A 54,295-nucleotide genomic window follows, 5' to 3' on the forward strand; every position below is an offset into this window, starting at 1 on the left:
TACGGCCCGGCCGGGGTGGGGACCGCCGGGCGGGAGTTGCTGGGGGCGCTGCCCCCGGGCCCCCGGGCCTCGGACGCCGGCGGGGCTGGGTGGGGCGGCGGGGTCGGGTCGTACGGCCCGGCCGGGGTGGGGTGCGCCGGGCGGGAGCTGGCCTCGGGCCCCCGGGCCTCGGACGCCGCCGGGGCTGGATTGGCTCGGCGGGCCTTGGTGCGGGCGATGACGCCCATCATGAAGATCGTCAGGACGAACAGCACCAGGAGCTGGCTGATGAAGAGGCCCCAGAACAGGCCCCAGCCCGAGAGGGCCGCCGGGTCCGTGGCCGGCCAGGCTCCCGGGACGTCGTGCGGTTGAGCTATCAGGGCGCGGACCGCTCCCGGGGTGCGGGTGAAGGTCACCGTGGAGGGCCAGGCGCCCTTCGAGAAGAGCGCCGCCAGGCCCGTGGATGTCCAGACCAGGGCGGCCAGACCCAGGAGGAAGGCCAGCAGGCCGACCAGGAGGCCGTCCGGGATGCCGCCCGGGGTTCCGGCTTTGGGCCTTGTGTCGTGCATGGTCATGCCACCGTGGTCGCCGAGCCCGGGCCGCCGTTGCGGTGGCGTTCCATCAGCAGGGCCCTTTCCTCCGCCTCCAGTTCGGCGGCCAGCAGGTCGTCGGGGAGTTGGTGCTGGGCCGAGGATTCGGTCATGGCGCGGTCGGTGTAGACGAGGGGGCGTTCGGCCTCGGTGATCAGGTGTTTGACCACCTGGACGTTGCCGTTGACGTCCCAGACCGCGATGCCCGGGGTGAGGGTCGGGATGATTTCCACCGCCCAGCGGGGGAGGCCGAGGACCCGGCCGGTCGCGCGGGCCTCGTCCGCCTTCTGGGCGTAGATCGTTCTGGTCGAGGCCATTTTGAGGATGGCCGCTGCCTCGCGGGCGGCCGCGCCGTCGACGACGTCCGAGAGGTGGTGGACGACGGCGACGAAGGACAGGCCGAGGCGGCGGCCGAACTTCAGGAGGCGCTGGAACAGCTGGGCCACGAAGGGGCTGTTGATGATGTGCCAGGCCTCTTCGACCAGGAAGATGCGCTTCTTGCGGTCGGGCCGGATCCAGGTGTGCTCCAGCCAGACGCCGACGATCGCCATCAGGATCGGCATCGCGATCGAGTTGCGGTCGATGTGGGACAGGTCGAAGACGATCAGCGGGGCGTCGAGGTCGATGCCTACGGTCGTGGGGCCGTCGAACATGCCGCGCAGGTCGCCGTCGACGAGGCGGTCGATGACCAGTGCCACGTCGAGGCCCCAGGCCCGGACATCGTCTATGTCGACGTTCATGGCTTCCGCGGACTCGGCTTCCGGGTGGCGGAGCTGTTCCACGATGTCGGTGAGGACCGGCTGGCGGTCGCGGATGGTGTCGACGACGTACGCGTGCGCGACCTTGAGCGCGAAGCCGGAGCGTTCGTCGAGGCCGTGGCCCATGGCGACTTCGATGATGGTCCGGAGCAGCGCGAGCTGGCCGGTCGTCGTGATCGCCGGGTCGAGGGGGTTGAGGCGGATCCCGTCGTCGTGGGCGGCGATGGGGTCCAGGCGGATGGGGGTTATCCCCAGCTGCTGGGCGATGAGGTTCCACTCGCCGACGCCGTCCTCGCCCTGGGCGTCGAGGACGACGACCTGGCGGTCCCGGAAGCGGAGCTGGCGCAGGACGTAGGTCTTCTCGAGGGCTGATTTTCCGTTGCCGGACTCGCCGAGGACCAGCCAGTGCGGGGCCGGGAGCTGCTGGCCGTACAGCTGGAAGGGGTCGTAGATGTAGCCCTTGCCGCTGTAGACCTCGCGGCCGATGATGACGCCGGAGTCGCCGAGGCCGGGGGCGGCGGTGGGCAGGTAGACGGCCTGCGCCTGCCCGGTGGAGGTGCGTACGGGCAGGCGCGTGGTCTCGACTTTGCCGAACAGGAAGCTGGTGAAGGCGTCCGTCAGAGCGGACATGGGATCTCGCATGGGCGGCACTTCCCTCCAGCTAGCGTCGGATGCCGGTGGCGAACGGCAGGGTGTTGACGAAGGCGCGGTGGTGCTCGCGGTCGCACCACTCCAGCTTCAGGTAGGACTTTCCGGCCGAGGCGCGGATGGTCCGCTTGTCGCGGGCGAGGGCTTCCGGCGAACGGGAGGACACGGTGATGTACCCGACCAGGTTCACTCCCGCTGCACCGCTCGCGAGATCTTCACCTCTTTGGTCGAGCCGGCCGTGGGCGGCGATGTCGCGGGGGTCGACGGTCCGGTTCATCTTGGCGGCGCGGCTGGCGTCGGCCTCGTCGTTGGTCTTCTCCGTGAGCATGCGCTCGATGGCCACCTCGGTGGGCTCCAGATCCATGGTGACGGCGACGGTGCGGATCACGTCCGGGGTGTGGACGAGGAGGGGCGCGAGGAAGTTGACGCCGACCGGGGTCATCGGCCATTCCTTCACCCAGGCCGTGGCGTGGCACCAGGGGGCGCGGGTGGAGGACTCGCGGGTCTTGGCCTGGAGGTAGGTGGGTTCCACCGCGTCGAGTTCGGCCGGCCAGGTGTTGCGCTTGGTCATGGCCTGGATGTGGTCGATGGGGTGGTCCGGGTCGTACATGGAGTGCACGAGGGAGGAGAGGCGGCCCTGGCCGAGGGGCTGGCGGACGCGGATGTCGGCCTCGGCGAGGCGGGCGCAGATGTCGGTGAGCTCGCGGGCCATGACGATGGCGAGGCCGGCGTCGCGGTCGAGTTTGCGGCCCTTGTGGGGGGTGCCGGCGCGGGCGATGGTGTGGGCCTCGGCGGCGAGCTCGCGCGTGTAGTGCATGCAGGCGACGAGGTACGCGCGGTGCTGCTCGGAGGAGGTGGAGACCATCGACTGGAGCTGGTCGTACGAGTCGCGCAGCCAGACGGGGGCGTTGGTGTCGCCCCGCTGGGCGACGTCCTTGGCGTGTGCGTCCGGGTCGGCGGGGAGCGTACGGGCGAGCATCTGGAGGCGGGTGACGAAGCCGTCGCCGTTGGCCACGTGCTTGAGGAGGGTGCCGAAGCGGTCGACGAGGGCTTCCTGGTCCTCGCTGTCGCGCAGGCCGACGCCGGGGCCCTCGATCTCGATGGCAGCGGTGACGGTTCTGCGGTCGGCGTGGAGGAGGACGGCGATCTCGTCGGGGCCGAAGGGGGCGGCGAGCCAGTTGATCCGGCCGATGCCGGGGGGCGGGCCGACCTCGACCTCGCGGCCGTCGGCGGCGCGGACGCCGGCTTCCATGGCGCCGGAGCGGTAGGTCGTGCCGCGGCGCAGGGTGCGCTTGTAGCTGCGGTTGATCTCGAACCACTTGTAGAAGGTGCGGCCCTTGTACGGGACGTACACGGCGGCGAGCGCGAGCATGGGGAAGCCGGCGAGGCTGACGATGCGCAGGGTCAGGTCGGGGACGAGCAGTCCGCTCATCATGCCGAAGAACGCGCCGACGATGATCAGGGCGATCTCGCCGCTCTCGCGGTTCTTGCCGACGATCGCGTTCGGCCGGGCCCGGCCGATGAGATACGTGCGGCGGGGCGCGATCGGGTGCAGCTGGTGGGACTGGGTCGTCAACGCCCGTCACCTCCTGTGTTCCTCGTACTCGATCCAGTGCGGGGCGCGGGTGCGGCGGAGGGGACAGATCCGCCGCCTCCGCCGCCGGAGGTGGGGCGGCTGCTGTGGGCGGCCACGCCTCCGGAGATGGGGTTGGCGGGGCGGGGGGCGCTGGAGGCGCCGCCGTCACCGCCTCCGCGGTGGGAGCCGCGGCTGCTGTGCGTCTTGATGCCCTGGGAGACGAGGGAGGCCGGGGAGCTGATGACGGCGGCGGCCTGGGCGCCGTCGGTGGCCTTGCTGCGGTTCGAGCGGGCGGAGGCGATCTCGTCGCCGAAGCCGGGGACGAAGCGGTAGATCATCGCGGAGGCGAAGATCGCCAGGAGGATGATGGCGAGGCCGGAGACGACCGCGGAGAAGGCGTTGGGGCCCTTCTCGCCGGCGAGGGCTCCGGCGAGGCCGAGGACGATGACGATGACCGGCTTCACGAGGATGACGGCGATCATGATGCCCGCCCAGCGGCGGACGTGGCCCCAGAGGTTCCGGTCGACGAGCCCGGCGTAGACGACGACGCCGAGGAGGGCGCCCACGTAGAGCAGGGCGGCCCGGATGAACAGCTCGAGGAAGAGGACGCCGGCGGCGAGGACGGTGACGAGGGAGACGACGATCAGCATGATCGGGCCGCCGCCGATGGAGTCGCCCTTCTTGAGGGCCTCGATGAAGGAGCCGAAGAACACGTCGGTCTGGCCGCCGGAGGCCGAGGCGATGACCTCGGTGACCCCGTCGGTGGCGGAGACGACGGTGTAGAGGATCAGGGGGGTGAAGGCGGAGGCGAGGACGGTGAGCCAGAGGAAGCCGACGGCTTCGGAGATGGCGGTGGTGAGGGGGACACCGCGGATGGCGCGCTTGGCGACGGCGAAGAGCCAGAGGACGAGCGTGAGGATGGTGGAGGCGGCGAAGACGATGGCGTACTGCTTGAGGAAGGCGCCGTTGGTGAAGTCGACGTTGGCCGTGCCGTTGATCGCTTTGCTGAGCTCGGTGACGATCCAGGAGGCGGCGTCGGCGCAGCCCTTGGCCAGGGAGGCGAGGGGGTTGAGGGCGTCGGCGGGGTCGCTGGGCGCCAGGCCGGTGCGGGGGGCTCCGCCGGCGCCGCTGCCGCGCTCGCAGTAGTCCTTGGCCGGGCCCCGGATCAGGTCACAGGGGTTGTTGCTTGCCTGCGGGCTGGGCGTCGGGGACGGAGTCGGAGTCGGAGTAGGCGTGGGAGCGGCCACTGCGCGGGTGGCCAGGAGTACCGCCGTGGTTTGCAGGGCGGCTACGACGGCCGTGAAGGACAAGCCGCGACGACTAGCGTGCATAGGTGAGCCCCCCGAACTGCGACACGGCGGCGGCCATCTCCTCGGCGGAGGAAGCCCTCTGGTCCCGGCCGACCGGGGCCGGGCCGTCCTTCTGCGTGAAGTCGGCGACGCGCCAGTCGCCGTCGATCCAGCGGAGCTCGAACGTGTTCGTGTACCAGCTCTCCGCGACCGGGTTCTTCGATCCCTCGCCCGCGAGACCGAACAGGGTCGAGTGCCAGACGGACACGGTCGCGGTGTCGCCGCCGAACTTCTCCGCCTTCGTCCCGACCGGGCTCGTACGGGAAATGAACATGAGGCCCTTCGGGGCCTTGCCGCCGGCATCGAGGCCGATGCGCGCAAGGAACTGCTCATCCGTGTAGACACGGTCGAGGTCGCTCTGGCGCGCGGCAGCTACGTCCGGCACGTACACGGCCTGGACGATGGCCCGTCTGCGGACAGCGTCGAACATGCCGTCGGAGCCGAGCGCGACCGCGTAGTTGGCGGCAGCCGACTGGGCTCCCTGTTCGTCGTGCGCGAAGCCCTTCGGGATGGCGCCGTTCTTGCCGTCCACCGGGCGGGTGCCCGTGGCCTGGGTGGGGGCGGGGGTCGGGGGGGTGTTCGCCGAGGGGGTGGTCGGGGTGTCTCCGGACTGGTTCGCGAACGCGATCGCGGCGATCAGGAGGACCACCACGCCGACCACCGTGACCAGGCCCCGTGAGGCGCGCGGGGTGCGGCGGGGGGGCGCCGTACGGGTCCGACGGGGAGTCCGGGAGACGGGTGCGGGTCTGGCCCGTGCCGCCGACCTCGCCGTAGCCGCCGCCGTACTGGTCGTCGTTGCTCATTCCGTGTCCGCCCCCTCCGCGTCGTCCGACGGTAGCGCTGGTTCCCGCGTGGATGCGGTGTGGTGAGTCCTCATCAGCCGGCAGCCGGTGGGCGGCCCGGCTAGACCGCCATTCCGTAGACGATGGTGAAGAGGGTGCCGAGGGAGCCGATGATGAACACGCCGGTGAGGCCGGCGACGATCAGGCCCTTGCCCTGTTCCGCGCTGAACGTGTCGCGCAGGGCGGTCGCGCCGATGCGCTGCTTGGCCGCGCCCCAGATGGCGATGCCGAGGCAGAGGAGGATCGCGACGGCCATGACCACCTCGATCATGACCTTCGCTTCATTGCCGAGACTGCCGAACGGCCCCCAGTTCGGGGCGATTCCGCCGATGATGGTGGTGATGTCGCCCTTTTCGGCTGCCAGGATCATGTAACTCACCGCCCCTGTATGGGTAGTTCCGGTAGCCCGTGCCCGACGGCAGGGGTCACGTACTATCTTCGCTGATGAAACCGCCGTCGTACGTCGACTTGACGGCTCTCTTTGCCCGATCTCCCGGCCCTTGACCCGCCCGTGCGCTCTGACCTGGGCGTGGGCGGTGGGTATGGTGAAAGAACGTATGGTCACTCTGTGTATCACGGGGGGTGACCCCGGGCAATGATTGTCCTCTCGCCGTGCGGGGGGCTGCTCGGGGGGCCGCCGTTCGGCGCAGTGTGCGGGCGTGTCGTTGGGCCGACCCGCTGGCGTTCATCCGACATTCCGTCAGTCGTTCCATCCGTATGGCGGGTTGGGGGAGATGCTCCAGCCCGTTCGTGATCGCGCTCACGGGCGCCTCGGTTCCGGCGGTGGCTGCCGCCGGGGGGACGGCCGCGGCGGTGGCGCCCGGCCGGGGCAGCGGCAGGTGCCCGGAGCCCGATGCGAGGACGCTGCCGGCGCCGGCGCCGAAGGCTGCCAAGGGGGCCGGCGGGGCCGCACGGGCCGTACGGACAGCCCGGGCCGTGCCAGGACATCGACACGACCCGGGGGGAGAGCGACCTGGAGTTCAGTGTCGTCCAGCACCGGGGCAGGACCTTCCTGGGCGTGCGGGACACGGCGCCGGTCGCTGCGTACACGTGGAAGGACCTCACCACGCCGCTGAACCCGGGGCATCCGCGGAACGAGTGCGGGGTGTCGGTCAACACCGTGGGCTACACGGTGTACGTGAAGGTGCTGACGACCCTGGGCGATGTGTTCGAGAACCACTGCACGTACACGGGGACGGGCGTGCTCATCTGTCCATCGGGGTGGACGGCCATCATCAGGCCCTGAGGGGCGTTGTCAGTGGGGCGCGTCAGAGTGGGGCGTATGACGACTGGGACTCCGTGGACTCTGACGGACATCGAAGCGGCCATCCGGGCGGGTTGGTCGGCCGAGACCTGCTCGCCCGATGACGTCGAGCGGGCGCCTTGGAGCGCCGACAATCCGGCCTGGGGGCACTGCGACATCACGTCGCTGGTGGTGCAGGACCTGGTGGGGGGCGAGCTGATGGTCGGGGAGGTCTGGCTCGAGGGGGAGCAGCACGGGTTCCACACGTGGAACGTGCTCCCCGGGGGGATACAGGTGGACCTGACGCGGAAGCAGTTCCGCCGGGGCCAGGTGGTGACGGCGGGGCGGCTGATGGGGCCGCGGCCGGTGGGTCGGCTGCCGCGGCGGTGGGAGGAGTACCAGCTGCTGCGCGGGCGGGTCGAGGCCAGGCTGGGGGCGATCGGCGGGTGAGCCGCCGGCTCGGGTGCGCCCGGGCCCCAGGGGCCTGGGGTGAGCCGGGCTCGGGGCGGGTTCGGGCTCCGGCTGACTCGGAGCCCAGGTTCCGGGGGCCTGGGGTGGGTCCGGGGCTTACGGCCGGGTTACTCCGACCAGTGCGCGGGGCGGGCCAGGGTCGGGGAGATCTTGGTCGCGGCGTCGCCCCGGGCTGCGTTGAGCTGGGCCTGGGTCAGGAAGATGGCGTCGCGGAGGTCCGCCCCGCGCAGGTCGGCGTCGCGGAAGTCCGCGCCGATCAGGTCCGCCAGGCGGAGGTCCGCGCCGCTGAGGTTCGCGGCGATGAGGTAGGCGCCGCGGAGGTTGGCGCCGCGGAGGTCCGCGCCCGCGAGGCGGGCGCCCATCAGGTCGGCGCCGCGGTGGTTCTTCTTGCGGGCCGGGGCCTTGGCGCGGGCCAGCTCGCTGGCCCGCAGGAGGAGCGTGTTGATGCGCTGGCGGAGGGCGTCCACGTCCAGGGCGGTGAGGGCGTCCGCGTCGGCGGCGGTCCACTCCGTGGTCTCGGTCAGTGCGCGGCGCAGGTCTGCGTGGACCGGGGCGGCCGCCGGGAGGGCGAGTGCCTCGGTGACGTAGAAGAGCAGCTCGTGCAGCTGCCGCAGCACCGGGAAGACCTCGTACATCCGGCCGGCGGTGCCGGGGTGTGTACGCCAGTCGCGGCCGCCGAAGGTCACCTGGGAGACCTGCTGGCCCGCGCCGAAGCAGTCGTAGACGGTGCAGCCCTGGAAGCCCTTGTCGCGCAGCCGGGTGTGGATGCCGCAGCGGAAGTCCTGCTGGAGGTTCTTGCAGGGCGTTCCGGCGGCCTTGTTCACCGCGAAGTCGTTGGACTTGGCGAAGGGCAGGGCGACGCAGCAGAGCGCGAAGCAGTTCGAGCAGTCTGCTTGCAGGACGGGGAGGGGGACGGGGAGGGCAGGGACGGCGGGGGTGCCGGGCGTGGCGGGGGTGGCGGACACCCGTCCATTGTCACCGGTCGGGGGCGGTCAGCCGCATCTGGAGGGCCGACCAGCGGACGCCGTCGACCTCCTCCACGTCCTCCAGTACCTGCTCGGTGCGGAAGCCGAGCTTCTCGTAGAGGCGTACGGCCGCGGTGTTGTGGGTGTAGACGCCGAGGTCGAGCGAGGGCAGGCGGAGCTCGCCGAAGGCGCGGGCGACGGCGAGTGTGAGGAGGGTCTCGCCGAGGCCCCGGCCGCGCGCCTCGGGGGCGATCAGTACGCGGCCCAGGCGGGTGCCGCGTACGGAGATGTGGCCGAGGGGGCGTCCGTCGGGGGACACGGCGGTCCAGGTGTGGCGGCCCGGCTCGGTGGCGTAGGCGGTGAGCTGGGCGTCGTCCAGCGGCCAGGTGAAGGAGGGGCCCGCCCAGGTGACGAGCTCGGCCCGGGTCGTGATCCAGTGGTGCAGGGCCGGCGCGTCGTCCGCGGGGCGGAACGGGCGCAGGGAGAGGGGCGCGGGCGTCGTGTCCATGTCGCAAGTATCCGTGTGCGCAACCCGGTTGATCGCGGGTGCGGGTGCGGTGAGCATCCGTACATGACAGAAGTGATCGCAGTAGCCGTCATCACCTTCCTCGCCGTGATCAGTCCAGGCGCCGATTTCGCCATGGTCGTCCGCAACAGCTGTCTGTACGGGCGGCCCACCGGGCTGTTCGCGGCGGCCGGGGTCGCGGCCGGCGTGCTGGTGCACGTCGCGTACACGATGCTCGGGGTCGGTCTCCTCATCGCCTCCTCCACGGCCCTGTTCACCGCGATCAAGCTGGCGGGCGCCGCGTACCTGGTGTGGATCGGGATCCGGACCTTCCGGGCGCGGGCCGAGGTGAGCGTGGACCTGGAGGCCGCGCCGCGGCTGACCCGGCTGGGCGCGATGCGGTCCGGGTTCCTGACCAATGTGCTCAATCCGAAGACCACGCTGTTCGTCGTGTCGACGTTCACGCAGGTCGTCGATCCGGACACCCCGGTGTGGCAGCAGGCCGGGTACGGGCTGTTCATGTCGGCGGCGCACCTGGCCTGGTTCGGCGCGGTCGCGCTGTTCTTCTCGAACTCCCTGCTGCGCGAGCGGATGCTGAAGGCGCAGAAGGCGCTGAACCGGACGATCGGCTCGGTGCTGGTGGGGCTGGGCGTCGGGTTGGGCTTCGCGCGCTGAGGTGCCGTTCTTCGGCGAAGGCCTGGCGGGGCTGGTTACCTGTCGGTAGCGTGCCGGGCATGGCGATCTCCGAGGCGTTCTTCGAGCGGGTCGATGCCGGGCGGTTCCTGGCCACCGAGTACACGCGCGGGCCGTGGGACCCCGGCTCGCAGCATGCCGGGCCGCCGGCCGCGCTGCTCGGCCGGGCCGTGGAGGAGCGGGAAGGCGCCCGCGCGGACATGCGGATCGCGAGGATCACGTACGAGATCCTGCGGCCGGTGCCGATCGGCCCGCTGGAGATCACCACCTCCGTGCTCCGGGCCGGCCGCAGCACGGAGGTGGTCGAGGCCGCCCTCGCCCCGGCCGGGGCCGCGCCGGTGATGCTCGCGCGGGCGCTGCGGATCCGGGTGGCCGAGGAGACCGTGCCCGGCGTGGCTCCGGGGCCGCAGCTGCCGCCGCCCGGGGAGGTGGAGGTGACGCCGTTCTTCCCGGTGCCGTGGGAGACCGGCTACCACTCGGCGATGGAGACCCGGTTCACCGAGGGCGCGTTCGTGGAACTGGGGCCCGGCACCTGCTGGATGCGGATGAAGGTGCCGCTCGTCGCCGGGGAGGAGAGCAGGCCGCTGGACCGGGTCCTGATCGCCGCCGACTCGGGCAACGGGATCAGCTCGGTGATGGATTTCGGCCGGTACGTCTTCATCAACAGCGACCTGACCGTGCACCTGCACCGCCACCCGGTGGGCGAGTGGGCCTGCGTGGAGGCCCGTACGAGCGTGGACGCGGGCGGGATCGGGCTCGCGGACGCCCGGCTGCACGACGAGAAGGGGCCCATCGGGCGGAGCGCGCAGAGCCTGTTCGTCGCGCCGCGCTCCTAGTCAACCCGCCTTCGTGGCACGTAAGTCGGTGTGGCAGGCTCGTGCCGGTGGAGGCTCTGAGAGACGTCGACCCCGCCCGTATCGGGGCGCATGCGCTGTTGGCCCGGCTTGGTGCCGGAGGGATGGGCCAGGTGTACCTCGGGCGGTCGCCCGGCGGGCGCCTGGTGGCCGTGAAGGTGATCCGGGACGAGATCATCGGGCACCCCGAGGCCCTGGCCCGGTTCCGGCGCGAGGCCGAGACCGTGCGGGCGGTGCGGTCGGCGTACACGGCGAACCTGATCGACGCCTCGCTGACGGCGCCGCCGTTCTGGCTGGCGACGGAGTACGTGGCGGGCCCGACGCTCAGTCATGCCGTGGCGGAGCGCGGCGGCTTGCCCGCGGACACCTGCCGGCGGCTGTTCGCGGCGCTGGCGGAGGGGCTGGCGAGCGTCCACGCGTACGGGGTGACGCACCGGGACCTCAAGCCGCAGAACGTCATCCTGGGCACGCAGGGCCCGCAGCTCATCGACTTCGGCATTGCCAAGGGTGCGATGCAGACGGCACTGACACAGGACGGCAGCGCCCCGGGCACACCCGGCTACACGGCTCCTGAGGTGCTGCTGCGCAATGAGGTGGCCGACGCTGCCGATGTCTTCGCGCTGGGGGCCACGATGGCCTACGCAGCGACGGGGCGGGCGCCCTACGGTACGGGCGATTCCACGGCGGTCAGCTTCCGAGTGGTCCACGGCGAGGTGGATGTCGACGCGGTCGATCCGGGGCTCGCCGAGCTGATCCGGCTCTGTGTGGCCCGAGATCCGGCCGCCAGGCCGACGCCCGCCGAGATCATCCGGCGATGCGGGGTGGACTCGGCGCTGATCGACGATCCCGTGTACGCCGCCCTCACGGCGACCAGCGGCGACGGCGCCCAGGCGCCGGGGCTGCCCTCCACCCTCGGTCCCGGGAACCCGTATGCCGTGGATTACGTGCCGACGTATGTCCCGCCGGCTCCGGAGCAGGCGCCCGCGGCCCGGCGCCGGCTGCCGCGCTGGATGCTTGTGGCCTCGGTGGGACTGGCGGCGGGCACCCTGTCCGTGGGCGGGTACCTACTGCTGTGGGACGGGAACGGCGGGGGCACGGACGGACACAAGGACATCGGCGCCGGTGGCCGGACGGCCGGTCCTGCGCCCCAGGGCGGGCAGACGCAGGCCGTGCAGACACCGTCCGCACAACCCTCCAAGGCTCCCTCGGCGTCTTCCGCGGCGTCGAGCCCCGCCAGTTCGGACGGCGCGCCCGACCACATCGAGCCCGCGACCGTGTCCCGGGACCTGTGGACGGGCACCGCGCCCGGTCTGGGGAACTGCAACCTGCCCGCGGAGGAGCGCTCGCAGTACCTCGTGTCCTCCGTGGTCGATGCCGATGCGCCGGACGCGAAGTCGGTCACGGGCAAGGTGAAGATCCACGTGATGCTGAAGCCGTACCACGCGGAGAAGACGCCCTACTACGTCTCGGTCGGGGTCAAACCCCCGCACGACATCGACGAGACCACGGGACGGCCTTTCGAGAACGTCAAAGACTACAACAAGAGCATCGGGTACACCAGCAAGCCCGTCGACCTGGATGCGGTGAAGGACCAGGGCGGGGTGTATCTCACCTACCCCGACGACTTCGCAACGCAGCTCGTGGACAACAACGGTGTCGACCGGCACTTCAAGGCGATTCCCCTCGCGAACGACCCGGGGGACTGGACCGTGGTCTTTTACCACGTTCAGGGCGTCAGGGAGTACGCCAACATCTACTGCACCGGCTTTCCGGTGAAATAGTGTCAAGTCGGAGCGGCGAAACACCTGTCAGGACCATCTTCATGAGGCAGTGTTGACGGGTGCGCAAGTTCTGGATGGCAAGCGGGATCGGGGTCGGGGCATGCCTGACCTTCATTGCGCTGCTCGTCGTCGGGACGTATTCGGCGGCGGCAGGCATCGCGAGCGGCGGCGGCAAGCAGGCTGTTGGGCTTGCCAAGGGGGCCGTGCCCGCGCTCTACCAGCCGTTGGTGCAGAAATGGGGCAACCTCTGCCCCGCGCTCAATCCGGCGCTGCTGGCGGCGCAGCTGTACACGGAGAGCGGTTGGAAGCCCGACGCACTGAGTCACGCCGACGCGCGCGGCATCGCCCAGTTCATCCCCGACACTTGGGCAACGTACGGGATCGACGGCGACGGTGACGGGGACCGGGACATCTGGGACCCCCAGGACGCGATTCCTTCGGCGGCCTCCTACGACTGCGTACTGGCCCGGGACGTCAAGGACGTACCGGGCGATCAGTCCGACAATATGCTCGCCGCCTACAACGCCGGGCCGTATCGCGTCATCAAGGCCGGCGGCGTGCCTCCGATCAGTGAGACGCAGGGCTACGTGAAGGGCATCCGCAGCCTGGAGAAGAGCTTTGCCCGCCCGGTCGGCCGGGTCGCGCCTTCGCAGCAGGCCGCCGGGGCCATCTACTTCGCGCAGAAGCAGTTGGGGACCCCGTACCTGTGGGGCGGCAACGGTACGCCGGACCAGGACGGGCGGTTCGACTGCTCGGGGCTGACCAAGGCCGCGTACGAGTCGGTGGGGATCGAGCTGCCGCGCGTCGCCAACGACCAGTACAACGCCGGGCCGCATCCCTCGCGCGGTGAACTGCTCCCCGGCGACCTGGTGTTCTTCTCCGATGATCTGACGAACTCTCGGGAGATCCGGCACGTCGGCCTCTACGTGGGCGGCGGGTACATGATCGACGCCCCGTACACCGGAGCCGTGGTCCGCTTCGACAAGGTCGACACCCCGGACTACTTCGGCGCGACCCGCGTCACCAAGGACGGGGCCGAAGCCCTTCCCGGCCGTACCGCCGACGCCAAGTCGCCCTAGCGCGCTGCCCGCCACGCTGTGTTAACCCAAGGCCCTGAGCTGCGACGACGAGTCACTCTTCGATAACGTTGCCGTGATCATTCGGTGGAGAGCGGAACGTGGCCCTCAGAACGGGCGTTCCATGGACACAGGCTTGATCAACGGGGGGGTTCAGGGGCGCGCGCAGAGGTGCGCCCGAGGGGAACCAAGCAAGGGCAAGGGGCCGCATCGCCATGGCTGGACTCACAAGTAGTGGGCCGAACCTGGATGTAAGCCTGCTGTACGACATCAACGGGCTGGCCCGGCATGCCCCGGCCGGAGTCGACCGGGCCGTCGGCCTCGTCGGCGCGTACGGGATCCCGCTGGCCCTGGTGCTCCTCGTCCTGTGGTGCTGGCACGGTGCGCGCCGGCAGGACGAGTCCACGGCCGTCGAGTCGTTCGCCGCGCTGGTGTGGGCCCCGCTCGCCGCCGCGCTCGCCTTCCTCGTGAACGTCCCGCTGCGCGCATTCGTCGGGCGGCCGCGGCCGTTCGTCGAACACAGCGGCCTGGACGTGCTCGCGCCGGACGCCGGCCCGGGCGACTTCTCCTTCGTCAGCGACCACGCCACCCTCGCGATGGCGTTGGGCGTCGGCCTGTTCATCGCGAACCGCAAGCTCGGGCTGATCGGGATCGGCCTGGCCCTCGCCGAGGGCATCTGCCGCGTGTACCTCGGGGTCCACTACCCGACCGACGTCATCGGCGGCTTCGCGCTCGGCACCGCCGTCGTCCTGGTGCTCGCCCCGCTCGCGATGGCGTTGCTGACCCCGGTCGTGCGGGCGGTGGCCCGCTCCCCGCGTGCGGGCCGGCTGGTCCGCGCCAAGCGCCGCGCCCTGCCCCGCCCGGTGGACCTCGCCCAGCCCCAGACCCCGCCCCCGGGCTGCCTGACGCACGAGAGCGACCTCGCCGCGTAGTTCAAGGCCGGCCGTACGCGTCCCATACGGAGATCAGGACGGCCGCCAGCAGGCACAGGCCTGCGCCGCCGAAGCACAGGCGGACCGCCTTCGGGCGGGATCTCGGGGTCACGGTTCGCCGCTCTCCGCGGCTCGGCCGTCCGAGCCGCCCTCGCGGCGGTAGCGGGAGCGCAGCCACAGGCCGGTGGCCACGGCCGCGGTGGTGGTCGCCCCGACGGCCAGGGCCACATCGGCCGGGCCGTCCGCCGAGCCCGTCGGGCGGGCCGAGGCCGCGGCAGCGGGCGTGAGCGCGATGAGCAGGGCCCAGAGGAGGGCGGCGACGCGGGGTGCGGGTCCTGGCATGCATCCAGGGCATCCGCTCCCGGGTGCGTCGGCCAGCCGGGCCGTCCGAACGGGCGACCAAGAGGACCCGCCTGCCGCTGCCCGCCTGCCCCTGCCCCGGCGCCCCGGTCGCTAGGCCGAGGTGTGCCGGTCCGCGTCCTTGCGGGCCAGGTCGCGGGAGCGGCGGGCCGGGCCTCTCCAGCCGCAGGTGCAGACGGCCAGGCAGAAGGAGCCGCGCTCGGCGGTGCCCGTGGTGTGCCCGGTGGGTGGCCGCTCCGTGGTGCGGGGGAGCGGCACGGCTTCAAGCGGAGGGACAAGCGACGCCTTGGTGTGCGAATCCACACCACCAAGGTACCTGGGTCCGGCAAGGGGCCGGGAGGGCGGCGGCCCGTGACGGGAAACCAGGGATCTCGTTAACCGGAGCGGGTGGGGGCCTCGGGCAAACAGCGGTCACGCGTTGGGGGTTGGCAGGCGATGGTGGTGCACCAGCACAGGCGGCGGCGCGGGCGTGCGGGTGGGGCGGTGCTCGCCTTCGGCATGGCCGTGGCCGTGGCCGCGATGAGCGGGTGCGCAGGCGCGGCCAAGGACGACGACCGGCCCCCCGCGGACCCGGCCGCGATCATCCGGGGAGTCGCCGACCTACTGGCGAAGACCGGCAGCGCACAGGCCCGTACGGCGATGGAGATGGCCACCGGCGGGACCCGGGTCACGATCCGCGGCGAGGGCGGGGTCGACTTCAAGAACCGGATGGGCCAGCTCCTGGTGATGCTCCCGGCCGACGCGGCCGGCAAGGACGAGCACCGGCCGATCACCGAGCTGCTCGTCCCCGGCGCCCTCTACATGAAGAACCGGGGCGCGGGGGTGCCCGCCGACAAGTGGGTCCGGGTCGACACCTCGACCCTCGCGGACGGGAACCTGGTCACGGGCGGGGCCACCGACCCGCTGGCCGCGGCCGAGCTGCTGCGCGGCGTACAGGAGGCGACGTACGTGGGCGAGACCGAGGTGGCGGGCACGAAGGTGCGGCACTACCGCGGGACCACCGACATCGGGCAGGCCGCGAAGAGCGCCTCACCGGCGGTCCGGGGGGCGTTGGAGGCGGCGGCGAAAGGGTTCGGCAAGGACACGGTCCCGTTCGACGTCTATCTCGACGAGGAGGGCCGGCTGCGGAAGGTCCGGCACCGTTTCACCTACGTCAACAATGGCGTGATCGATGTCTCCTCCACCACGCTGCTCTACGGGTTCGGGACGCCGGTGACCGTCGTATTGCCCGCAAGCGGGGACATTTACGCCGGGAAGATCGCCGAGTAGCCGCCCGGACGGTCCCGGGGCGGCGCGATCGGGCCACGGCCCGGTATCCGGAAATGGTCCATCCGTGTCATGCGCACACCGCCCCGCCCTCCCTACGCTGAGAAGCCGAGCGCCGACGACCGATGGCCGATGACGGCAGATTGAGGTGACACGCGTGACTCCCGCAAGCGGTACGACGGTGCAGGACCACGTGGCGCTCGCCGAGATCGAGCTGTGCGGCGAGCTGATCATCGCGGCCTCCGCGGCGGACGAGGAGCGGCTCAGCCAGGACCGGATCGACGAGGTCCTGATGGGTCTCGGGCTGTAGCCGCATCCGTACCGGGGACCGATACCGGGGACCGCTGCGCTCAGGTGCGCAGCAGGCGCGCGATCGCCTTCGTCGCTTCCTCGACCTTGGCGTCGATCTCGTCCCCGCCCTTGACGGCCGCGTCGGCGACGCAGTGCCGCAGGTGCTCCTCGAGCAGCTGGAGTGCGAAGGACTGGAGGGCCTTCGTGCTCGCCGAGACCTGGGTGAGTATGTCGATGCAGTAGACGTCCTCGTCGACGAGCCGCTGCAGACCCCGGATCTGACCCTCGATCCGGCGCAGCCGCTTGAGGTGCTCGTCCTTCTGGTGGTGGTAGCCGTGCACCGCGCCGGCGGCGGTGGCCGCGCCGGTACCGGTGGCGGCGTCGGCTCCGGAGCCTTCCGCCTCGATGGCAGTCATGCGTCCTCCCGTGGTCCGGACCTGAGGGGTACATACCCCTCATGGGTATAGGTTACCGGGCCCTGGCCGAATGAGCAGGGGCCCGTGGCCCTCACTCTGCCTGATGGAGGACACTGGGGAACCGCCCGGAACCGCCGGTTAGCCCTGGCCGGGGGATGCGCCTAGCATCAGCCTGACCGAATCCAATGCACCCCGAGGACCTCACGTGCGATTTCGTCTGACCCCCAGGGAGACGAGCTTCTACGACATGTTCGCCGCATCCGCGGACAACATCGTCACGGGCTCCAAGCTCCTGATGGAATTGCTCGGAGCGGACTCCTCCGCCCGAGCCGAGATCGCGGAACGGATGCGGGCGGCCGAACACGCGGGGGACGACGCCACTCACGCGATCTTCCACCAGCTGAACTCCTCCTTCATCACGCCGTTCGACCGCGAGGACATCTACAACCTGGCCTCGTCGCTCGACGACATCATGGACTTCATGGAGGAGGCCGTCGACCTGGTCGTCCTGTACCAGGTGGAGGAGCTCCCCAAGGGTGTCGAGCAGCAGATCGAGGTGCTGGCGCGGGCGGCCGAGCTGACCGCCGAGGCCATGCCGCACCTGCGGACGATGGACAACCTGACCGAGTACTGGATCGAGGTCAACCGGCTCGAGAACCAGGCCGACCAGATCCACCGCAAGCTGCTCGCGCACCTCTTCAACGGCAAGTACGACGCCATCGAGGTGCTGAAGCTCAAGCAGATCGTCGACGTGCTCGAAGAGGCGGCCGACGCGTTCGAGCACGTCGCGAACACGGTGGAGACCATCGCGGTCAAGGAGTCCTGAACCTCGTGGACACCTTCGCTCTGATCGTGACCATCGGTGTCGCGCTCGGTTTCACGTACACCAACGGTTTCCACGACTCGGCGAACGCGATCGCGACCTCGGTCTCGACCCGCGCGCTGACTCCGCGCGCCGCCCTCGCGATGGCCGCGGTGATGAACCTCGCCGGCGCCTTCCTGGGCAGCGGGGTCGCCAAGACGGTCAGTGAGGGCCTGATCGAGACGCCCCAGGGCAACCAGGGCATGTGGATCCTCTTCGCGGCGCTGGTCGGCGCGATCGTATGGAACCTGATCACCTGGTACTTCGGGCTTCCCTCGTCCTCCTCGCACGCGCTGTTCGGCGGCATGGTGGGCGCGGCGCTGGCCGGCGGCACCCAGGTCATCTGGTCGGGAGTGATCGACAAGGTCGTCATCCCGATGTTCGTCTCGCCGGTCGTCGGCCTGGTCGTCGGCTACCTGGTGATGGTCGCCATCCTGTGGATGTTCCGCCGGGCCAACCCGCACAAGGCCAAGCACGGCTTCCGTATCGCGCAGACGGTGTCCGCGGCCGGCATGGCCCTCGGTCACGGTCTGCAGGACGCTCAGAAGACGATGGGCGTCGTGGTGATGGCCCTGACCATCGCCGATGTGCAGCCCGCGGGCGCCGCGATCCCGGTCTGGGTCAAGATCGTGTGCGCCGTGATGCTGTCGCTCGGTACGTACGCGGGCGGCTGGCGCATCATGCGCACCCTCGGCCGCAAGATCATCGAGTTGGACCCGCCGCAGGGCTTCGCGGCCGAGACCACCGGCGCCTCGATCATGTTCGGCTCGGCGTTCCTGTTCCACGCGCCGATCTCCACCACCCACGTGATCACCTCGGCGATCATGGGTGTGGGCGCCACGAAGCGGGTCAACGCGGTCCGCTGGGGTGTCGCCAAGAACATCGTCCTGGGCTGGTTCATCACCATGCCGGCCGCCGCCCTGGTCGCCGCACTCAGCTACTGGATCGTCGACCTGGCCTTCGTCGGCTAGACGTACACCGGCCGGATCGGCCGGAGAACGAAAGCGGGCCGGCTCCCCCCACCCAGGGGGAGCCGGCCCTTTCGCCTTGCGGTGGCACCGCCATGCAGCACCGCAGGACGCTTTGGACCACGCGGCGGAGCCGCATGATGTCCCGTCGAGGCTTCGGCTCAGCCGAAGCGGCCCGAGATGTAGTCCTCGGTCGCCTGGACGGACGGGTTCGAGAAGATCCGGTCCGTGTCGTCGATCTCGACGAGCTTGCCGGGCTGGCCGACCGCCGCGAGGTTGAAGAACGCGGTGCGGTCGGAGACGCGGGCGGCCTGCTGCATGTTGTGCGTCACGATGACGATCGTGAAGCGCTCCTTGAGCTCGCCGATCAGGTCCTCGATGGCGAGGGTGGAGATCGGGTCCAGGGCCGAGCAGGGCTCGTCCATCAGCAGGACCTGCGGCTCGACCGCGATGGCGCGGGCGATGCACAGGCGCTGCTGCTGGCCGCCGGAGAGGCCGGAGCCCGGCTTGTTCAGACGGTCCTTGACCTCGTTCCACAGGTTGGCGCCCTGGAGGGACCGCTCCACGATGTCCGTGAGCTCGGACTTCTTGTAGCTGCCGTTCAGGCGCAGGCCCGCCGCCACGTTGTCGAAGATCGACATGGTGGGGAAGGGGTTCGGGCGCTGGAAGACCATGCCGACCGTGCGGCGGACCGCGACCGGGTCCACGCCGGCGCCGTACAGGTTCTCGTCGTCCAGGAGCACCTTGCCCTCGACGCGGCCGCCGGGGGTGACCTCGTGCATGCGGTTCAGGGTGCGCAGGAAGGTGGACTTGCCGCAGCCGGACGGGCCGATGAAGGCGGTCACGGAGCGCGGCTCCACGGTCATCGAGATGTCATCGATGGCCTTGTGGGCGCCGTAGAAGGCGGACAGTCCGCTGACGTCGATTCGCTTCGCCATGAGGGGTCACTTCGCTTTCATGTGGTCGCGTCAGCGACCGGTCTTCGGGGCCTTCCAGCGGGCGATGCCGCGGGCCACCAGATTGAGGATCATGACGAAGGCGATCAGGACGAGCGCCGCGGCCCATGCCCGGTCGTAGGAGGCGTCACTGCCGACCTTGTACTGCTCCCAGATGTACAGCGGGAGCGAGGACTGGGCACCTTCGAAGGGGTTGCTGTTGATCAGCTGGGTGCCGAAGACCAGCAGCATGATCGGGGCGGTCTCACCGGCGATGCGGGCGACGGCCAGCATGAGGCCGGTGGCGATGCCGCCGATGGCGGTGGGGAGCACGACCTTGAGGATCACGCGCCACTTCGGCACACCGAGGGCGAGGGCGGCCTCGCGCAGCTCGTTCGGGACGAGCTTGAGCATCTCCTCGGTGGAGCGGACCACGACGGGCATCATCAGGATCGACAGGGCCATCGAGCCGGCGAAACCGGACGGGCCGAAGCCGAGCATCAGGTTCCAGGTCGTCAGGATGAACAGGCCCGCGACGATGGAGGGAATGCCGGTCATGACGTCGACGAAGAAGGTCACGGCCTTGGCGAGCGGGCCCCGGCCGTACTCGACCAGGTAGACGGCGGTCAGCAGACCGATCGGCGCGGCGATCGCGGCGGCCAGGGCGACCTGCTCGATGGTGCCGAGCAGCGCGTGGTAGACGCCGCCGCCCTCCTCGAAGCTGGTGACGCCGTTCATCGAGTGGCTGAGGAAGTCGGCGTTGAGGGCCTTCAGGCCGCGGCTGACGGTGGTCCAGATCAGCGAGAGCAGCGGGATGACCGCGAGGACGAAGCTGACCCACACGAGGGAGGTCGCGACACGGTCCTTGGCCTGACGGCGGTTCTCGACGACCGCGCTGGCGGTGTACGTGACGGCGATGAACAGGAGGGAGGCGATCAGGCCCCACTGGATCTTGCTGTGGAGGCCGGCGACGGCGCCGATGCCGCAGCCGAGCGCGATCGAGAGGACCGCGATGGCGGCCGGGGCCCAGCGGGGCAGGCCGCCGCGGGTCAGGCCGGCGGGGGCGGCGGACTTGCGGGCGGGCCGCGGGTCCTGGAGTGCGTGGCTCATCAGGCGTTCGCCCCCGAGAAGTCCTTGCGACGGGCGATGATCAGCCGGGCGGCGCCGTTGACCAGCAGGGTGAGCAGGAAGAGCACGAGACCGGAGGCGATCAGGGCGTCGCGGCCGAACTCGTTGGCCTCGTCGAACTTCGCGGCGATGTTCTGCGCGAACGTGCCGCCACCCGGGTCCAGGATGTGCCCGGAGATCAGGAAGCTCGGGGAGAGGACGGTGGCGACGGCCATGGTCTCGCCGAGCGCGCGGCCGAGGCCGAGCATGGAGGCGGAGATGACGCCGGAGCGGCCGAAGGGCAGCACCGACATGCGGATGACCTCCCAGCGGGTCGCGCCGAGGGCCAGTGCGGCCTCCTCGTTCATGCGCGGGACCTGGAGGAAGACCTCGCGGCTGACGCTGGTCACGATCGGCAGGATCATGATCGCGAGCAGGATGCCGACGGTGAAGAGCGAGCGGGCGACGCCGACCTGGGACTTGTCGAAGACGTAGGTCCAGCCCAGGTACTCGTCGAGCCAGAGGTTGAGGCCGGCCAGCTGCGGGACGAGGAAGAGCGCGCCCCAGATGCCGTAGATGATCGACGGCACGGCGGCCAGCAGGTCGACCACGTACGCGAGGGGGGCGGCCAGCTTGCGCGGCGCGTAGTGCGAGATGAAGAGGGCGATGCCGACGGCGATCGGAACCGCGATGGCCATCGCGATGATCGAGCTGACGACGGTGCCGAAGAGCAGGACGGCGATGCCGAAGACGGGCGGGTTGGCCGACGCGTTCCAGTCGAAGGTGGTGAGGAAGTTGCCTTCGTTCTTCGACAGCGCGATCGAGGCGCGGTAGGTGAGGAAGACGGCGATCGACGCCATGATCACCAGGAGCAGGACGCCGGAGCCCTTGGAGAGCCCCGCGAAGATCTTGTCACCGGCACGGCCGGTGGACCTTGCGCTCTTGGAGACGGGCGGAGCCGTGTCTATCTGGGTGGGTGTGGTGGAAGCCATGATCTTTCCGGTCTGGATGGGGGCAGGCCCCCTGGCGGCGGTGCACCGGATCCCCTGGGTGGAGGGGAGGGTCCTGGGAGCCGGGCCGATCGGACGGGATCGGCCCGGCCCCGAGGCTCAGTGGTCAGGACAGCGAGTTGATGACTTCGCGGACCTTGGCGTTGATCTCGGCCGGGATCGACGCGTAGCCGTTCTCGGAGAGGACCTTCTGGCCCGCGTCCGAGGCGGTGTAGTTCAGGAAGGACTTCACGGTCGGGAGCGTCTCGGCCTTGTTGCCCTTGTCGCAGACGACCTCGTACGTCACCAGGACGATCGGGTAGGCACCCTCGGCCTTGGTGGTGTAGTCGAGCTTCAGCGCCAGGTCGGAGCCGGTGCCGGCGATCTTGGCGGCGGCGATGGCCTTGGAGGCGCTCTCGGAGGAGGCCTTGACCGGGGCGGAGGCGCCCGTGTTCAGGTCGACCGTCTTGATGCCCTGGGCGCTGGCGAAGGAGAGCTCGAAGTAACCGATGGAGCCGTCCACCTGCTTGACCTGGGTGGCGACACCCGCGGAACCGGTGGCACCGAGGCCGCCCGGGGCCGGCCACTTCTTCGCGGCTTCGTACGTCCAGGCCTCGGGAGCGGCGGCCTTGAGGTACTTGCCGAGGTTCTCGGTGGTGCCCGAGTCCTCAGAGCGGTGGAAGTGCTGGATGGCGGTGGAGGGAAGCGTGACGCCGGGGTTCAGCTTCTTGATCGCCTCGTCGTCCCACTTCTTGATCTTGTCGTTGAAGATGTTGGCGACCGTGGTGGCGTCGAGGTTCAGCTTGTCCACGCCGGCGACGTTGAAGCCGAGGGCGATCGGGCCGCCGACCATCGGCAGGTCGATGCCCTGGCCGCCGGTGCAGACCTTCTTCGACTCCTCCACGGCCTCGGGCTTCAGCGCGGAGTCCGAGCCCGCGAAGCCGACGGTGCCCTGGTTGAAGGCGACGATGCCCTCACCGGAGGAGGAGGACTTGTAGTTCACCTCGACGCCGGGGCAGGCGGCCATGTAGGCCTTCACCCAGAGGTCGACCGCGTTCTTCTGCGCGGAGGAGCCGGAGGCCAGGAGCTTGCCCTTGGCGGCGTCGCACTTGATGTCGCCCTGCGCGGCGGCCGACGGCTTGCCGCTGGCGCCGTTGTCCTTGGTGTTGTCGTCCGAGCCGCACGCCGTGAGGACCAGGGCGCCGGACACGACGAGGGCCCCGAGGGCGGAGGCACGAAGCCGGTTCTTGCGCTGAAGCTTCACTTTCGGGTGTTCCTTCCAGAAGCCGCCGGCCGCTTTCTTCATCGGGGCGGCGTGCGAAGAGGACTACGTCAGGTGCAAGGTGTGCCGCTCGGTCTGGTGGGCGACGCGCTCCGTGCACCACTGAAATTAGGCAGAACAGGTGAAGCGGCCGACCGGGCCAAGTGAACGGACGGTGAACCGTGGCGGACGGCCCGGTGTGGATGGTCGGGTTTGCTCCGGAGTGTCATCCGCCGTTGTCCTGTCGTTACCGTTATGTGACCCCCGGTGGGCCGGTACCCGATCCGGGTGCCGATCCGGGTTGGCCGAATCTTTTCGGTCAGGGAGCGGTGGCCGCCACGGGCTGCCACAGGTCTTGGAAGGTGAACCGGGCCGCCTCCACCTCGTGCCGCTGGTCGGCGTGCAGCACCCCCAGCGCGTACGCGGTCGCCGGGGCGATCCGCGGGGTGCGGGCCGCCGTCGCCGAGGCGGCCGCGGCCTCGGCGGCGTCGCGGTGGCGGTCCAGGGCATCGCCGGCCGCCGCCAGCCGGGCCACGTCCTCACCCAGGGCCTCCCGGGCGTAGCGGTGCACCCGCAGCAGCCGGCGCACCTCGTGCCAGGAGCCGTCGTGATCGGGGTTGTACGGGTGGGCCTCGGCGGCATGCGGCAGCGCCGAGACGGCCGCCGCCAGCCGGGTCCGGGCCACCTCCGCCAGCGGGATCAGGACCTCGTCCACCCGCCCCCGGGCCGCGATCGCGTCCAGCGGAACCTCGGAGGCCAGGACGGCCACCGCGTCCGCGACCGCGTGGAACCGGGACGAGCCCAGTGCCTGGAGGGTCGCCGAGTGGGCGCGGGTCCGGGCCAGGGTCAGCTGCCGCTCCAGCAGGGCGGCCGCCCGCGCCGAGCCCACCGTCAGCGCGCCCGCCGCGCCCCGGGGCGCGGGCACCTCCGGCGAGCCCGACAGCCGGTGCAGCGCGTCCAGCAGCCGGGTCAGCCGGGCGGCGTACGCGTGCTCGTCCGCCAGGGTCGAGGACAGCCACACCAGCTCGGTGCGCAGCCCGTCGGCCCAGGAGGACTCGGTCACCACCCGGAAGGTGGTCAGGGACCCGCTGATCCGGCGCGCAGCCCCCCGCAGGCTGCGCGCCGCATCGCTGCCCTCCGCGGCGTCGGCCCCTCCCCCAGACTCCGTCCGGGGGGACCCCCACTCCTCGTGGAGGCGGAGCCCGCGCAGGAAGGCGGTGGCCTGGGCCCGCAGGTACGTGCCGAGCACGTCACCCGCGGAGCCCTCTCCACGCGCTGTCAGGTCATGGTTTGGCAGAGCCACGCCGGCGCCTCCGGGCGTCTATGAGCATCTCCTGAACGTGCCGCAGCGGCTGGCCTTCGTGGTCCGTGCTGTGCCGGGTCCATTCGCCGTCCGGGCCCAGGTGCCAGGAGGAGGTGGAGTCGGACATCCCGGTCTCCAGCATCCGGTCCAGTGCCGCGCGGTGGGCCGGGTCGGCGACCCTGACCAGTGCCTCGATGCGGCGGTCGAGGTTGCGGTGCATCATGTCGGCGCTGCCGATCCACACCTCGGGCTCGCCGCCGTTGCCGAAGGCGAAGACCCGGGAGTGTTCCAGGAAGCGGCCGAGGATCGAGCGGACCCGGATGTTCTCCGAGAGCGCGGGGACCCCGGGGCGCACGGCGCAGATGCCGCGGACCCAGATGTCGACGGGCACTCCCGCCTGGGAGGCCCGGTAGAGCGAGTCTATGAGGGCCTCGTCGACGATCGAGTTCATCTTGAGGCGCACGTAGGCGGGGCGGCCGGCCCGGTGGTGGGCGGCCTCCTTGTCGATCCGCGCGATCAGGCCGTCGCGCAGCGAGCGCGGGGCGACGATCAGCCGGCGGTAGGTCTCGCGGCGCGAGTAGCCGGACAGCCGGTTGAAGAGGTCGGAGAGGTCCGCGCCGACCTGCGAGTCGGCGGTGAGCAGGCCGAGGTCCTCGTACAGGCGGGCCGTCTTGGGGTGGTAGTTGCCGGTGCCGACGTGGGAGTAGCGGCGCAGCGTGTCGCCCTCCTGGCGGACGACGAGCGACAGCTTGCAGTGGGTCTTGAGGCCCACCAGGCCGTAGACGACGTGGCAGCCGGACTCCTCCAGCTTGCGGGCCCACTTGATGTTGGCCTGCTCGTCGAAGCGGGCCTTGATCTCGACCAGTACGAGGACCTGCTTGCCGGATTCGGCGGCGTCGATCAGGGCGTCCACGATCGGGGAGTCGCCGGAGGTCCGGTACAGCGTCTGCTTGATCGCGAGGACGTCCGGGTCGCCGGCTGCCTGCTCCAGGAAGGCCTGCACCGAGGTGGAGAAGGAGTCGTACGGGTGGTGCAGCAGCACGTCCCGCTCGCGCAGCGCGGCGAAGATGTCGGGCGCGGACGCGGACTCGACCTCGGCGAGGTCGCGGTGGGTGCCGGCGACGAACTTGGGGTACTTCAGCTCGGGCCGGTCCAGGGAGGCGATGCCGAAGAGGCCGGTCAGGTCCAGCGGGCCGGGCAGCGGGTAGACCTCGGCGGCGGTGACGTTCAGCTCCTGCACGAGGAGGTCCAGGATGCCGGGGTCGATGGACTCCTCGACCTCGAGCCGCACCGGCGGGCCGAAGCGGCGCCGCATGAGCTCCTTCTCCAGGGCCTGGAGCAGGTTCTCGGCGTCGTCCTCCTCGACCTCGAGGTCCTCGTTGCGGGTCACCCGGAACATGTGGTGCGCGAGCACCTCCATGCCGGGGAAGAGCTCCTCCAGGTGCGCGGCGATGACGTCCTCGAGTGGGACGTAGCGCTGCGGGGAGGCCTCCAGGAAACGGGAGAGCAGCGGCGGGACCTTGACGCGGGCGAAGTGGCGGTGGCCGCTGACGGGGTTGCGCACGACGACGGCCAGGTTCAAGGACAGGCCGGAGATGTAAGGGAACGGGTGCGCGGGGTCCACGGCCAGCGGGGTGAGCACCGGGAAGATCTGGTTGCGGAACAGCGTGAAGAGGCGGGCCTGCTCCTTCTCGGTGAGGTCCGGCCAGCGGATGAGGTGGATGCCCTCTTCGGCGAGCTGCGGGGAGATGTCCTGCTGGAAGCAGGCGGCGTGCCGGGCCATGAGCTCGCGCGAGCGCGTCCAGATGAGGTCGAGCACCTCACGGGGCTGCAGGCCGGAGGCCGAACGGGTGGCGACGCCGGTCGCAATGCGGCGCTTGAGGCCGGCGACGCGGACCATGAAGAACTCGTCGAGGTTGCTCGCGAAGATCGCCAGGAAGTTGGCGCGCTCCAGGAGCGGGGTCGCGGGGTCTTCGGCCAGCTCCAGGACCCGCTCGTTGAAGGCCAGCCAGCTGCGCTCGCGGTCGAGGAACCGCCCCGGGGGGAGCTCGCCGCCGTCCTTGTCGTCGTAGGCGTCCAGGTCGGCGTCGAGATCGGGCGCGAGGCCGGAATGCGGGCGATGCGCGGCTATGGAGCTGATCCGCGCAGGCTTGGGCGCCGGGCCGGGGGAGGCGGCGGCGGACGTGTGAGACGGGTGCTGGGCGGGGACCTCGGTGGGGCCTGCGCTGGGCTGGTGGCTCATGACTCCATTGTTCCGCGCACGCGGCAGGACAGGCGCGTCGGAAGGGTTCGCCGTCAGTCGGAGTCGGGGCTGCATGCGGGGAGAGTCGCAAGCGCGTCTTACGGTCCGGTGAATGGCGTATGGCTTCCAGGCTCCGGGGGGTGCACGATCACGTCTTTTCCGCGCCCGGAATGCACCCGCGCGTCCCCCGCGTGCGCCAGCGCCCCGCGGGGCGGTGCCGAACCCCGCGGGGCGGTGCCGGTGCATTGCGGGGCGGTGCCGGGCCGGGCGCCGTGTCGGGGCCGGGCGCCGGTACCCGGGCCGGGCACCGGCGCCCGCGAGCCGGACACGCCCTAGCTCTCCGTGCGGTACATCAGGTCGACCTCGTGGGTGCTGAAGCCGAGGCCCTCGTAGACGGCGAGAGCCGCCGGATTGTCGGCGTCCACGTACAGCATCGCCGTGGGCAGGCCCGCCCCGGCGAGGTGGTGCAGGCCGATCGCGGTGAGGGCCTTGCCGAGGCCGCCGCCCTGGGCGCCGGGGCGGACGCCGAGCACGTAGACCTCCCCGAGCCGCTCCTCGGCGTGGACCTTCGTCCAGTGGAAGCCGATGAGCTCCCCCTCCCGCTCGGCGAGGAAGAAGCCCTTGGGGTCGAACCAGGGCTGTCCGATGCGGTCGTTCAGGTCCCGCTGGGTCAGCGCGCCCTGTTCGGGGTGGTGGGCGAAGGCGGCCGAGTTCACCGCGAGCCAGGCCGCGTCGTCCTGGCCGGGCACGAAGGTCCGTACGGTCACCCCGGCCGGCAGCACCGCCTCGGGCAGCGGGGGCGCCTCCGGGCCGAGCGGGCGGCGCAGCTGGCGCAGCTCGCGGAACAGGGTCAGGCCGAGGACCTGCGCGAGGTGGCGGGCGGCGGACTTGCCGCCGTGCGCCCACACCCGGATCCGCTTGCCGGAGGCGGCCAGCAGGGCCGAGCCCAGCGCCCGCCCGTGCCCGCGTCCGCGCAGGGCGGGGTGGACGACGAGTTCGGCGGCGGGGGCCTCCACCGGGTCGGTGTCCTCCAGTTGCCCGTACCCGGCGAGGCGGCCCCGCTCGGTGAGCAGGAAGTGCCGGATCCCCTCGCGGCGCCCGCCGCACAGCTGGAGGCGGCCCTGTTCGGACACGGCGGTGGTGCCGTCCGTGCGCGCCGCGTCCTCGATGAGGGCGAGTACGGCCCGGGCCTGTTCCTCCGTCAGCTCGTCGAGGGTCTCAATCTGGCGTCCCGGCTCCAGGGCCGCTGCTGCGTCGTCAGTCATACGTCGAGCCTACGACCGCGGAAGGCGCCTGCGGCGGTGTGCGTGCGGGGGACCGGCGGCGATCCGTCTTCTGCACGTAACCAGCTCGATACCCGGTACCCCCTGTCGTGCTACGCGCGTTGACCATAGGCTGCGCCTGACCTCCCATGTTTTACCGCTGTCCAAAAGGGGACTAAATGTCAGCGACGCCACAACGGCACCGCCGAGCCCGCCGGTTGACCTTCGCCGCCCTCGCCGTCACGGCCGGGGCCGGAGCGATGGTCGCTGCCGCACTGCCGGCCGGTGCCGCGAGTGGTGGCGGTGCCGGCAAGAGCCGCACCGTCGATGTGCAGATGCTGTCGTTCAACGACTTCCACGGCACGCTGGAGCCGCCGCAGGGCTCCTCCGGCAACGTGACCGAACGTCAGGCGGACGGCACCACCAAGGCGATACCCGCCGGTGGCGTCGAGTACCTGGCGACCAGCCTGCGCGAGGCCCGCAAGGGTCATGAGTACTCCGTCACGGCCGCCGCCGGCGACATGATCGGCGGCAGCCCGATGCTGTCCGGTCTCTTCCACGACGAGCCCACCGTCGAGGCGCTGAACAAGCTGAAGCTTGACGTCACCAGCGTCGGCAACCACGAGTTCGACGAGGGCAAGACCGAGCTGCGCCGCATGGCGTACGGCGGCTGCCACCCGGTCGACGGCTGCTTCGAGTACGGCAAGGAGTTCACGGGCTCCGAGTTCAAGTACCTCGCCGCGAACGTCACCGACGAGAAGACCAAGCGTCCGCTGTTGTCGCCCACCTTCATCTGGAAGAAGGGGGACGTGAAGATCGGTTTCATCGGCGTCACCCTGGAGGGCACTCCGGACGTCGTGACCGCCGACGGGGTCAAGGGCCTCAAGTTCGGCGACGAGGTCGAGACGATCAACAAGTACGCCGCGGAGCTGGACAAGCAGGGCGTGAAGTCGATCGTGGCGCTGATCCACGAGGGCGGCCTGCCCGCCAGCGGCGCGTACAACTACGACTGCAACACCCCGGGCGCCGGCGCCGGCATCTCGGGCGCCATCGTGGACATCGCGAAGAACCTGGACCCGAAGGTCGACGCGCTGGTCACGGGCCACACGCACCAGGCGTACGCGTGCAACATCCCCGACCCTGCGGGCAACCCGCGCATGGTGACCTCGGCCGCCTCCTACGGCCGCCTGTTCACGGACACCACGCTGACGTACGACCGGCGGACCAAGGACATCGTCCGCACCGCGGCCTCCGCGCCGAAGCCGGTCAACAAGGTCGTCACCCGGGACCAGCCCAAGGCCCCGGACATGACCGAGCTGATCACCCGCTGGAACGCGCTGGCGGCCCCGGTCGCGAGCCGTCCGATGGGCTACATCTCGGCGGACATCGCGGGCCGCGGCTCCGAGGCGCCCGAGAAGCCGCTCGGCGACCTGATCGCCGACGCGCAGCTGGCGGCCACCTCCCCGGCCGACAAGGGCGGCGCGCAGCTGGCCATCATGAACCCGGGCGGCATCCGTGCCGACCTGGCCTACAAGGCCGCGGGCGCCGAGGGCGACGGCGTCGTGACGTACGGCGAGTCCTACACGGTCCAGCCGTTCAACAACCTGATGAACATCGTGGACCTGACCGGCGCGCAGCTGATCACCGCGCTCCAGCAGCAGGTCAGCGGCACGGTCAACGGCCCGGACCCGAAGATCCTGCAGGTCTCGAAGGGCTTCACCTACACCCTGGACATGACGAAGACGGGCGCGGACCGCATCGTCGTGGACTCGGTGAAGCTGAACGGCGCGGCGATCGACCCCGCCAAGACCTACCGGGTCGCGATGAACGAGTTCCTCGCGGGTGGCGGTGACGGCTTCACCGTCCTGAAGGAGCACAAGAACAAGCTGGTCGGCGTGCCCGACCTGGAGGCCTTCAACACCTACCTGGGCAAGTCGACGGCGGCGGCCCCGATCGCCCCGCCGGTGGCGGACCGCATCACGGTCGTCAAGTAGCACCTGCGTAGCACGCCCGAAGGGGCGGCGGGCCTTCCGGCCCGCCGCCCCTTCGGCGTTCCCCCGTCCCCCGTCCCCCGTACCCCCGTACCGGAGGGTCAGAGGGTCAGAGGGTGGCGAGGAACTTCCCGACGGCCTCGTGGAAGGCCTCCGGGCCGGTGAACGGCAGGAAGTGGTCGCCGTCCAGGGGCGTGTACGAGGTCCCGGGCCGCCGGGAGACCATCGCGTCGGCCTGCTCCTGCGGGAGCGACGTGCTGCGGGTGCCGTGGATCAGCAGCGCCGGGCACTCGCTGCCGAGCCAGGCGGCCCAGTGGTCGCCGCGGCACGCCTCGACGGAGTCGAGCATGTCCTGCGGGTGGAACGGCAGCCGCCAGCCTCCGTCGGGCAGCGGGCGCAGCGCCTGGGCGACGAACTGGGAGCCCACCGGTCCGGCCGCGGCGAGGAGTTCCTCCCGGGTGGGCGCGGTGTACTGCATGGCCCGGAGGAAGTCCATCCACTCGCCGCCCGCGGGGTTGATCTCCAAGGCGGCTTCCGCGTTGATGAGCGCCGAGATCCGGTGGGGGTGGGCGGCGGCCAGGTGGACGGCGTTGAGGCCGCCGAGGGAGTAGCCGAGGAGGGCCACGGGGGCGTCCAGGCCGAGGTGGTCGAGCAGTGCGACGGCGTCGGAGACGTAACCGGCGCGGCTGTAGTCGGCGGCCCGGTCGGACTCGCCGTGGCCGCGCTGGTCGGGGGCGATGACCCGCCATGCGCCGCCGAGGGCCTCGGCGAGGCCGGCGAATGCGAAGCCTTCGGACATGCCCCCGTGCAGCGCGAGCAGGGGGCGGCCGGGCCCGCCGAAGTCCAGGTACGACAGCGTGCGGTCGTCGACGGTCAGTGTGTGGCGCATGGTCTTGCTCTCCCCTGTGTTGTCCTGCGGTGACGGATCCGAGCCTGCCAGGATTTGGGCAAGCGCGCAATACGTACGTCTTGGGCGGTTGCCCAAGCAGGTGCACGGCTACGATCCCGGCATGGGAAATCGCGAGGACCTGCTGGCCGGAGCGCGCAGCTGCCTGGAGGAGAAGGGGTACCTGCGCACGACGGTGCGCGACATCGCCTCGGCGTCGAAGGTGAGCATGGCCGCGATCGGATACCACTTCGGCTCCCGCGAGGCCCTGCTCAACCTCGCCCTCTTCGCCGCCATGGACGAGTGGTCCGCCGGGGCCGGCCGGCTCGCCGGCCAGGGCGACACCACCGAGGAGCGGTACGCCGACATGTGGGACCGCAAGATCCGGGACTTCGGCGACATGCGCTGGCTCTGGATCGCCTCCGTCGAGGCCTTCGTCCACGCGCAGGCCTCGCCCGAGCTGCTCGCGACCCTCGCCGAGGGCCAGCGCCGGTCCCGGCGCATGGTGGCCGCGCAACTGCGCGGGGTCCCCGTGGACGAGGTCGCCGAGGAGGACGTACGGGCCCTCGGGTCGTTCCACATCGCCCTGCTGAGCGGGGTGATGGTGCAGGCGCTGACCGACCCCGAGCTGGCGCCGACCGGGCGCGAGCTCGCCCAAGGGCTGCGCGCCATGGCCGAGTTGCTCGAAAGCTGACCCTTACCGACAGGTAGTAAAGGCGGGTCCCGCACGCCATACTCCGTTCCCATCACCGGGTCGGCAAAGGGGCGGGCATGGCATTGGATCGTCGGGCATTTCTGGTCGGGGCGATGGCGGCGGGCGCGGGCGCGGCCGTGGGACTCGGAGCGGCGGCCCCGGCCTCCGCCCGTACGCTCACCGCCCGCGCCACCCTCGGCACACAGGACTGGATGGCCGGACTCGGCGACTCCACGGCCCTCCAGCGCATGACCATCCCCGGCACGCACGACTCCGGCGCCACCAAGGGCGGCCTCTACGTCGCCTGCCAGAACACCTCGATCGCCCAGCAGCTCGACTCGGGCATTCGCTTCCTCGACGTCCGCTGCCGGGTCACCGGCGGCTCCTTCGCCATCCACCACGCGGCCTTCTACCAGGACCTGATGTTCGGTGACGTCCTCGTCGCCTGCGCGAACTTCCTCGCCGCGCACCCCTGCGAGACCGTGCTGATGCGGCTCAAGCAGGAGTACTCCGAGGAGAGCGACGCCACGTTCCGCGCCGTCTTCGACGACTACCTCGACCACCGGGGCTGGCGCCCGCTGTTCCGGATCGCCGACACCCTCCCCGCCCTCGGCCAGGCCCGCGGCAAGGTGGTCCTGCTCGCCGACAACGGCGGCCTGCCCGGCCTGCGGTACGGCGACGGCAACGTCTTCGACATCCAGGACGACTACATGGCCGAGCCGTTCGCCAAGCGAGGCAAGATCGAGAACCAGTTCCGCCGGGCCGTCCAGCAGCCCGGAAAGCTCTTCATGAACTACACCAGCACCTCGGCGTACATGCCGCCGCGCTGGAACTCCGACCGGCTGAACCCGCAGGTGCAGGCCTTCGTCGACGGGTCGGAACTGGCCGGCCGGACCGGGCTCGGGATCGTCCCGATGGACTTCCCGGGCACCCGGCCGGGCCTGGTCGCCTCACTGATCCGGCACAACTGACGGCCGGCCCGCCTCGGCCGGATCAGGCCGGCCGGCCGGCGGCGGGGCCGGGGCGCCCGGGATGCGCAGGAGGGCCTCCGTGCCCGGGCCACCGTCCGCCGGGGCCCGCAGCTCGGCGGTGCCGCCCGCGCGCTGCGCCGTACGGGCCACGATCGACAGGCCGAGCCCGCTGCCCGGCAGGGCCCGGGCCGACGGGGACCGCCAGAACCGCTCGAACACGTGCGGGAGATCGTCGGCCGGGACCCCGGGGCCGTGGTCGCGTACGGTCAGCTCGCCCGCCCGCAGCGAGACCTCCACCGAGCCGCCCGGCGGGCTGAACTTCACCGCGTTGTCCAGGACGTTGACCACCGCCCGCTCCAGCGCCGCCGCCTCGCCCCGCACGTACCAGGGCTCCAGATCGGACGCGAAGTCCAGCTCGGGGCCGCGCAGCCGGGCCCGGGACAGTGCGCTCTGCGCGATCTCGTGCAACGCCACCACCTCCAGCCTGGCGGGCGGGGCCGCGTCCGGGCGGGACAGCTCCTGGAGGTCACCGATCAGCGCGGCCAGCTCCGTCATCTGCGCCTTGACCGAGGCCAGCAGCTCCTTGCGGTCCTCAGGCGGGATGGCCCGGCCGGTCTCCTCGCTGCGCGCCAGCAGCTCGATGTTGGTCCGCAGCGAGGTCAGCGGCGTGCGCAGCTCGTGCCCGGCGTCCGCGATCAGCTGGGCCTGCCGCTCCTGGGAGGAGGCGAGGGCCGCGGTCATGGAGTTGAAGGACCGCGACAGGCGGGCGATCTCGTCGTCGCCGTCGTGCGGGATCTGCACGGTGAGGTCCTCGGTGCGGGCGATGTGCTCGACGGCGCCCGTGAGTTCGTCGACCGGCCGCAGCCCCGTACGGGCCACCCACAGGCCGGCCGCACCCGCGCCGACGACACCGACCCCGCAGACGAAGAGCAGCACCCAGGCGAGGGTGGACAGCGGCTTGTCGATGTCGGCGAGCGGCTTGGCGACCGAGATGGCGACGCTGCCGCCCACCGGGCCGGTGACGTTCACCGGCTGGGTGTAGACCCGTACGGGCGTGCCGTCCGTGGTGTGGCCGTCGTACAGCACCGGGCCGCGCTCGCCCCGGGCGACCTCGAGGTCGTACCCGGTCACCGGGAGGGTGTTCTTGCCGTCCACCCAGCAGCGGCCGCCGGTGGGCAGGACGATCTGCACCTGCGCGCTCAGGTTGTTCACGATGGCGCCGGGCACCTGCTCCCGGCAGCCGAGCTGGGGCAGCGTCTGGTTGGCCTGCGCGCTCGCGTTGGTGGAGCGCAGCGAGCTGTCCAGCTGGCCCTTCAGCTGCGTACGGACCATGAACCAGCTGACGACGGCGACGCCCGCGACGGCGACCGCCACCGCGACCGTGACCAGCAGCGCGAGCCGCGAGCGCAGGGGCAGGGCACGGAATCTGGCGGCCGGGCTCACTCGGGACCTCCGGAGTCGCCGGCCCCGGCGACGCGCAGGACGTACCCCACCCCGCGCACGGTGTGGACCAGGCGGGGCTCGCCCCCGGCCTCGGTCTTGCGGCGCAGGTACATGACGTACACGTCCAGGGAGTTGGAACTGGGCTCGAAGTCGAAACCCCAGACGGTCTTGAGGATCTGCTCGCGGGTCAGCACCTGGCGCGGGTGCGCCAGGAACATCTCGAGCAGCGTGAACTCGGTGCGGGTCAGCTCCACCGCGCGCCCGGACCGGGTGACCTCGCGGGAGGCGAGGTCCATGCGCAGGTCGGCGAAGGCCAGCGTGTCCGTGTTGTCGGCGGCGCCGGCGCCCCCGCCGCCCTGCCGCGGGGCCGCGTACGCGCTGCGGCGCAGCAGGGCGCGGACGCGGGCGAAGAGCTCGTCGAGCTCGAAGGGCTTGACGAGGTAGTCGTCGGCGCCCGCGTCGAGACCGGTGACGCGGTCGCCGACGGTGTCGCGGGCGGTGAGCATCAGGATCGGGGTGGTGCTGCCGGCGGCGCGCAGCCGGCGGGCCGCCGTCAGGCCGTCCATACGGGGCATCTGGATGTCGAGGACGATCAGGCCGGGGGCGTACGAGGCCGCCTTGTCGAGGGCGTCGAGCCCGTCGACGGCGGTCTGCACGTCGTACCCCTCGAAGGCGAGGCTGCGGCGCACGGCCTCCCGCACGGCCGGCTCGTCGTCGACGACGAGGATGCGGTGCGGGTCGCCTTCGGCCGGATTCATCTTCGGTCCCCCAGGGGTCGTGGTCGGTCGTACCAGGCTCGCACGGGACGCCTAGTACGAGGTCCCGAAGCCGTCGGCGGCGCCGCTGCTGCCGCTGCTGCCGCCGTTTCCGGTGCCGGTCCCGCCCTTGCGGAGGGAGGCGAGGTCGGCCTTGATCGTGTTCACCGGGATGGCGAAGCCGAGGCCGACGCTGCCGGCGGTGGAGCTGTCGCTGGAGGGGGAGTAGATCGCGGAGGGCATGCCCACGATCTCGCCGTTCATGTTGACCAGGGCGCCGCCGGAGTTGCCCGGGTTGAGGGACGCGTCCGTCTGGATGGCCTTGTACGAGGTGGTGTCCGATCCGGTGTTCCCGTTGAACTGCTGACCGTCGTACGAGAACGGCCAGCCGCCGTTGCCCCGCTGCCGCTGCGGCGCCTGCTGCTCGGACTTGGGCACGTTGACCTCGCGGTTCAGGGCCGAGACGATGCCGCTGGTGACCGTGCCGGTGAGGCGGTCGGGGGAGCCGATGGCGACGACCTGGTCGCCGACCCTGAGGTTCTCGGAGTTGCCGAGCTTGGCCGGCTTGAGGTTGCTCGCGCCCTGGAGCTTGATGAGGGCGAGGTCCTTGCCGGGGTCGGTGCCGGCGGTTTTGGCCGGGTACTTCTTGCCGTCGCTCATCGTCACCTGGATCTCGGTGGCGCCGTCGACGACGTGGTTGTTGGTGACGATCTCGCCGTCGGCGGTGACCACGATGCCGGAGCCGGTGCCCTGGCCGGACCCGGTGCGGGTGTCGATCCGGACGACGGAGGGGCTGACCTGCTCGGCCACTCCGGAGACGGTGCCGCTGCTGGACTGCGAGACGTTGGTGCCGGTGATGCCGCCGCTGCGGGCCTGGTCGCCGAGCAGCTGCTGCACGGCGGCGGCGGTGCCACCCCCGACGACGGCGGCGGCCAGCGCCACGGCGGCGAGCAGCGCGACGGGCCGCTTGGCGCGGGCCGCGTGCGCGGGGCCCTCCGGGGGCGCGGGGGGTGCCGGGGGCAGGGTCTCGCCGCTGAACACCGGGGGCTGGTGCGCCTCGTGCCAGCCGGGCGCCGCCGGGGGCGGGTAGGCGGGCGGCGGCGGGTAGGTCCCGCCGAGGGGCGCGCTCTGGGTCGGGCCGTGCTCCTGCGGGTACCCGCCTTCGCGGCGGAAGCTCTCGGTCATGACTACGACTGTGTCCGCGGATCATGAGAGCTTCCTGAGTCCCGGCTGAGAAGCCCGACAGAACCGCGTATGCCGGATATAAACCCGCCCTCCCGGCCCTGCCGGCGTTCGAGGCGCGGGTCCGGGCGGAGCCCGGTGAACGGGAGAAGGGCGGTGGGGGACGGCCCCGCGCAGCGGCCCCCTGCGGAGCCTGACGCGGCGGGTACACGGCCCCCGGCCAGGCTCCGGCGGACGGAGTCCGGCGCAGCGGCCCGAAGCCAGGGAGGCGCCCCTGGCGCCGAGCGGTGCGAGGGACGCGTGAAGGAGGGGTCAGTGGCAGCCGCAGGAGCGGCGGACCACCAGGGCCGACGGGAACTGCTTCAGGCGCTCCCGGCGCGAGCCGGCCACCCGGAGGGCGTCGTCCAGGACGAGGTCCACGGCCGCGCGCGCCATCGCCGGGCGGTCCGAGGCGATCGTCGTCAGCGGCGGGTCCGTCAGGGCCGCCTCCTTGACGTCGTCGAAGCCGGCCACCGCCAGCTCCCCCGGCACGTCGATGCGGAGCTCCCGCGCCGCCCGCAGCACGCCGATCGCCTGGTCGTCCGTGGCGCAGAAGATGGCCGGAGGCCGGTCCGGCCCCGACAGCACCTCCAGCGCCACGCGGTACGCGTCGTAGCGGTTGTAGGGGGCCTCGAAGAGCCGGCCCTCCACCGAACGGCCGGACTCCTGCATGGCCCGGCGCCAGCCCTCGACGTGGTCGGCGACCGGGTCGCCGACCGACGGGGTGTTCTCCACCCCGCCGATGCAGGCGACGTACTCGTGCCCGTGTTCCAGCAGGTGGCGGGTGGCGAGCTGCGCGCCGCCGATGTCGTCCGTGACGACCGCGACGTCGTCTATGGCCTCCGGCCGCTCGTGCAGCAGGACCACACGGGCGTCCCAGGCCTCGATCTCCGAGGCGGCGCGCTCGCTCATGCCCTGGCTGACCAGGATCAGCCCCGAGACCCGCATCCCGAGGAAGGCCCGCAGGTAGTGCACCTCGCGCTCGTCCCGGTAGTCGGAGTTCCCGACCAGGACCATCTTTCCGCGCTCGGCGGCTGCCTGCTCGACCGCGTGCGCCATCTCCGCGAAGAAGGGCTGGCGCGCATCCGGGACGATCATGCCTATGAGGTCGGTGCGCCGCGACGCCATCGCCTGCGCGACCCGGTCCGGGCGGTAGCCCAGCTCCTTGATCGCGGCGAGTACACGCTCGCGCGTGGCCGGGGCGACCGGCCTGGGTCCGTTGTTGATCACGTAGCTCACGACGGCGGTAGAAGTACCCGCAAGTCGCGCCACGTCATCCCGCGTCACCTTGGCCACGCTCGGGAGTCTACGCGGGGTGACCTACCTCTGGGCAGGCCGTCCTGCCGACTGCACGATCACAGGAGGTTCCTCCATACGGGGGACGGCCGCCGAAGCCTGGGCCGAAGCCTGCGAAGCGGCCTTGGCGGCCGCCTGCGCCGCCGCCTCCGCAGCCGCCCGCTCGACCTTCTCCGGCGTGACGAAGCGGTAGCCGACGTTGCGGACCGTGCCGATCAGCGACTCGTGTTCGGGGCCGAGCTTCGCGCGCAGCCGCCGTACGTGGACGTCCACCGTCCGGGTGCCGCCGAAGTAGTCGTACCCCCAGACCTCCTGGAGCAGCTGGGCCCGGGTGAAGACCCGGCCCGGGTGTTGCGCGAGGTACTTGAGGAGCTCGAACTCCTTGAAGGTGAGGTCGAGGACCCGGCCCTTCAGCTTCGCCGAGTACGTCGCCTCGTCGACCGACAGGTCGCCGTTGCGGATCTCCATCGGGGAGTCGTCGGAGCCCAGCTGCTGGCGGCCGGTGGCCAGCCGCAGCCGCGCCTCGACCTCGGCCGGGCCCGCGGTGTCGAGGAGGACGTCGTCGATGCCCCAGTCGGCGGTGACGGCCGCGAGGCCGCCCTCCGTGACGACGAGGATCAGCGGACAGCCGGGGCCGGTGGAGCGGAGCAGCTGGCACAGAGAGCGCACCTGCGGGAGATCGCGGCGGCCGTCGACGAGGATGACGTCCGCGCCGGGGGTGTCCACGAGCGCGGGGCCCTCGGCGGGGGCCACCCGGACGTTGTGCAGCAGCAGGCCGAGGGCGGGCAGCACCTCGGTGGACGGCTGCAGGGCATTGGTCAGCAGCAGGAGAGAGCTCATGCCCGACCACCTGCCCCGGTCGAGCGGTTTTGCACGGTTCGCTGGTCCATCACGTCGGTTCCTCCTCGGTCCCGTCGAGGACTTTCGCGGTACTGCTTCGTACGTGGTGCGTGGTGCGCTGTGTGGCGGCCTGCCGGTCCCCGCGCCCTGAGGCCCGGACGGACACCACTGTTCTCGGTCCGTTCAACGTGTCGAAAGCACAAAAGGACCCGGGGGCAACGTTGCCCGGATCCTCTCGCCAGCAGAATAGCCCACCCGTCGGTGCGTGGCAGAGGCTTCGACCTCTGCGCTTCTGTGGTTCCTGCCACCCTTACGCCCTGGGCACACCTCCCGGCGGCAACTGGGTGGGCTATGCCCCGGTTTCACCGGATCGATGGGCCTACAGCAGGCCTACCGGGCGCACGCCGGGCGCACGCTGAGCGCACGCCGGGCGCGCGGAGGCGCGCCGGATCGGCGGGCGGGAGGGTTCATCATGGAGGCCGACGGTAGAGAGCCGACGATGGGAGCAGCAGTGGCAACCGGAACCATCCGCTACTGGGCGGCGGCCAAGGCCGCGGCCAAGACGGCGGAGGAGCCGTACTCGGCGCAGACACTGGCCGAGGCGCTCGACGCCGTGCGGGAACGCCACCCCGGGGAACTGACCCGGGTCCTGCAGCGCTGCTCCTTCCTCGTGAACGACGAGCCCGTGGGCAAGCGCCCGCACGATGCCGTTCCGCTGACCGAGGGGGGCACCGTCGAGGTGCTCCCGCCGTTCGCGGGCGGGTGAGCGGAAACCGATGAGCACTCCCGAGGAACAACAGCAACAGCAACAGCAACAGCAGCAGCACCACCAGCAACAGCAGCAGCACCAAGACCCGTACGGGACCCAGACCTGGCAGTCGGACACCTGGGACACCGGCTACCAGCCGGCCCCCGAGGTCCAGCCGGTCCAGCCGTCGCCGGGCGTGCTGCCCGGCCAGCCCGTGGCGCCCGAGGGCTGGTTCCGGGACGAGGCCCCGGCTCCCCAGGCCCAGCCCCAGGCCCAGCCCGACCCCCGGGGCTGGTCCCAGGAGGGCGGCCTGCCCGCGCCGTGGCCGGACGGATCCGGCGCCGCCGCCGAGCAGACCGCGTACCTGCCGCCCTACCCGGGTCCGGCCGCAGCCGATCCGCTGCAGCAGTCGCAGCCGGTCGCCCCCGACGGCTGGTTCCGGGACGAGGCCCAGGCCTGGTCCCAGGCCGCCGGCATCCCCGCACCCGCCGCTGCGGCGGAGACCGCGTACCTGCCGCCGTACCCCGGCCCGGCCGCGGCCGGGCCGCAGCCGGTCGCCGCTGCGGCGGAGACCGCGTACCTGCCGCCGTACCCGGGTCCGGCCGCGGCCGGGCCGCAGCCGGTCGCTCCCGAGGGCTGGTTCCGCGACGAGGCGCCCGCCGCCGCTGCCCCCGCCCAGGTCCCCGGGGCCGGCTGGCCGCAGAGCGGTGGCTCCGCCGCGCCCTGGACCGAGGGCTCCGCCGCGGAGCAGACGGCCTACCTCCCGCCCCAGGCCGCCGCCCCAGCGGACGCCGCCGCCGAGCAGACGGCCTTCCTGCCGCCGTACCCGGGCCCCGAGGGGCCGGCCGCCATGGCCGCGGCCGCTCCGGCGCAGCAGGCCGCGGCCCCCGCGGCCCCCGTCGGCTCCGGGGCCCCGGGCGAGGCGACCGCGTACTCGCCGCCCACCCTCGCCGGCAACACCCTGCGCGCCGTCGACCCCGCCCAGGCCCGTGCCGAGGGCCGGTCGCCGATCATCGACCCGGGTCCGCAGCCGGCCGTGCTGACCGCCGCCCTCGGGCTGCTGCTGGCCGGGGCCGCCGCCCTCGGGGACTTCGCGCTGCTCGTCCCGCTGGTCGCCCTCCAGGGGCTCACCGCGGCCGGCTGGTTCCGGCTCAACGGCATGTGGCCCGCCCGCCAGGGCATCGCCCTCGCCTTCCTCGGGGCGCTCGTCGCCGACGGCGCGGTGCTCGCCGTGGACGACACGTACGGCCCCGGCGCGATCATCGGCACCCTCGGCGCCTGGGTGCTGCTCACGCTGGTCCTCCAGCTGCGCAGCCACGCCGATCCCGACGAGCGGTTGTACGGGCTGATGGCCTCCGTGGCCTCCGCCGCGCTCGCCATCGTCTGCGCCGGCTACCTGGCGGCGGACTCCGCCGCCGTCAGCGTCGGCGCGGCGGCCGTCGGGGTCGCCGTGTTCACCCGCGCGCTGCCGCTGCCGACGCCGGCCTCCGTCGGCGTCTCGCTGGCCGCGGCCACCGGAGCCGGCATCGCGGTCGGCGGACTGACCTCCGTCGGGGTGGGCGGGGCGCTGGTCGGCCTGGCCGCCGGGGTGTGTGCGCTGATCGGGCTGCGGGTGGCCGCGTACGACTACCCGTCCAAGTTCGTCCACATGACGGCCGGTGTCGCGCTGCCGCTGGCGGCCGCGGCTCCCGCCGTCTACCTGATCGGGCGGGTGGTCGGCTGACGCGGGGCCGGCCGGCGCCGGATGGCGGCGGGCGTCACAGTGCAGCTGACGGCCTCCGTACGGCCGACCATGGTCCACTAGAACGCACGTACCGATCTACAGGGGGTGGGGCACGTGCGGTTCCTGCGTGTCGTTGTGATCATCGGAGTGGTGCTGGGCGCCCTGTTCGCGGGCGCCGACCGCTGGGCGGTCGGCTATGCCGAGAACCGGCTGGCCGACCGCATCCAGGCCCGTCAGGGGCTCGCGGGGACCGCTGAGGTGGACATCCACGGGTTCCCGTTCCTGACCCAGGCGCTCAGCCACGACCTCGACCGGGTCGACGTGAAGCTGAAGGGCGTCGAGGCCGTGTCGGACGGCCGCAAGACGCGGATCTCGCAGCTCGACGCGAGCTTCCGCAGCGTGAAGCTCAACGGCGACTACAGCGGGGGCACCGCCGCGCGGGCCGAGGGCACGGCCCTCGTCACGTACCGGGACCTGACCGAGGCCTCGCAGAACGGCGTGACGCTCACCTACGGCGGGGCGCCGGGCAAGGTGAAGGTCACGGCGGCCGTGGAGGTCCTCGGCAAGAGGCTGTCCCCCAGCGTGGTGTCGACCGTCACGCTCGTGGACGCCCCGGGCGGCGGCAAGGTGGTCCGGGTCCGGGCCGACGAGGTGCCGGGTGGGGGCCTCCCCGGGATCGAGAGCGCGGTCCGCAAGAAGACCGACTTCGACCAGCGGCTCGACGGCAGCCTGCCGGCCGGGCTCCGGCTGACCGCGCTGACCTCGGACGAGGCCGGCGTGCACCTCACGCTGAGCGGCTCGAACGTGGTGCTGGCCGGATCGTGAGACGGTACGGTCCGATCCGCAGAAGGACGGGCCGTACGAAGGCCCCCGGAGGCGTGCGGAGGCCGCCCGGGGGCATGCGCATCCCAGTATTCGGACGATCCTGTCTCGGAATATGACACGCCGGTGACAGGGCGGCCGATTCGTCCCTACGATCCATCGCTATGAAGCATCAGCAGGCGGACCTCACGAAGCGACGGGCAGTAGACCTGTGTCGCGTCGCCGCCATGCTCTGTCGATCCATGTGACCTGTGAGCGCTTCCGCTCCATCAGCCGGACGACCGTCCTTCCCGCGTGACCGCACAGCAGCCGCCCCCTCCCACCCGCTGACGCCTCCCCGCGCAGTGCCCGAGGGCGTCGTCCGCAGCGGTACGCACCAGCAGAACCAGCAGACCGCCCCGCAGCACCTGCACCTGCACAGCACGCCCCGCCGCACACTGCCCCGGAGGAGAACACCATGAGCCGCAGCGACGTCCTCGTAGACGCCGACTGGGTCGAGGCCCACCTGAACGACGCCGACGTCGTCATCGTCGAGGTGGACGAGGACACGTCCGCATACGACAAGAACCACATCACCAACGCCGTCCGGATCGACTGGAAGCAGGACCTCCAGGACCCGGTCCGCCGCGACTTCGTGGACCAGGAGGGCTTCGAGAAGCTCCTCTCCGCCAAGGGCATCTCCAACGACGACACCGTCGTCCTCTACGGCGGCAACAACAACTGGTTCGCGTCGTACGCCTACTGGTACTTCAAGCTGTACGGCCACCAGGACGTCCGCCTCCTCGACGGCGGCCGCAAGAAGTGGGAGCTCGACTCCCGCGACCTGGTCGACGGCGCCGAGGTCCCGAACCGCCCGGCCACCCAGTACAAGGCCCAGCCGCAGAACGCCTCGATCCGCGCCTTCCGCGACGACGTCGTGGCCGCGATCGGCGCCCAGAACCTGGTCGACGTCCGCTCGCCCGACGAGTTCTCCGGCAAGCTGCTCGCCCCGGCGCACCTCCCGCAGGAGCAGTCGCAGCGCCCCGGCCACGTGCCGAGCGCCCGCAACATCCCGTGGTCGAAGAACGCCAACGACGACGGCACCTTCAAGTCCGACGAGGAACTGACCGCCCTCTACGAGGCCGAGCAGGTCGACCTGTCGAAGGACACCATCGCGTACTGCCGCATCGGTGAGCGCTCCGCGCTCACCTGGTTCGTGCTGCACGAGCTCCTGGGCCAGGAGAACGTCAAGAACTACGACGGCTCCTGGACCGAGTACGGCTCCCTGGTCGGCGTGCCGATCGAGCTCGGCGCCAACAAGTAATTCAGACGACCGGGCACGCGACGCCCCTCGTAGGACGACCTCTCCAGGACAGGACAGAGAACATGTGTGGAGCACAGATCGGCGGGCCCGACCTCGCGACGCTCAAGCCCGGTGAGACCGCCATCCAGGGTCAGGTGACCAAGGACGGCGAGCCCATCAGCGGGTACGTGCGCCTGCTCGACTCGACCGGCGAGTTCACGGCCGAGGTCCCGACCTCGGCGACGGGCCAGTTCCGCTTCTACGCGGCGACCGGCTCGTGGACCCTGCGCGCGCTGGTCCCCGGCGCCCAGGCGGACCGCGCCGTGGTCGTGGCCGAGGCCGGCGGCGTGACGGACGTGGCGATCGCGGTCTGACGACCGCGCTGCTCACGCAGCAATCGATGGACCGGCCGAAGGGCCGCACCCCCGGGGGTTGGACGCCACTGGAACGGGGTGCGGCCCTTCGCGCCGTCCGCCTCCGGCTCTACCCTGGAGGCATGTACGCCCGGCGGCGCCGCATCTACTTCCTCCTCATGGGCGGATGCATCTTCCTCTTCGTATCCGCCTGGTCCTTCGTGCGGCTGTTCTCGGTGGAGGCGGCCGTCGCCCTGTGCGTGGTCGCCATGGTCATCCCGCCGGTCGCCGCGATGATCGCGAACCGGCGCGGGCCGGAAGACCGCTGGTGGGACGACCCCTCGGGCGATCCGAAGTCCGACGAGTGGTGGGACGAACTGGACGGAAAGCGGCGTCACGAGGACTGAAACGCGCCGAGCCCCTTCCCGGGCCGCCGCAAGAGGCGCGCCCGGCGTGCGGTCTACCTCACGGAGTGCGCCGGCCCGCGGGCCAGTAGGCTTGGGGACCGGCCCGTACACGCCCACATCACTCCGAGGAGCACCCCGTGCTTGAGGCATTCTTCACCTCCCTGCTGGTTCTGGTCTGCGTCGGCGTGCTCGCCTTCACCGGCCTCGCAGTGAAGAAGCTGTACCAGGGCCAGCGCTGATCTCCGATCGGCCGCCCTCCCGGACCCGGAACCCCTCCCCACAGATCGCCTGAGCAGCCATTCATGATCCAGATCCCGTCCGACCTGAACCCGGGCCTCGTGCCCCTCGCCTTTCTCCTCGGCACCTGGGAGGGCGCAGGCGTCTTCGACTTCCCCGGTGAAGAGAAGTGCAACTTCGGCCAGGAAGTCGTCTTCAGCCACGACGGCCGGGACTTCCTGGCGTACACCTCCCACAGCTGGGTCCTCGACGCCGAGGGCAACAAGGTGCGGCCGCTGGAGTCCGAGTCCGGCTTCTGGCGCATCGACAAGGACCGCAAGGTCGAGATCGTCATGGTCCGCGACCAGGGCGTCGTCGAGGTCTGGTACGGCGAGCTCGCCGACCAGAAGCCCCAGATCGACCTGATCACGGACGCCGTCGCCCGCACCGCCGCCTCCGGCCCGTACAGCGGCGGCAAGCGGCTCTACGGCTACGTGAAGAGCGACCTGATGTGGGTCGGCGAGAAGGCCACCCCGGACGTCGAGCTGCGCCCGTACATGTCGGCCCAGCTCAAGAAGGTCGTCACGCCCGAGGAGGTCGCCGAGATGGCGCGCAACCTCCCGGACATGCCGGACGACGGCATCGCCTTCTTCCGCTGAGCGGACGTCCACAGGCTGTGCAAGAAGGGGATCGCGGGCCGGCCCGCGGTCCCCTTCGCGCGCTTACACTGGCCGGGTGGGGACCATCGGAGACACCGAAAGTGCTGACTGGAAGAGCGATCTGCGGCAGCGCGGCTACCGGCTGACCCCGCAGCGCCAGCTCGTGCTGGAAGCGGTCGACACCCTGGAGCACGCGACCCCGGACGAGATCCTCGTCCACGTGCGCAAGACCGCCTCCGGAGTCAACATCTCCACCGTCTACCGCACGCTGGAGCTCCTGGAGGAGCTGAAGCTCGTCTCGCACGCCCATCTCGGGCACGGGGCCCCGACGTACCACCTCGCCGACCGGCACCACCACATCCACCTGGTCTGCCGCGAGTGCACCGAGGTCATCGAGGCGGACGTGGACATCGCCGCCGAGTTCACCGCGAAACTGCGCGCCACCTTCGGCTTCGAGACCGACATGAAGCACTTCGCGATCTTCGGACTGTGCAAGAAGTGCGCCGCCAAGCAGCACGACGCTCCGGCATAGGAGCGGACCGGGCAGGGTCGTAGGCTTGGTGGCATGACCAGCAGCCCCTTGCTCCATCTCCCCGGCGCCGTACCGGCCGAAGGCCGCGACGAGGGCGTCGCCGCCCACTACGGAGAGCTGTACGGCGAACAACGCGCACTCGCGGACGGCCGCGGTTTCGTCGACCTCTCGCACCGCGGGGTCGTCACCGTCACCGGACCGGAGCGGCTGAGCTGGCTGCACCTGCTGCTCACCCAGCACCTCACGGAACTCCCGCCCGGGCAGGCCACCGAGGCGCTGATCCTCTCCGCCAACGGCCACATCGAGCACGCGCTCTACCTCGTCGACGACGGCGAGACCGTGTGGGCGCACGTGGAGCCCGGCACCCAGGAGGCGCTGATCGCCTACCTGGAGTCGATGAAGTTCTTCTACCGCGTCGAAGTCGCCGACCGGACCGCCGACTTCGCCGTCGTGCACCTGCCGGCCGGCTCCATCGCCGAGGTCTCCAAGGAGTACGCCGTACGGGAGACCGCGCACGGCCGCGACGTCTTCCTGCCCCGCGCCGAGCTGGAGACCTTCGCCGCGGCGCACGGCCCCGCCGCCGGGCTCCTCGCGTACGAGGCCCTGCGCGTGGAGGCGCACCGGCCGCGGCTCGGCCTGGAGACCGACCACCGCACCATCCCGCACGAGCTGGGCTGGATCGGCACCGCCGTGCACCTCCAGAAGGGCTGCTACCGCGGCCAGGAGACGGTGGCCCGCGTCCACAACCTCGGCAAGCCCCCGCGCCGCCTGGTCTTCCTGCACCTGGACGGCTCCGAGGTGCTGCTCCCGGCACACGGCACCCCGATCCGGCTCGCCGCCGACGGGGAGGAGGGCCGCCAGCTGGGCTTCGTGACCACCGCGGTCCGCCACCACGAGCTGGGCCCGATCGCGCTCGCACTGGTCAAGCGGAACGTGCCGGTCGACGCCCCGCTGCTGGCCGGGAAGACGGCCGCCGCGCAGGAGGTCGTCGTAGCGCCGTAGCCGCTCGGACGTCTCAGACGTCGATGACGAGGGTGAACGGGCCGTGGTTGGTCAGCGAGACCCGCATGTCCGCGCCGAACCGGCCCGTTTCCACCGTCGCCCCCAGCGCGCGCAGCTGCGCGACGACCTCGTCGACCAGCGGCTCGGCGACCTCGCCGGGCGCCGCCGCGTTCCACGTGGGGCGGCGGCCCTTGCGGGCGTCTCCGTAGAGCGTGAACTGCGAGATCACCAGCAGCGGCGCGGCCACGTCGCTGCAGGACTTCTCCGCCTCCAGGATCCGTACGGACCAGAGCTTGCGCGCCAGTTGCGCCGCCTTCTCCGGGGTGTCGTCGTGGGTCACCCCCACCAGCACGCACAGCCCCTCGCCGACGAACTCGCCCACGGTCTCACCGGCCACGACGACGCTCGCGCCGTCCACCCTCTGCACCACTGCTCGCATCCCACCTGTGTATCAGGCGTGCACCCATCAGGGGCCGATCGGGTGGCGTGGGACTGCACCGGCACCACGGAGAGTGGCACGATGCATGCAGGCGGTGCTTCCCCCCGGTTCCACGGGCCGGGGGCGACCCCATGCACCGGTCGAGGGGACGGACACGTTCACATGAATACTTCCGGTACTTCCGTACCTGCATCACCCGTACCTGCAGCATCCGCGGCCACTCCGACAGGCGCGGCCAGACCGCCCGCGCAGCGCATGGGCGAGGGGCAGGCGCCGACCACGCTCGCCACCGCGCTCGGGCTGCCGGAACTGCGCACGCTGCGCCGCGACGCGCAGCGCGACGAGGCCGATCTGAGCTACGTACGCAGACTCCTCCAGGGCCGGATCGACATCCTGCGCGCCGAACTGGCCCGGCGTAGCGACCCGGAGGCCCCGGTGACCCCGGAGCCGCCGGTGGTCGACCGGCTCTCGGAGATCCTCGCCGACGCGCCCTCCAGCCGCAGCGCCTCCGCCCGGCACGTCACGCTCGGCACCCCGCACAGAGAGGAGTTCCGGCTGCTGGCCGCGGAGATGCTGTCCGACGTGGAGCTGTCGGACCTGGATGCGCGCACCGACGGTGAACTGCACGACGCGATGGGCCGGTTGGTGCGCTACGAGCAGCAGGTCTCACGGCGCCGGCACCAGCTGCAGCGCACGGCGGACGACTGCAGCGCGGAGATCACCCGGCGCTACCGGGAGGGCGAGGCGCAGGTGGACGACCTGCTGGTGTAGATAATTCGGGCGACTCGGCCCGGGGCGGCGGTTAGCGTGGCCGACTATGAGTGCAGACGTCCGGCCGATCGCCGCCTCCGAACTCCCCGAGTGGCTCCAAGCCGTGAACACCGGCTTCGTGCGACCCGAACGCGTCACCGAGTCCGATGTCGCCCAGCGGGCCAAGTACACCGACCTGGGCCGCACGCTGGGCGGCTTCGACGCGGCCACGGGCCGCTGCGTGGCCACCTTCCGCTCGTTCACCCAGGAGTTGACGGTCCCCGGCGGCGCGACCGTGCCCGCCAGCGCCGTCACCAATGTCGCCGTGCTGCCCACACACCGCCGCCAGGGCCTGCTGACCCGCATGATGGCCACCGAGCTGGCGGCCGCGAAGGCGCGCGGCGACGTGGTGTCGACGCTGATCTCCGCCGAGTACCCGATCTACGGGCGGTACGGCTACGGGCCCGCCGCCTCGGTCACCGAGTGGGAGATCGACGTGAGCCGCACCGGGCTCGACCCGCGCTGGTCCGGGCCTGCGGACGGCGGCCGGATCGAGCTGGTCGACGTGGCCGAGGCGCGGACGATCGGCCCCGTCCTGCACGAGCGGCTGCGGGCGGTCTCGCCCGGCACGGTCAGCCGTAACGCGCGCTGGTGGAGCCTGGCCTCCGGGCTGGAGGAGACGTCCCACCGCCCGTACAAGGACAAGTTCTACGCCGTGTACCGGACGGCGGACGGCGAACCGGCCGGCCTCGCCGTGTACACGTCCGACGACCGCTGGACGGACGGGAAGCTCCCGCTCAACACCGTGCAGGTGAAGGACCTGATCGCGGTCACCCCGGACGCGCAGCGCGCCCTGTGGCACTTCCTGTGCTCCATCGACTGGGTGCTGAAGGTCCGCACCGGCTACCGCGCCCCCGACGACCTCGTCGCACACCTGCTGCCCGACCCGCGTGCGGCCACGATCGTGACCGCCTCGGACTTCCTGTGGCTGCGGGTGCTGGACGTCGTACGGGCGCTGGGCGCGCGGACGTACGCCGTGCCCGGGGTCCTCGTACTCGAGGTGACGGACGCGGCGGGGCCGGCCGCCGGCCGCTACCGGCTCGACGCGGGCGCGGGGGAGTGCGCGGTCACCGAGGAGCCGGCGGACCTGCGCCTCGACGTGTCGGCGCTGGGCTCCCTGTACCTCGGCGACGAGTCGGCGGTGCGCCTCGGCGCGCTCGGGCAGGTCGTGGAGGAGCGGCCGGGGGCGCTGGCGCTCGCGGACGCGGTGTTCCGCACGGCCCGCCGCCCGTGGTGCCCGGACGTCTTCTGACCTCGCGGGCATGGCACTGTTGACGCGGAACCGAGGAGTGGGCTGAGCTACGTGGCTTCGATTGTGGAAACCCTGCGGGCGGCGGGCTGCGTCTTCGCGGAGGAGGAGGCCGAGCTGCTGACGGCCGCCGCCGAGGACGACGGCCACCTGGCGGCCCTGGTGGCCCGCCGGGCCGGCGGCGAACCGCTGGAACACGTCGTCGGCTGGGCGGAGTTCTGCGGACTGCGCATGCGCGTCGGCGCGGGGGCCTTCGTACCGCGCCGGCGCACCGAGTTCCTCGTGCAGGAGGCCGTGGCCCTGGCCCGGCCGGACGCCGTGGTGCTCGACCTGTGCTGCGGGGTCGGCGCGCTGGGCGCGGCGGTGGCGGCGCAGCTGGGCTCCCGGGTGGAACTGCACGCGGCGGACGTCGATCCGGCGGCGCTGGCGTACGCGCGGCTCAACGTGGCCCCTTACGACGGGCGGGTCCACGAGGGCGACCTGTACGCCGCGCTCCCCGACTCGCTGCGCGGCCGGGTGGACCTCCTGGTCGTCAACGCCCCGTACGTGCCGACGCAGGAGATCGGGCTGCTCCCCTCGGAGGCCCGCGACCACGAGCCCCTGACCTCCCTGGACGGCGGCGTGGACGGCCTGGACATCCACCGCCGGGTCGCGGCGGGGGCCCTGCCCTGGCTGGCGCCGGGCGGCCGGCTGCTGATCGAGACGAGCGCCCGCCAGTCCCCGCAGACGGCCTCGGCCCTGTCGGCGGCGGGCCTGGTGGTCCGCGCGGCCACCTCGGAGGAGCTGTACGCGACGGTGGTGATCGGGACCCGCGCGGCCTGAGCACGGGTTTCCTCTGCCTCCCCCTCCGTCGCCTGGGGCCCCCTCCTGGCGGCGGTCACGCTCTCCCCTCACCGCCGCCACCGCGGCCTTAGGCTGGCAGGGTGACGCTCGAGGACCTCGTACGGCTGCGCCGGGCCCGGGACGCGATGGACCGCGACTATGCGCAGCCCCTCGACGTCCCGGCGCTGGCGCGGGTCGCCCTCATGTCGCCCGGGCACTTCTCCCGCAGCTTCCGGGCCGCCTTCGGGGAGACCCCGTACAGCTACCTGATGACCCGGCGCGTCGAGCGGGCCAAGGCGCTGCTGCGGCGGGGAGACCTGAGCGTGACGGAGGTCTGCTTCGCGGTCGGCTGTACCTCGCTGGGGTCGTTCAGCTCGCGCTTCACGGAGCTCGTCGGCGAGAGCCCGAGCGCGTACCGGGCCCGCCGCCACGACCCGGGCGCGGCCATTCCGGCGTGCGTCGCCAAGATCCTCACGCGGCCGGCCAGGAGCGGACCCGCCAGGAGCGGACCGGCCGGGAGCGGACCGGCCGGGAGCGGACCGGTCACGGACGGAGAAGCGGAAACCGGCGCCCGCCCGTAGCGTCGAAGGCATGGAAATCAAGCTCTCCCAGTGCTTCATCGCCGTCGACGACCACGACAAGGCGCTCGCCTTCTACCGCGACGCCCTCGGCATGGAGGTACGCAACGACGTGGCGTTCGAGGGGATGCGCTGGGTGACCATCGGCTCACCCGCGCAGCCGGACGTGGAGATCGTCCTCGAACCGCCGGCCGCGAACCCGAACGCCTCGCCGGAGGACAAACAGGCGATGGCCGAGCTGCTGGCCAAGGGCATGCTGCGCGGCGTGATCTTCTCGACCGACGACGTCGACGCCGCCTTCGAGCGCATCCGGGCCGCGGGCGGCGAGGTGCTCCAGGAGCCGATCGACCAGCCCTACGGCGTCCGCGACTGCGCCTTCCGCGACCCGGCCGGGAACATGCTGCGTTTCAACCAGCCGCGCGCCCGGTGACCTGCGCCCCGCCCCATCACCGGTGGGTGATTTTGCAAGCAGGTGCTTGCAATAGTTAGCAGAGTGCGGCAGGATCGGGGCATGGCATCGCTCAACGTCGGAAATCTCGGCGAGTACCTCCGCGAGCAGCGGCGGCAGGCCCAGCTTTCGCTGCGGCAGCTCGCCGACGCGGCGGGGGTGTCGAATCCGTACCTGAGCCAGATCGAGCGCGGGCTGCGCAAGCCGAGCGCGGACATCCTGCAGCAGCTCGCCAAGGCGCTGCGGATCTCCGCGGAGACGCTGTACGTGCAGGCCGGGATCCTCGACGAGCGGGATCGCGACGAGGTGGAGACGCGGGCCGTCATACTCGGCGACCCGTCCATCAACGAGCGGCAGAAGCAGGTGCTGCTCCAGATCTACGACTCGTTCCGCAAGGAGAACGCGCTCGAGGCCGACCCGGCCGGCGCGGACGACGAGATGCCCCCTACGAACTGAACTGTGATCCGGGAGGACCAGCCACATGGCCATCGCCGATGACCTGAAGAAGACCCTCACCGACCCGACTCCGCTCTACTTCGCCGCCGGGACCGCCGACCTCGCGGTGCAGCAGGCGAAGAAGGTGCCCGGGCTCATCGAGCAGCTGCGCGCCGAGGCCCCCGCGCGCATCGAGGCCGTGAAGAACACCGACCCGAAGATCGTGCAGGAGAAGGCCAGGGAGGCGCAGGAGGCGGTCACCGCCAAGTTCGCCGAGGTGCTCACCGCGATCGACGCGAAGAGGCTCGGGGAGACCGCGCAGGACCTGGCGCTGCGCGGGGTCGGCGTGGCCGCCGAGTACGCCGTGCGCGCCAAGGAGACCTACGACAAGGTCGCCGAGCACGGCGAGCAGGCCGTACGGACCTGGCGGGGCGAGGTCTCCGACGAGATCGTCGACATCGCGGTCGCCGTCGAGCCGCGCCCGGAGCCGGAGGCCGAGCCGGCCGCCGCCGATGCCTCGGCCGACGCCTCCGCCGAGGAGAAGCCGGCCGCCCGGAAGCCCGCGGTGCGCAGGAACACCGCGAAGAAGGCCGCCGCCGTGTCGGGCGACGAGAGCTGAATCGCGAACCGAATACCGTGACGACGGGCCGGGCACCAGCGGGGTGTCCGGCCCGTTGTTGTCTGCGAAGGCCGCTCTGCCGGTAGCGTGGAGGCAGGCGGCATCAGGCGTGCGAAGCGTGAGAAGGCGGTCGAGGCGATGTTGATGAACGGGTTCGATAACGGAGTGCTCCCGTTGCTCGGGTTCGCCATGCTGGCACTCGCCGTCGTGGCCTTCGTCTTCGCCCTGCTGGCACGGGAGGACGCGTACCGCGCCGCCGACAAGCAGACCAAGACGTTCTGGCTGGTCATCCTCGGGGTCACCGTGCTGGTGGACTTCTTCCTGGGGATGCTGTTCCTGGAGATCGCCGGCCTCGTGGCGACCATCGTGTTCTTCGTCGACGTACGCCCGGCCCTCAAGCAGGTCTCGGGCGGCGGCGGTGGCGGCCGGCGCAAGGGTGGCAGCAGCAGCGACGGGCCGTACGGCCCGTACAACGGCGGACGCTGAGGGCTCGCCCGCCGGGGATTGCGGGACAGCCCTTGAGGCCGTCAGGGCTCGTTGCGGGAGAGCAGGACCACGGCCACGTCGTCCGTGAGCTCGCCGCCGTTGAGGCGCCGGGCCTCGGTGACCGAGGCCTCGAGCAGGCCCTCGCCGCTCAGGCCGCGGTCGAGGTGCCGGTTGATCATCTCGACCATCCCGTCCTGCCCGAGCCGCTCCTTGCCTTCGCCGATGCGGCCCTCGATCAGGCCGTCGGTGTAGAGCATCAGGCTCCAGGTGCCGCCCAGCTCGACCTGGCGGCGGGGCCAGCGGGCCTTGGGCAGCAGTCCGAGTGCCGGCCCGCTGTTCTCGTACGGGAGCAGCCTCGCGCGGCGGCCCGGCCGGGATATCAGCGGCGCCGGATGGCCGGCCAGGCACAGGCCCGCGCGGCGGCCGTCGGGGGAGATGTCCACCGCACACAGGGTCGCGAAGATCTCATCGCACGGGCGCTCCACCTCCAGGACCTCCTGGAGGGTGGACAGCAGCTCGTCGCCGCACAGGCCGGCCAGGGTCAGGGCGCGCCAGGCGATGCGGAGCTCGACGCCGAGGGCGGCCTCGTCGGGGCCGTGGCCGCAGACGTCGCCGATCATGGCGTGGACGGTGCCGTCGGGGGTGCGGACGGTGTCGTAGAAGTCCCCGCCGAGGAGGGCGCGGCTGCGGCCGGGGCGGTAGCGGGCGGCGAAGCGGAGATCCGACCCCTCGAGGAGGGGGTTGGGGAGCAGGCCGCGTTCCAGGCGGGCGTTCTCCTGGGCCCGAAGTTTCGATTCTGCAAGTTTGTACTGGGCGATGTCCGCCCGTTTCCTCTCCACGGCGTAGCGGATCGCCCGGCTGAGGAGGCGGCCGTCCAGCTCGTCGCGGAAGAGGAAGTCCTGTGCGCCGACCCGGACGGCCTCGGCGGCGCGCCCGGCGTCCGCCTCGGCGGTGAGGACGAGAACGGCGTGGTGGGGCGCGATCCGGAGCACCTCGCGGAGGGTGGCCAGCTGGTCGACGGCGGTGTCGGTGGCGACCGCGGTACGGGAGCCGGTGCCTGCCGAAGCGGATCCCGTCCCGGGGAGGGAGAGGTCCAGCAGGATGCAGTGCACGTCGTGGGTGAGCAGGCGCGCGGCCTCGGTGAGGTTGCGGGCGGTACGGAGCCGGATGCGGTGCCCGTCGGCGTCGAGGATCTCGGGCACGGTGAGTCCGCCCGCGGGGTCGTCCTCGATCACCAGCAGGGTCAGCGACGCCTGGGGTGCGGCGGTGTGCGCGGCTGCAGGCTGAGCGGCCTGAGCGCTCTCCGTGGCGGGGGTGTCCCTCTGCCGCGGTACGGGTACGGCCATCGTCTCCGGTTCCTTCCCTCCCCCCGAGGGTGCGTCCGGCAGACCCTAGCGGTCGGTGGCCGGAGAGCGGAATGGTGTTCCGGGCCAGGACCGCTGTCATATGCCGTTATCCCGGGGGAATCCGCCTCACGGCATGACCGCTGAATGACCAACGTCACGGCGGAGGCCATCACCGTCCCGCCTGACGAGACGTCCCGAAGCCCCCGGAGGTTCCCTCCGCCACCGGCTTTCCCACTCACCGCGGAAGCCTCGCCGGCAGGGCCGGCCAGGCCGGGGGCCCGGGGGAGCCGTACGTGCCCCGTGCCCGCGGGGCCTTCGGGCGGGAGGCGCGGGGCGTTGCAGCCGCGGTAGCGGTTACGCGTCGGGGCGGACCACTGCCTTGATCGGCATGGAGCCTGCGCCCGTCAGGGTGATGTTGCGGCCCGGGCGGGGGGCGTGGACGATCGCGCCGTCCCCGATGTACATCCCCACATGGCTCGCGTCGTCGAAGTAGATGATCAGGTCACCCGGCCGCATGTCCTTGAGCGCGACCTTCGGCAGCAGCCGCAGCTGCTCCTGCGAGGTGCGCGGGATGCCCTTGCCCGCCGCGAGCCAGGCCTGCGAGGTGAGCCCGGAGCAGTCGAACGAATCGGGACCCTCGGCGCCCCACTTGTACGGCTTGCCGATCTGCCCGGTGGCGAACTGGACCGCCTTCTTCCCCGACTCCGACGCCGAGCTGCTGATCTCCTTCAGCACGCCCGTCGACAGCCATGTCGTCTGCGCCTTGTACTGCGCGTCCTGCTCCAGCTGGATCAGCCTGGCCTTCTCCTCGGCCTCCAGCTTGCTCTCCAGCGACTCCGCCGCCTTGATCTTCTCCTCGATCTGCTTCTTCGAGGTCTCCTGCTTGATCCGGTCGGCTTCCAGCTTCTGCCACTGCGCGCTCGCGTCCTTCGCGTACTGCTGCAAGTCGCTCTGCGTGCGGTTCATTTCGGACAGCAGGTCCGTGGTCGCCTTCTCGCCCTGGCGGATCCGGTCCGCCCCGTCGAGGAACTGGCTCGGGCTGTTGCTCAGCGCCAGCTGCGCGCCGGCCGGCATCCCGCCCGAGCGGTACTGGGCGCGCGCGGCTGCTCCCGCACGGTTCTTCAGGGCCGTGATCCGGTCCTGGCCGGCCACCACCTGCTTCGCGATCTCGACGATCTTGGCGGACTGGGCCTTGGCCTCGCCCTCGGCGAGGTTGTACGCGTCCGTCGCCGTGCCCGCCTGGCGGTACAGCTCGTCGATCTCCTTGCGTACCTGTTCAAGAGACTTGGCGCCCGGTTCCGGCAACGGCGCCGCCTGTGCCACGCCCGCCATGCCCGAAACGGCGAGCAGCGCCGTCGCACACAGCAGCGTGAGAGCGGACGCGCCCCCGCGCCGCCTGCGCTCCACGGTCCCCATGGTTCCCCCAAGGTGCCCCGAGTCGGATCCGGGATGAGGTCACCATCGGATCCGACATCACATCTGACTATTCATCAGTAACTTTGCGCTGCCTTCGGGATGGTGCCACGAGTCGGCGAATTCCAACACCCTTGTGGATGCCGTCCCGATCTTGTCCTGATCGCACCGGCTCCGACCAGTCCCCCACACACATCCCGACGGCTCAACGGGCCACCCCGGCAACCGGTTCCCCGCCGCGCCACATTCACCCCGCCGGGCGCAACGCGTCCCAGCGCACCGTCA

Annotated in this window: 58 protein-coding genes and 4 pseudogenes (1 of these 62 cut by a window edge); 33 read left to right on the forward strand and 29 right to left on the reverse strand. The window is 71.5% G+C overall.

The genetic code is table 11. The annotated features are described in order from the left end of the window. The 6 genes and pseudogenes from AB0I68_RS24075 to AB0I68_RS24100 all read right to left on the reverse strand — a co-directional run. Window positions 1-548, reverse strand: a pseudogene (locus AB0I68_RS24075) (type VI secretion protein); the annotation flags it as partial. Window positions 549-550: 2 nt separating this feature from the next. Next, a complete protein-coding gene (locus AB0I68_RS24080) occupies window positions 551-1,969 on the reverse strand; it encodes an ATP-binding protein (protein WP_363179415.1) in 1,419 nt (472 codons plus the stop codon). Window positions 1,970-1,988: 19 nt separating this feature from the next. Continuing rightward, complete coding sequence (locus AB0I68_RS24085; protein WP_363179416.1) at window positions 1,989-3,551, reverse strand: SCO6880 family protein; 1,563 nt, start codon at window positions 3,549-3,551, stop codon at window positions 1,989-1,991. Then, window positions 3,548-4,882 carry a hypothetical protein gene (locus AB0I68_RS24090; protein WP_363179417.1) on the reverse strand — a complete coding sequence of 445 codons (1,335 nt, stop codon included), beginning with the start codon at window positions 4,880-4,882 and terminating at the stop codon, window positions 3,548-3,550. Before AB0I68_RS24090 ends, AB0I68_RS24085 begins: the two co-directional genes overlap by 4 nt. Next, window positions 4,872-5,703 (reverse strand): annotated as a pseudogene (locus tag AB0I68_RS24095) (hypothetical protein). The gene AB0I68_RS24090 and the pseudogene AB0I68_RS24095 overlap by 11 nt, the downstream one beginning before the upstream one ends. Before the next feature lie 100 nt (window positions 5,704-5,803). Next, a complete protein-coding gene (locus AB0I68_RS24100) occupies window positions 5,804-6,112 on the reverse strand; it encodes a hypothetical protein (protein ID WP_008742356.1) in 309 nt (102 codons plus the stop codon). Between the two features lie 648 nt (window positions 6,113-6,760). On the opposite strand from AB0I68_RS24100, the gene AB0I68_RS24105 reads away from it, so the two are divergent. Then, complete coding sequence (locus AB0I68_RS24105) at window positions 6,761-6,988, forward strand: hypothetical protein (protein WP_363179418.1); 228 nt, start codon at window positions 6,761-6,763, stop codon at window positions 6,986-6,988. A 36-nt stretch (window positions 6,989-7,024) separates the two neighbouring features. Continuing rightward, window positions 7,025-7,435: a hypothetical protein gene (locus AB0I68_RS24110; RefSeq protein ID WP_363179419.1), complete on the forward strand. Its 411-nt coding sequence runs from the start codon at window positions 7,025-7,027 to the stop codon at window positions 7,433-7,435. A 128-nt stretch (window positions 7,436-7,563) separates the two neighbouring features. Here the strand turns inward: AB0I68_RS24110 and AB0I68_RS24115 are convergent, their stop codons facing one another. Next, on the reverse strand, window positions 7,564-8,355 hold the full coding sequence (locus tag AB0I68_RS24115; protein WP_363179534.1) for a pentapeptide repeat-containing protein: 792 nt from the start codon (window positions 8,353-8,355) through the stop codon (window positions 7,564-7,566). Between the two features lie 76 nt (window positions 8,356-8,431). Then, entirely contained in the window at window positions 8,432-8,929 is a 498-nt protein-coding gene (locus AB0I68_RS24120; RefSeq protein WP_363179420.1) for a GNAT family protein, read from the reverse strand. 63 nt (window positions 8,930-8,992) lie between these two features. Between AB0I68_RS24120 and AB0I68_RS24125 the strand changes: the two genes are divergently transcribed. The 5 genes from AB0I68_RS24125 to AB0I68_RS24145 all read left to right on the forward strand — a co-directional run bounded on the left by AB0I68_RS24125 (window position 8,993) and on the right by AB0I68_RS24145 (window position 14,262). Continuing rightward, a complete protein-coding gene (locus tag AB0I68_RS24125; RefSeq protein WP_363179421.1) occupies window positions 8,993-9,601 on the forward strand; it encodes a LysE family transporter in 609 nt (202 codons plus the stop codon). 59 nt (window positions 9,602-9,660) lie between these two features. Then, window positions 9,661-10,455 (forward strand): thioesterase family protein, encoded by a 795-nt coding sequence (locus AB0I68_RS24130; RefSeq protein WP_363179422.1) that lies wholly within the window; start codon window positions 9,661-9,663, stop codon window positions 10,453-10,455. A 47-nt stretch (window positions 10,456-10,502) separates the two neighbouring features. Then, entirely contained in the window at window positions 10,503-12,254 is a 1,752-nt protein-coding gene (locus AB0I68_RS24135) for a serine/threonine-protein kinase (RefSeq protein ID WP_363179423.1), read from the forward strand. A 74-nt stretch (window positions 12,255-12,328) separates the two neighbouring features. Beyond that, the gene (locus tag AB0I68_RS24140) at window positions 12,329-13,333 is read left to right on the forward strand and encodes a bifunctional lytic transglycosylase/C40 family peptidase (protein WP_363179535.1); all 1,005 of its coding nucleotides are present in this window, start codon (window positions 12,329-12,331) and stop codon (window positions 13,331-13,333) included. 212 nt (window positions 13,334-13,545) lie between these two features. Further along, window positions 13,546-14,262, forward strand: coding sequence for a phosphatase PAP2 family protein (locus tag AB0I68_RS24145; RefSeq protein ID WP_363179424.1), 717 nt, complete (start codon window positions 13,546-13,548; stop codon window positions 14,260-14,262). Between the two features lie 108 nt (window positions 14,263-14,370). Here the strand turns inward: AB0I68_RS24145 and AB0I68_RS24150 are convergent, their stop codons facing one another. Both AB0I68_RS24150 and AB0I68_RS24155 read right to left on the reverse strand, forming a co-directional pair. Then, window positions 14,371-14,604, reverse strand: coding sequence for a hypothetical protein (locus tag AB0I68_RS24150; RefSeq protein ID WP_363179425.1), 234 nt, complete (start codon window positions 14,602-14,604; stop codon window positions 14,371-14,373). Window positions 14,605-14,715: 111 nt separating this feature from the next. Beyond that, the gene (locus AB0I68_RS24155; protein WP_363179426.1) at window positions 14,716-14,880 is read right to left on the reverse strand and encodes a hypothetical protein; all 165 of its coding nucleotides are present in this window, start codon (window positions 14,878-14,880) and stop codon (window positions 14,716-14,718) included. A 177-nt stretch (window positions 14,881-15,057) separates the two neighbouring features. Here AB0I68_RS24155 and AB0I68_RS24160 point away from each other — a divergent pair, with 177 nt between their 5' ends. Together AB0I68_RS24160 and AB0I68_RS24165 are read left to right on the forward strand one after the other, a co-directional pair. Further along, complete coding sequence (locus AB0I68_RS24160; protein ID WP_363179427.1) at window positions 15,058-15,891, forward strand: hypothetical protein; 834 nt, start codon at window positions 15,058-15,060, stop codon at window positions 15,889-15,891. A 154-nt stretch (window positions 15,892-16,045) separates the two neighbouring features. Next, window positions 16,046-16,198, forward strand: coding sequence for a hypothetical protein (locus AB0I68_RS24165; protein WP_363179428.1), 153 nt, complete (start codon window positions 16,046-16,048; stop codon window positions 16,196-16,198). A gap of 40 nt (window positions 16,199-16,238) precedes the next feature. Here the strand turns inward: AB0I68_RS24165 and AB0I68_RS24170 are convergent, their stop codons facing one another. Continuing rightward, window positions 16,239-16,595 carry a metal-sensitive transcriptional regulator gene (locus AB0I68_RS24170; protein ID WP_363179429.1) on the reverse strand — a complete coding sequence of 119 codons (357 nt, stop codon included), beginning with the start codon at window positions 16,593-16,595 and terminating at the stop codon, window positions 16,239-16,241. A gap of 205 nt (window positions 16,596-16,800) precedes the next feature. On the opposite strand from AB0I68_RS24170, the gene AB0I68_RS24175 reads away from it, so the two are divergent. Together AB0I68_RS24175 and AB0I68_RS24180 are read left to right on the forward strand one after the other, a co-directional pair. Further along, complete coding sequence (locus AB0I68_RS24175) at window positions 16,801-17,421, forward strand: DUF47 family protein (RefSeq protein WP_352215315.1); 621 nt, start codon at window positions 16,801-16,803, stop codon at window positions 17,419-17,421. Window positions 17,422-17,426: 5 nt separating this feature from the next. Next, entirely contained in the window at window positions 17,427-18,428 is a 1,002-nt protein-coding gene (locus tag AB0I68_RS24180) for an inorganic phosphate transporter (RefSeq protein WP_363179430.1), read from the forward strand. A 158-nt stretch (window positions 18,429-18,586) separates the two neighbouring features. Here the strand turns inward: AB0I68_RS24180 and pstB are convergent, their stop codons facing one another. The 7 genes from pstB to mshD form a co-directional block, all read right to left on the reverse strand. Beyond that, entirely contained in the window at window positions 18,587-19,363 is a 777-nt protein-coding gene (gene pstB, locus AB0I68_RS24185; RefSeq protein ID WP_363179431.1) for a phosphate ABC transporter ATP-binding protein PstB, read from the reverse strand. A 30-nt stretch (window positions 19,364-19,393) separates the two neighbouring features. Continuing rightward, window positions 19,394-20,470, reverse strand: coding sequence for a phosphate ABC transporter permease PstA (gene pstA, locus AB0I68_RS24190; protein WP_363179432.1), 1,077 nt, complete (start codon window positions 20,468-20,470; stop codon window positions 19,394-19,396). Further along, on the reverse strand, window positions 20,470-21,459 hold the full coding sequence (gene pstC, locus AB0I68_RS24195) for a phosphate ABC transporter permease subunit PstC (protein WP_363179433.1): 990 nt from the start codon (window positions 21,457-21,459) through the stop codon (window positions 20,470-20,472). The genes pstA and pstC overlap by 1 nt, the downstream gene beginning before the upstream one ends. Window positions 21,460-21,583: 124 nt before the next feature. Beyond that, window positions 21,584-22,720: a phosphate ABC transporter substrate-binding protein PstS gene (pstS, locus tag AB0I68_RS24200; RefSeq protein WP_363179434.1), complete on the reverse strand. Its 1,137-nt coding sequence runs from the start codon at window positions 22,718-22,720 to the stop codon at window positions 21,584-21,586. A gap of 316 nt (window positions 22,721-23,036) precedes the next feature. Further along, complete coding sequence (locus AB0I68_RS24205) at window positions 23,037-24,020, reverse strand: CHAD domain-containing protein (protein WP_363179435.1); 984 nt, start codon at window positions 24,018-24,020, stop codon at window positions 23,037-23,039. Beyond that, window positions 24,001-26,262: an RNA degradosome polyphosphate kinase gene (locus tag AB0I68_RS24210; RefSeq protein ID WP_363179436.1), complete on the reverse strand. Its 2,262-nt coding sequence runs from the start codon at window positions 26,260-26,262 to the stop codon at window positions 24,001-24,003. Before AB0I68_RS24210 ends, AB0I68_RS24205 begins: the two co-directional genes overlap by 20 nt. A gap of 332 nt (window positions 26,263-26,594) precedes the next feature. After that, window positions 26,595-27,527, reverse strand: a complete 933-nt coding sequence (gene mshD, locus AB0I68_RS24215) for a mycothiol synthase (RefSeq protein ID WP_363179437.1) — start codon at window positions 27,525-27,527, stop codon at window positions 26,595-26,597. A gap of 332 nt (window positions 27,528-27,859) precedes the next feature. On the opposite strand from mshD, the pseudogene AB0I68_RS24220 reads away from it, so the two are divergent. Next, window positions 27,860-28,627, forward strand: a pseudogene (locus AB0I68_RS24220) (bifunctional metallophosphatase/5'-nucleotidase); the annotation flags it as partial. An 88-nt stretch (window positions 28,628-28,715) separates the two neighbouring features. Here the strand turns inward: AB0I68_RS24220 and AB0I68_RS24225 are convergent. Continuing rightward, window positions 28,716-28,766, reverse strand: a pseudogene (locus AB0I68_RS24225) (hypothetical protein); the annotation flags it as partial. 122 nt (window positions 28,767-28,888) lie between these two features. Between AB0I68_RS24225 and AB0I68_RS24230 the strand changes: the two are divergent. Then, on the forward strand, window positions 28,889-29,518 hold the full coding sequence (locus tag AB0I68_RS24230) for a 5'-nucleotidase (RefSeq protein WP_363179536.1): 630 nt from the start codon (window positions 28,889-28,891) through the stop codon (window positions 29,516-29,518). A gap of 106 nt (window positions 29,519-29,624) precedes the next feature. Here AB0I68_RS24230 and AB0I68_RS24235 read toward each other — a convergent pair whose 3' ends face one another. After that, window positions 29,625-30,404, reverse strand: a complete 780-nt coding sequence (locus tag AB0I68_RS24235) for an alpha/beta hydrolase (RefSeq protein WP_363179438.1) — start codon at window positions 30,402-30,404, stop codon at window positions 29,625-29,627. A 121-nt stretch (window positions 30,405-30,525) separates the two neighbouring features. On the opposite strand from AB0I68_RS24235, the gene AB0I68_RS24240 reads away from it, so the two are divergent. Continuing rightward, window positions 30,526-31,095, forward strand: a complete 570-nt coding sequence (locus AB0I68_RS24240; protein WP_363179439.1) for a TetR/AcrR family transcriptional regulator — start codon at window positions 30,526-30,528, stop codon at window positions 31,093-31,095. 77 nt (window positions 31,096-31,172) lie between these two features. Further along, on the forward strand, window positions 31,173-32,066 hold the full coding sequence (locus AB0I68_RS24245; RefSeq protein WP_363179440.1) for a phosphatidylinositol-specific phospholipase C: 894 nt from the start codon (window positions 31,173-31,175) through the stop codon (window positions 32,064-32,066). Here the strand turns inward: AB0I68_RS24245 and AB0I68_RS24250 are convergent. The 5 genes from AB0I68_RS24250 to AB0I68_RS24270 form a co-directional block, all read right to left on the reverse strand. Continuing rightward, window positions 32,046-33,509, reverse strand: coding sequence for a HAMP domain-containing sensor histidine kinase (locus AB0I68_RS24250; RefSeq protein WP_363179441.1), 1,464 nt, complete (start codon window positions 33,507-33,509; stop codon window positions 32,046-32,048). The two genes, AB0I68_RS24245 and AB0I68_RS24250, sit on opposite strands and share 21 nt — an antisense overlap. After that, window positions 33,506-34,267, reverse strand: a complete 762-nt coding sequence (locus AB0I68_RS24255) for a response regulator transcription factor (protein WP_363179442.1) — start codon at window positions 34,265-34,267, stop codon at window positions 33,506-33,508. Before AB0I68_RS24255 ends, AB0I68_RS24250 begins: the two co-directional genes overlap by 4 nt. 51 nt (window positions 34,268-34,318) lie before the next feature. Then, on the reverse strand, window positions 34,319-35,449 hold the full coding sequence (locus AB0I68_RS24260; protein ID WP_363179443.1) for a trypsin-like peptidase domain-containing protein: 1,131 nt from the start codon (window positions 35,447-35,449) through the stop codon (window positions 34,319-34,321). Between the two features lie 309 nt (window positions 35,450-35,758). After that, window positions 35,759-36,781: a LacI family DNA-binding transcriptional regulator gene (locus AB0I68_RS24265; RefSeq protein ID WP_363179444.1), complete on the reverse strand. Its 1,023-nt coding sequence runs from the start codon at window positions 36,779-36,781 to the stop codon at window positions 35,759-35,761. 24 nt (window positions 36,782-36,805) lie between these two features. After that, window positions 36,806-37,621 (reverse strand): response regulator transcription factor, encoded by an 816-nt coding sequence (locus AB0I68_RS24270; RefSeq protein WP_363179445.1) that lies wholly within the window; start codon window positions 37,619-37,621, stop codon window positions 36,806-36,808. A 511-nt stretch (window positions 37,622-38,132) separates the two neighbouring features. Between AB0I68_RS24270 and AB0I68_RS24275 the strand changes: the two genes are divergently transcribed. The 10 genes from AB0I68_RS24275 (at window position 38,133) to AB0I68_RS24320 (ending at window position 45,365) form a co-directional block, all read left to right on the forward strand. Then, complete coding sequence (locus tag AB0I68_RS24275) at window positions 38,133-38,387, forward strand: MoaD/ThiS family protein (RefSeq protein ID WP_054222580.1); 255 nt, start codon at window positions 38,133-38,135, stop codon at window positions 38,385-38,387. A 10-nt stretch (window positions 38,388-38,397) separates the two neighbouring features. Beyond that, on the forward strand, window positions 38,398-40,092 hold the full coding sequence (locus AB0I68_RS24280; RefSeq protein ID WP_363179446.1) for a hypothetical protein: 1,695 nt from the start codon (window positions 38,398-38,400) through the stop codon (window positions 40,090-40,092). Window positions 40,093-40,206: 114 nt separating this feature from the next. After that, window positions 40,207-40,917 (forward strand): DUF2993 domain-containing protein, encoded by a 711-nt coding sequence (locus AB0I68_RS24285; protein WP_363179447.1) that lies wholly within the window; start codon window positions 40,207-40,209, stop codon window positions 40,915-40,917. A gap of 161 nt (window positions 40,918-41,078) precedes the next feature. Further along, window positions 41,079-41,162 (forward strand): putative leader peptide, encoded by an 84-nt coding sequence (locus tag AB0I68_RS24290; RefSeq protein ID WP_350206375.1) that lies wholly within the window; start codon window positions 41,079-41,081, stop codon window positions 41,160-41,162. A 209-nt stretch (window positions 41,163-41,371) separates the two neighbouring features. Further along, window positions 41,372-42,217, forward strand: a complete 846-nt coding sequence (locus tag AB0I68_RS24295; RefSeq protein ID WP_363179448.1) for a sulfurtransferase — start codon at window positions 41,372-41,374, stop codon at window positions 42,215-42,217. Between the two features lie 62 nt (window positions 42,218-42,279). Continuing rightward, a complete protein-coding gene (locus tag AB0I68_RS24300; protein ID WP_007265476.1) occupies window positions 42,280-42,570 on the forward strand; it encodes a DUF1416 domain-containing protein in 291 nt (96 codons plus the stop codon). 122 nt (window positions 42,571-42,692) lie between these two features. Continuing rightward, a complete protein-coding gene (locus tag AB0I68_RS24305) occupies window positions 42,693-42,956 on the forward strand; it encodes a DUF3099 domain-containing protein (RefSeq protein WP_363179449.1) in 264 nt (87 codons plus the stop codon). A gap of 302 nt (window positions 42,957-43,258) precedes the next feature. Then, on the forward strand, window positions 43,259-43,831 hold the full coding sequence (locus AB0I68_RS24310; RefSeq protein WP_363179450.1) for an FABP family protein: 573 nt from the start codon (window positions 43,259-43,261) through the stop codon (window positions 43,829-43,831). Between the two features lie 85 nt (window positions 43,832-43,916). Next, window positions 43,917-44,363 carry a transcriptional repressor gene (locus tag AB0I68_RS24315; protein WP_363179537.1) on the forward strand — a complete coding sequence of 149 codons (447 nt, stop codon included), beginning with the start codon at window positions 43,917-43,919 and terminating at the stop codon, window positions 44,361-44,363. A gap of 33 nt (window positions 44,364-44,396) precedes the next feature. Beyond that, on the forward strand, window positions 44,397-45,365 hold the full coding sequence (locus AB0I68_RS24320) for a folate-binding protein (protein WP_363179451.1): 969 nt from the start codon (window positions 44,397-44,399) through the stop codon (window positions 45,363-45,365). A 13-nt stretch (window positions 45,366-45,378) separates the two neighbouring features. Here the strand turns inward: AB0I68_RS24320 and dtd are convergent, their stop codons facing one another. Then, window positions 45,379-45,804, reverse strand: coding sequence for a D-aminoacyl-tRNA deacylase (gene dtd / locus AB0I68_RS24325; RefSeq protein WP_363179452.1), 426 nt, complete (start codon window positions 45,802-45,804; stop codon window positions 45,379-45,381). Window positions 45,805-45,966: 162 nt separating this feature from the next. On the opposite strand from dtd, the gene AB0I68_RS24330 reads away from it, so the two are divergent. The 8 genes from AB0I68_RS24330 to AB0I68_RS24365 all read left to right on the forward strand — a co-directional run bounded on the left by AB0I68_RS24330 (window position 45,967) and on the right by AB0I68_RS24365 (window position 51,251). Beyond that, window positions 45,967-46,575: an AmfC protein gene (locus AB0I68_RS24330; RefSeq protein ID WP_363179453.1), complete on the forward strand. Its 609-nt coding sequence runs from the start codon at window positions 45,967-45,969 to the stop codon at window positions 46,573-46,575. 46 nt (window positions 46,576-46,621) lie between these two features. Further along, on the forward strand, window positions 46,622-47,866 hold the full coding sequence (locus AB0I68_RS24335) for a GNAT family N-acetyltransferase (RefSeq protein ID WP_363179454.1): 1,245 nt from the start codon (window positions 46,622-46,624) through the stop codon (window positions 47,864-47,866). Between the two features lie 42 nt (window positions 47,867-47,908). Beyond that, window positions 47,909-48,685, forward strand: a complete 777-nt coding sequence (locus tag AB0I68_RS24340) for a putative protein N(5)-glutamine methyltransferase (RefSeq protein WP_363179538.1) — start codon at window positions 47,909-47,911, stop codon at window positions 48,683-48,685. 101 nt (window positions 48,686-48,786) lie between these two features. After that, window positions 48,787-49,266, forward strand: coding sequence for a helix-turn-helix transcriptional regulator (locus tag AB0I68_RS24345; RefSeq protein ID WP_363179455.1), 480 nt, complete (start codon window positions 48,787-48,789; stop codon window positions 49,264-49,266). A gap of 10 nt (window positions 49,267-49,276) precedes the next feature. Continuing rightward, window positions 49,277-49,693, forward strand: coding sequence for a VOC family protein (locus tag AB0I68_RS24350; RefSeq protein ID WP_363179456.1), 417 nt, complete (start codon window positions 49,277-49,279; stop codon window positions 49,691-49,693). A gap of 81 nt (window positions 49,694-49,774) precedes the next feature. Next, the gene (locus tag AB0I68_RS24355; protein ID WP_363179457.1) at window positions 49,775-50,167 is read left to right on the forward strand and encodes a helix-turn-helix domain-containing protein; all 393 of its coding nucleotides are present in this window, start codon (window positions 49,775-49,777) and stop codon (window positions 50,165-50,167) included. 25 nt (window positions 50,168-50,192) lie between these two features. Then, on the forward strand, window positions 50,193-50,765 hold the full coding sequence (locus AB0I68_RS24360) for a hypothetical protein (RefSeq protein ID WP_363179458.1): 573 nt from the start codon (window positions 50,193-50,195) through the stop codon (window positions 50,763-50,765). 138 nt (window positions 50,766-50,903) lie between these two features. Then, window positions 50,904-51,251, forward strand: coding sequence for a DUF2516 family protein (locus AB0I68_RS24365; protein ID WP_363179459.1), 348 nt, complete (start codon window positions 50,904-50,906; stop codon window positions 51,249-51,251). A 41-nt stretch (window positions 51,252-51,292) separates the two neighbouring features. On the opposite strand, the gene AB0I68_RS24370 is transcribed toward AB0I68_RS24365, so the two are convergent. The 3 genes from AB0I68_RS24370 to AB0I68_RS24380 form a co-directional block, all read right to left on the reverse strand. Next, window positions 51,293-52,597, reverse strand: a complete 1,305-nt coding sequence (locus AB0I68_RS24370) for a fused response regulator/phosphatase (protein WP_363179460.1) — start codon at window positions 52,595-52,597, stop codon at window positions 51,293-51,295. Window positions 52,598-52,951: 354 nt separating this feature from the next. After that, window positions 52,952-54,013 carry an NlpC/P60 family protein gene (locus tag AB0I68_RS24375; RefSeq protein WP_363179461.1) on the reverse strand — a complete coding sequence of 354 codons (1,062 nt, stop codon included), beginning with the start codon at window positions 54,011-54,013 and terminating at the stop codon, window positions 52,952-52,954. Window positions 54,014-54,257: 244 nt separating this feature from the next. After that, window positions 54,258-54,295, reverse strand: partial view of a class I SAM-dependent methyltransferase gene (locus tag AB0I68_RS24380; RefSeq protein ID WP_363179462.1) — the 3' portion only. It continues 772 nt past the right edge of the window; only the last 38 of its 810 coding nucleotides appear in the window; its start codon lies beyond the right edge, outside the window; it ends in the stop codon at window positions 54,258-54,260.

The sequence above is a fragment of the Streptomyces sp. NPDC050448 genome (assembly GCF_040655295.1).
Taxonomy (GTDB): domain Bacteria; phylum Actinomycetota; class Actinomycetes; order Streptomycetales; family Streptomycetaceae; genus Streptomyces.

Bases quoted from the DNA above. Each gene is read 5' to 3' on its own strand.
- AB0I68_RS24080 (WP_363179415.1), bottom strand. From the start codon at position 1,969: ATGCGAGATCCCATGTCCGCTCTGACGGACGCCTTCACCAGCTTCCTG.
- AB0I68_RS24090 (WP_363179417.1), bottom strand. From the start codon at position 4,882: ATGCACGCTAGTCGTCGCGGCTTGTCCTTCACGGCCGTCGTAGCCGCC.
- AB0I68_RS24100 (WP_008742356.1), bottom strand. From the start codon at position 6,112: ATGATCCTGGCAGCCGAAAAGGGCGACATCACCACCATCATCGGCGGA.
- AB0I68_RS24110 (WP_363179419.1), top strand. From the start codon at position 7,025: ATGACGACTGGGACTCCGTGGACTCTGACGGACATCGAAGCGGCCATC.
- AB0I68_RS24120 (WP_363179420.1), bottom strand. From the start codon at position 8,929: ATGGACACGACGCCCGCGCCCCTCTCCCTGCGCCCGTTCCGCCCCGCG.
- AB0I68_RS24125 (WP_363179421.1), top strand. From the start codon at position 8,993: ATGACAGAAGTGATCGCAGTAGCCGTCATCACCTTCCTCGCCGTGATC.
- AB0I68_RS24130 (WP_363179422.1), top strand. From the start codon at position 9,661: ATGGCGATCTCCGAGGCGTTCTTCGAGCGGGTCGATGCCGGGCGGTTC.
- AB0I68_RS24140 (WP_363179535.1), top strand. From the start codon at position 12,329: ATGGCAAGCGGGATCGGGGTCGGGGCATGCCTGACCTTCATTGCGCTG.
- AB0I68_RS24145 (WP_363179424.1), top strand. From the start codon at position 13,546: ATGGCTGGACTCACAAGTAGTGGGCCGAACCTGGATGTAAGCCTGCTG.
- AB0I68_RS24150 (WP_363179425.1), bottom strand. From the start codon at position 14,604: ATGCCAGGACCCGCACCCCGCGTCGCCGCCCTCCTCTGGGCCCTGCTC.
- AB0I68_RS24160 (WP_363179427.1), top strand. From the start codon at position 15,058: ATGGTGGTGCACCAGCACAGGCGGCGGCGCGGGCGTGCGGGTGGGGCG.
- AB0I68_RS24170 (WP_363179429.1), bottom strand. From the start codon at position 16,595: ATGACTGCCATCGAGGCGGAAGGCTCCGGAGCCGACGCCGCCACCGGT.
- pstB (WP_363179431.1), bottom strand. From the start codon at position 19,363: ATGGCGAAGCGAATCGACGTCAGCGGACTGTCCGCCTTCTACGGCGCC.
- pstA (WP_363179432.1), bottom strand. From the start codon at position 20,470: ATGAGCCACGCACTCCAGGACCCGCGGCCCGCCCGCAAGTCCGCCGCC.
- pstC (WP_363179433.1), bottom strand. From the start codon at position 21,459: ATGGCTTCCACCACACCCACCCAGATAGACACGGCTCCGCCCGTCTCC.
- AB0I68_RS24210 (WP_363179436.1), bottom strand. From the start codon at position 26,262: ATGAGCCACCAGCCCAGCGCAGGCCCCACCGAGGTCCCCGCCCAGCAC.
- mshD (WP_363179437.1), bottom strand. From the start codon at position 27,527: ATGACTGACGACGCAGCAGCGGCCCTGGAGCCGGGACGCCAGATTGAG.
- AB0I68_RS24230 (WP_363179536.1), top strand. From the start codon at position 28,889: ATGGGCTACATCTCGGCGGACATCGCGGGCCGCGGCTCCGAGGCGCCC.
- AB0I68_RS24235 (WP_363179438.1), bottom strand. From the start codon at position 30,404: ATGCGCCACACACTGACCGTCGACGACCGCACGCTGTCGTACCTGGAC.
- AB0I68_RS24240 (WP_363179439.1), top strand. From the start codon at position 30,526: ATGGGAAATCGCGAGGACCTGCTGGCCGGAGCGCGCAGCTGCCTGGAG.
- AB0I68_RS24245 (WP_363179440.1), top strand. From the start codon at position 31,173: ATGGCATTGGATCGTCGGGCATTTCTGGTCGGGGCGATGGCGGCGGGC.
- AB0I68_RS24255 (WP_363179442.1), bottom strand. From the start codon at position 34,267: ATGAATCCGGCCGAAGGCGACCCGCACCGCATCCTCGTCGTCGACGAC.
- AB0I68_RS24260 (WP_363179443.1), bottom strand. From the start codon at position 35,449: ATGACCGAGAGCTTCCGCCGCGAAGGCGGGTACCCGCAGGAGCACGGC.
- AB0I68_RS24270 (WP_363179445.1), bottom strand. From the start codon at position 37,621: ATGAGCTCTCTCCTGCTGCTGACCAATGCCCTGCAGCCGTCCACCGAG.
- AB0I68_RS24280 (WP_363179446.1), top strand. From the start codon at position 38,398: ATGAGCACTCCCGAGGAACAACAGCAACAGCAACAGCAACAGCAGCAG.
- AB0I68_RS24290 (WP_350206375.1), top strand. From the start codon at position 41,079: ATGAAGCATCAGCAGGCGGACCTCACGAAGCGACGGGCAGTAGACCTG.
- AB0I68_RS24295 (WP_363179448.1), top strand. From the start codon at position 41,372: ATGAGCCGCAGCGACGTCCTCGTAGACGCCGACTGGGTCGAGGCCCAC.
- AB0I68_RS24300 (WP_007265476.1), top strand. From the start codon at position 42,280: ATGTGTGGAGCACAGATCGGCGGGCCCGACCTCGCGACGCTCAAGCCC.
- AB0I68_RS24305 (WP_363179449.1), top strand. From the start codon at position 42,693: ATGTACGCCCGGCGGCGCCGCATCTACTTCCTCCTCATGGGCGGATGC.
- AB0I68_RS24310 (WP_363179450.1), top strand. From the start codon at position 43,259: ATGATCCAGATCCCGTCCGACCTGAACCCGGGCCTCGTGCCCCTCGCC.
- AB0I68_RS24320 (WP_363179451.1), top strand. From the start codon at position 44,397: ATGACCAGCAGCCCCTTGCTCCATCTCCCCGGCGCCGTACCGGCCGAA.
- dtd (WP_363179452.1), bottom strand. From the start codon at position 45,804: ATGCGAGCAGTGGTGCAGAGGGTGGACGGCGCGAGCGTCGTCGTGGCC.
- AB0I68_RS24330 (WP_363179453.1), top strand. From the start codon at position 45,967: ATGAATACTTCCGGTACTTCCGTACCTGCATCACCCGTACCTGCAGCA.
- AB0I68_RS24335 (WP_363179454.1), top strand. From the start codon at position 46,622: ATGAGTGCAGACGTCCGGCCGATCGCCGCCTCCGAACTCCCCGAGTGG.
- AB0I68_RS24350 (WP_363179456.1), top strand. From the start codon at position 49,277: ATGGAAATCAAGCTCTCCCAGTGCTTCATCGCCGTCGACGACCACGAC.
- AB0I68_RS24355 (WP_363179457.1), top strand. From the start codon at position 49,775: ATGGCATCGCTCAACGTCGGAAATCTCGGCGAGTACCTCCGCGAGCAG.
- AB0I68_RS24360 (WP_363179458.1), top strand. From the start codon at position 50,193: ATGGCCATCGCCGATGACCTGAAGAAGACCCTCACCGACCCGACTCCG.
- AB0I68_RS24365 (WP_363179459.1), top strand. From the start codon at position 50,904: ATGTTGATGAACGGGTTCGATAACGGAGTGCTCCCGTTGCTCGGGTTC.
- AB0I68_RS24370 (WP_363179460.1), bottom strand. From the start codon at position 52,597: ATGGCCGTACCCGTACCGCGGCAGAGGGACACCCCCGCCACGGAGAGC.
- AB0I68_RS24375 (WP_363179461.1), bottom strand. From the start codon at position 54,013: ATGGGGACCGTGGAGCGCAGGCGGCGCGGGGGCGCGTCCGCTCTCACG.